We start from the raw sequence: 57,671 nt of genomic DNA on the forward strand, positions 1-57,671 counted from the left end.
GAAAATCCAGCATCTTTCCGGCGGCATCGTCAGCGAGATCAATGTCGCCGAAGGCGACAGGGTCGAGGCCGGTCAGGTCCTGTTACGGCTGAGCGCCACCGTCGTGCAGGCCAACCTCTCAATCGTCGAAAATACGCTTGCGCAGCTTTATTCGCGTCGAGCGCGTCTGCGTGCGGAAATTGCCGAGGCGCCGTCTTTCACCGTGCAGGAAGATCTGGCGGCACTGACGAGTTCGAAGGCAGCCAAGACCTTTATCGACAGCGAACAGAACCTTTTCAACAGCCGTCGCAACGCCTTGATCGGCATGAAAAAGCAGCTGGGAACACGCAAGGACCAACTCGCCGACGAGGCACGCGGCCTCGAGGTGCAGGTGGAGGCGACGGACAATGAGCTTGCCATTGTAAAGGAAGATGTTTCCAAGACGGACGAGCTCTTCAAAAAAGGGCTTGTCACACTTCAGCGCCTCAATCTCCTCAAGCGCCAGCTTTCCAATCTCGAAGGTCAGCAGGGCCAATACATCGCCGCCCGGGCACAGACAGTGGGCAAGCTGAGCGAACTGGACCTGCAATTGCTTCAGCTCGATGAAGACCGCAAATCGGAAGTCACGAAAGACCTGACATCGATCGAAGCGACCGTCGCGGAATATGAAGAGCGGCTGGCGGCAACGCGCGACCAGCTGGATCGCCTCGACATCCGCTCACCGATTGCCGGTCGCATCTACCAGCTCTCGGTGCACAATATAAATGGCGTCATTCAACCGGGTGAAGTGCTGATGCTGGTGGTGCCGGAGCGGGATGAGCTTGCCATCGAGGCCAACATAACCCCACGAGACATCGATCAGATTTACGTCGGGCAGCCGGTAACCATTCGCTTCACGGCATTCAATCAAAGCACGACGCCGGATTTGAGCGCGCAAGTTGCTGTCGTCGCCCCCGATCTGCAGACAGATTCCCGAACTGGATCATCTTATTACGCGCTGCGCATCAAACCCGACAAGGCCGGAATGGGTCATCTGCCCGGCGGGAAATTATATCCCGGCATGCCAGCCGAAGTGTTCATACAAACCAGCGAAAGGAGTGTTCTTTCTTATTTTGTGAAGCCGTTCCAGGACAGGCTCAAAAAGACCTTCGTCCAGGAATAAACAGTTTCCATTGCCCATAATTTTACGAAAGGAATTTCCGCAACACGTTAAAGACGCACTTTATTCAAAAAAACAATTTCTTATATTGTATTATCATTTTTTACGTATTAAATATCACCCGCAATATTTATTATAAATTTAATTTCAATTCATCGATTTCTCAAAATTTATGGAGTGTAAAATGGCGTTAAAAGTAACTTTCGGTAATGGTGGCGCCTACACTGTCGCTTCGCTTACCAATTTGGTCGATCAGGAAACATACAAACTCCTCGATGAAGCGACTACGCAGACCAAGACCGGCTCCTCGCTCAATTCCGGCATCGTTCAGGCCGCCCCGGGTGCCAAGATCGCTGTCGGATACAATGCCGACACGAACAGCTTCAATTTCGACGTAACGACGGCGTGGAATTCCGTTAAAAACGTCCTCGCCAAATCCGACACATCCGAAAACCTCTCGTTCAAGGATATCGTTCACGTCGATGTTCACCTCGGCGGCACGGGTTCATCCAATGTTGAAGTACTCAATGCCAAGCGTGGCAATATTTCAACGGGCTCAGGTAACGATACGGTAACCGTCTCTCTCGTTTCGAACGAGAAATTCTGGTCAAATGCCTTCAATGTCGACACAGGTGCTGGCAACGACACCATCACGTTCAAGGCAGGAAAGTCGTTCAACGACACCTCAGCCGAAGGTACGGGCGGTATTCTCGCCCAGGCTGTGAATGGCGGCGCTGGCGTAACCGACGGCAGTTTCACCAATGTCACCATCAATGCAGGCGCCGGTGACGACAAAATCGACCTGAGCGGAGTGAAGCTGGCTTCCTCGCTGGTAACCGGCGGCACGGGTATCGATCGCATCATTGCAAGCGGTGGCGCTGATACCTTCGTTTTCAATCTTGGCGATATGGCCAAGAGCATTGTTACCGACACCATCAACGGCTTCAATGCGTCTATGGACAAGCTGAAGCTGGTCGGGACGACAATTGGCGACTGGACGGTGTCGACTTACGAAGCAGACACGATCTTAAGCTATAATGTCGATGGAGCTCACAAAGGCGAGAAGATCGTTCTGTCCGGCGTCCACCTCACCGGTAGCGATTGGTTCACTGCATAATTGTCTCAAAGATAATTTCATTTCTCGTAGCCTGAAATGATTGTGGCCCGGAAGAATCCGGGCCACAATTTTTTGCTCATGAAACGGTAGGCAATCGCGTCAGCTATCGCAATCGTCCAGTCAAGCCGCCTTGGCCTGAGTGCCCATTCTACGCGTTGCAACGATGACCAGCACTCCGGCAAGCGCCAGGCAGAAGGCAAGGAAGAACATCGGCGCAATGGTGCTGCCGGTCTGATCCTTTATCCAGGGCACCACGTTCTGCGCCACGAAGCCACCCAGATTGCCGACGGAATTGATCGCGGCGATGCCGGCGGCCGCACCTGCTCCCTTGAGGAAGCGGCCGGGCAGGCTCCAGAACACCGGCTGGCCGGCGAAGATGCCTGCAGCGGCGATGCAGAGGAAGGCGAACTGCAAGACCGGATCGTTCAGCAATGCCGACATCAACAGACAAAAGGCGCCGACGAAGGCAGGACCGACGATATAGGGCGTCTTGTTCTTTGCCTTGTCGGCGGCCAGGGGCACAACGAACAGGGCGACGGCCACGATCACCCAGGGTATGATGTTGATGAAGCCATTGGCGGTATTGGAAACGCCGAAGCTCTTCACGATGGTTGGAAGCCAGTAGCTGAGACCATAGGCCGCCAGCGGAAAGCCGACATAGCAGAGCGCCATGAACAGAACGCGCGGATTGACCAGCGCCTTGAAGCCGTCCTCCGCATGCTCTTCCATGCCCTTGTTTTCTTCGGCCAGCCGGTTTTTCAACCAGTCCTTCTCATCCTGCGTCAGAAACTTCGCCTTTTCCGGGGTATCGTCGAGATAAAAGAAGGTGACGATACCGGCAATGACGGCCGGGATACCCGTGGCGAGGAATACCCATTCCCATCCGGCATAACCAAGGAAACCATCCAGATCGAGCAGCATGCCGCCGAGCGGCGCGCCGATGGCATTGGCAAGCGCGCTGAAAATCATGAACAGGCCGATCATGCGGCCGCGATAATCGCGCGGGAACCAGAGCGTCATGAGGAACAATACGCCGGGGAAGAAGCCCGCTTCGCAAAGCCCAAGCAGGAAGCGCAGGATGTAAAACATCGTGGCGTTCTGCGTATAGGCAAGCGCGATGGTGACGGCGCCCCAGGAAACCAGAATACGGGCAAACCATTTGCTGGCGCCGAAACGGTTGAGGAACAGGTTGCTCGGCACTTCGAAGATGAAGTAACCGATGAAGAACAGCGAAGCGCCAAGACCATAGGCATATTCGCTGAGGCTCAACGCGTCGACCATCTGCAGCTTGGCATAGCTGACATTCTGGCGGTCGATATAGGCGATGAGATAGAGAAGGCCAAGAAACGGCATCAGCCGCCATGTGATCTTCGAGATAAGGGCTTTTTCGGATACCATATGCTTTTCCCTCCCTTCGATTTCTCGTCGAAACGCAAATGATAAGGGAACCCATCTATATGTGCATCGCAAAATACGCAAGTTGCATTGCATCATGTCCATTGGAGAACCACAGCAGGGCAGGCCCGTTGCGGGCCTTCAGCCGTGATGCAGTGCACATAGAAAATGCCGGACCGTCGCGTTCCATGCTATGCGCATTGATATTGCCGTAAAACCGGTGATCTGCTATGAAGGCTGCCATGGGATCTAAATTCGGATGTCTCGCGCAGAATGTTTATGTGCTGCAGGACCACAAGCGTCTGCCGGCACGGTTCTTTGCGCGCGTTTCCGGGGCGCTCACCAGCCGACTTAGGCTCGCCTGACAGCACCGCTGTCCACACTTTTCTGAGCCCTGATTACCCTTTTCCATGACAAGGCATAGAGCCATGAGCGCACCCCGCACCCTGTATGACAAAATCTGGGACGACCACGTCGTCAATCGTGACCCGGACGGAACCTGTCTTCTCTACATCGACCGTCACCTCGTCCATGAGGTGACGAGCCCGCAGGCCTTCGAAGGCCTGCGCATGGCCGGTCGTCCCGTGCATTCGCCTGCCCGCACGCTGGCCGTTGTCGACCATAACGTTCCGACCACGGCCGACCGGCTGGAAGGCATCAAGAACGAGGAAAGCCGCATTCAGGTGGAAGCGCTTGCGCAGAACGCCAAGGATTTCGGCGTCGAATATTATTCCGAGCGCGACAAACGCCAGGGCATCGTTCACATCGTCGGCCCTGAACAGGGCTTCACCCTGCCGGGCATGACAATCGTGTGCGGCGACAGTCACACCTCGACCCACGGCGCCTTTGGCGCACTGGCGCATGGCATCGGCACCTCGGAAGTGGAGCACGTTCTGGCGACCCAGACGCTGATCCAGAAGAAAGCCAAGAACATGCTGGTGCGTGTCGACGGCAAAATTCCCGATGGCGTTACCGCCAAGGATATCATCCTCGCCATTATCGGCGAGATCGGCACGGCCGGTGGCACCGGCCACGTGATCGAATTTGCCGGCGAGGCGATCCGTTCGCTCTCCATGGAAGGCCGCATGACGGTCTGCAACATGACCATTGAGGGCGGCGCCCGTGCAGGTCTTATCGCACCTGACGAAACCACCTTCGATTACATCAAGGACAAGCCGCGCTCGCCGAAGGGCGAAACGCTGGAACAGGCCATCGCCTACTGGAAAACGCTGAAATCCGACGAAGGCGCCCATTACGACAAGGTCGTGGTGCTGGATGCGGCCAACCTGCCGCCCATCGTCTCCTGGGGCTCGTCTCCGGAAGACGTGACCTCCGTTGAAGGCATTGTTCCCAATCCCGATGATATCGAGGAAGAAAACAAGCGCGCCTCCAAGTGGCGTGCGCTTGACTACATGGGCCTGAAACCCGGCACGCGCATCACCGATATCGCCATCGACCGTGTCTTCATCGGCTCCTGCACCAACGGCCGCATCGAGGATTTGCGCGCGGCGGCGAAGATCGTTGACGGCCGTAAAGTCGCTCCCACCGTTTCGGCCATGATCGTGCCCGGCTCCGGTCTCGTGAAGGAACAGGCGGAAAAGGAAGGTCTGGACAAGATTTTCCTCGACGCCGGTTTCGAATGGCGCGAGCCAGGCTGCTCCATGTGCCTTGCCATGAATGACGACCGCCTGAAACCCGGCGAACGCTGCGCCTCCACCTCGAACCGCAATTTCGAAGGCCGTCAGGGCTATAAGAGCCGCACCCACCTCGTCTCCCCCGCCATGGCAGCGGCGGCGGCGATTGCCGGTCATTTCGTCGACGTACGTGAGTGGCAATGATTGCCGGATGATGGCTTGACCACAGAACCTCGGAGCGATCCGAGGTTTTTGTTTATTCCGAAATGATCTTCACCCGCTGGCCCGGCTGAATGGTGGCCGTGGCGCTCATGGCATTGATCATGCGGAACATGTCGAGCTTCCGGTCGGTTCCCATCATCCGCGCTGCCATCGTCGCCACGGTTTCACCGGGCTTCACCGTCACCACCCGCACCCTGAGCGGTTTCAGCGAGGCGATTTCCTGCGGCGTCATCTTGCGGAAGCTGGTGCGCAATGTATTGGCGATGGAATCAAGCTGCGTATTGCCCTTCGGCACGGCGGTCAGGAAACGGAATATCTGCTGGCCGACACGAATGACGGTCACGTCGAAGTCCCATTTATCCGCACTTGCCCGGGCCGTCGCGGCCTCCAGACCATTGATCTGGGTTTCCTTGACGGTTTCCGGCAACAGGCCGGCAACCCAGCCGCTGGTCAGGTAATTGGCAAGGCTCGTCTGTTTCGGATCGGCGACACCGTCAAAACGGATGGCCATATCGCCCGGTCCCGTCGCCAGAACGGCCTCAACCTTGTTGTCGATAAGGAAACCTTCCGGCACATCGAAACGAATGCCGAGCGTTCCGTGCAGGAATGTCTGGCCGCGGACATAACCTTCCTGCGGGCTATCGCCATAAAGCAGACCATCTATGCCATCCAGAAACCAGTCGCGACCACGATCGCCGACCTGGCCGTCCTGGCCGAAGGCGCGGGCATGACGGCGCGCAAGCTCGATGCGCTGCGGCGTGTTGGGGTGGCTGGAAAGGAAGTCAAGGCTCTGGTCGTTTTCGGGATCAGCCGAAGAGAACCGCGCATAGGCCGCCATGGAATCCAGAAAACGTGGCGAGGCAAAGGGGTCGTAACCGGCCTCGCCCAGCATCCGCACGCCGATCACATCCGCCTGCAATTCCTGCTGGCGCGAAAAGGCCGCAAGCCGCAGCTTGCCACGCGCAAGCGCCTGCTTGCCGGCGAGATCGCTCGACAGCACTTCGGCAACCACGCGGCTGGCAATCACCTCCGCCTCTTCGCGGCGCTGGCGTTCGATGCCATGATTGGCGGTGACATGGCCCATCTCATGCGAAAGCACGGCGGCCACTTCCGAAGCATCGTTGGCAAGCGCCAGAAGCCCGCGCGTCACGTAAAGATATCCGCCCGGCAGCGCAAAGGCGTTGATGGCCGGCGAGTTGAGAATAGTGATGCGGTAAGACTGTTGCGGATTTTCCGAAACGGCGGTCAGAGCGCCGGCGATACGCGCGACAAGCCGTTCCGTCTTGGCGTCGCGGTACTCACCGCCATAACTCGCCACGATGCGCGGATGCTCGCGAGCGCCCATCTGGGCGCGGGGATCATTCTTCTGTACCTCTTCCACGGTCTGCGGATTATCCGATGGGCGCAGGGTGGACTGGTAGGCCGGGCTGAAGAGAGACTGGCACGACGACAGGAACACCGCAGACGCGGTCAGCACGGAACAGGCTGCAGCCATCCTGCCCGAACGGCGAAGGCCTGAACGGGAGAAGAGCCTCCACTGTGCAGTCATGCTATTTCTCATTCTCTATGCCTGCCCCTAACGTTCCTGATCATCCGTTAATTGCAGACCAGAATAACAGATTCGCCCCAACGGGCGATGAATGCCGAAACGGTAAAAACGATCCATCAAGTCCGGATTATTCCTGAAGAACGCAATAATTCCCATCTTTTCTCGGGCAACAACTTGAAACTGGCAAGTGCAAATTAGCGCCATTGAAGTCATCTAAAGCGATTGCCAGCGGCACACGTCGAAAATAAGGCGATCACCCGTTCAGAAAACTGTCCACCGCCTTCACATTTTGTGTGGCGAAGAAATCTGCGGTCGAGCCGACATAGACAACCCGGCCGCGATCAAGAAAAACCACCTGCTGCGCCAGCTTCTTTATGTCTTCGGGATGGTGGGTGACAATAATCACCGTGTTTTTTGTTTCTCCATGCAAGTCGAGAAGCAGGGAGGTCATACCCGCCCGCAGTCCCGGATCGAGTGCCGCAAAAGGCTCGTCGAGCAGCATGACCGGTTTTTTCCTGACCAGCGCACGCGCCAGCGCCGCTCTCTGCCTTTCTCCCCCGGAAAGCGTGCCCGGCAAACGTTTGTCGAAACCCGCCAGACCAACACGTGCAAGCGCCATCTCAATCCGTTCCCGGTCTTCCACCCGCAATTTCAGCCCGGGGCTGACACCGAGAGCGACATTGGTGAAGATATCGAGATGCGCAAACAGATTATTATCCTGAAAGATCGATGAGACCGGTCTTTCCGAAGGATCGAGCGCCGTCATGTCATGCCCGCCGATCATCACGCGGCCGGAATCCGGCGCCTCGAAACCGGCGACGAGGTTGAGAAGCGTCGACTTGCCCGAACCGGACGCGCCGACGACGGCGGTTATTCGGCTCTGCGGGAATGTGCAATCGAGGTCGAAATCCTGTGTTCCAAGCCGCAGCCTGACCTTGTCCAGTTCAACGGCAAAATCATCGCCTGTCATATGCTCGCCCTTGCTGATTGGGATTGCCGTGCGACACCGCCTGCGGCAAGCAGCAGGCAGATGATACCGAGAAGGAAGGCATAACCGGCGGCGTCATTGGTACGATAGCTGCCCATATTGCTGTAAACCAGCCATGGCAGGGTGACGAAACTTTCCGACCCGAACAGGGCAACCGCGCCTAAATCGCCGAGAGACAGGGCCATGGCGAAGGAAAACGCCATGGCCAGCGGCCGCCACAGAACCGGAAGATCGGCGAACCGCAGCCGCGTCAGGCCCTGAAGCCCGAGACTGGCGGAAAGTCGGCCGGTGCGCAAAAAATGACTGGTACAGGCCGGCTCCAGCACGCGCATGGCAAGCGGCAAAGCCATCAGCATATTGATGAGCGCCACGAGGACCGGCGCATAGAAGCTGACATCGCCGAAAACCCGCAATAACAGGAACCACCCGCTTCCCAATACGACAGGCGGCACCAAAAGCACCAGCGAAGACCCTGCCCCCAGCATGGCGGAGAGGAAGCGCAGGGGTTGCCCTGCCTGCCGTCTGGAGCCTATCGCCTGGCGTGCGCCGATGATCGCCATGCAGCAAAGCACGACAAGGGCTGCGGAGAGTGCGGCGATTGCAAGACTGGTCACCGCCGCGCGCAGGAAAATCGGCGCGGACAGAAGACGCGGCAGATCGGCCCTCAAACCCGAGACTGCTATGGCGACAAGTGGCAGGCCGATCAGCAGAACAGCGAACACGATTGCCGCGCCATCCCAGAGGCGGACACCCATGCCCTTTCCGTCGAAACGGCGAAGGGAACGACCAAGCGAGGGAATTTCCGCTTCGGGCGACGGCAAAAAGGCAAGAAGGCCGAGCAGGATTGCGGTGAGGGCAATTTGCAAAACCGAAAGCGCAATCGCCCGCTGCGGATCGAAATCGAACCGCAGCGCCTGATAGATCGCCACCTCCAGCGTCGTTGCCGCCGGCCCGCCGCCCAACAGAAGAACGAGCGTGAAGCTGGTGGCGCACAGCATGAAGACAAGCCCGGCAATGCCGGGAACGAGACGCGCGACCGCCGGCCATTCGATAAACCGAAAAATCGAAACCGGCCCCATGCCGAGGCTCGCGGCCATGCGCCAATATTCGCCCGGAATGCGCTCCAGCCCTGCCAGCATCAGCCGCACCGAAAGCGGCAGATTGAAAAACACATGGGCAATAAGAATACCAGACAGGCCGTAAATGCTGAAAGGCTCATCCGCCCCGGCAAAAACGAGTGCCGAATTCAAAACGCCCTGCCTGCCCCAGATGGTAATGATACCGAAGGCGCCGACGATCACCGGCAAACCCATCGGCACCGCCATCAGTCTGATGATCCAGATCCTTCCTGGAAACTCGCGCCGACGGCAAAGCGCCAGCGCCACCGGCAGGCCGAGAACAATGGAAAGAAGGGTGGAAAGCGTTGCCTGATAAAGCGTGAAACGCAGGATGCGCAGCGTATAGGCATCCATGATGCCGGCAGCGGACGCGCCGGCATCAAAAGACAGGAGAGCCGCAACCGCGAGCGCCATGAACAGGAAAACGGCGGCAAAGGCCGCCGTTCCGAAAATGATCGACCGCCGGTAATCGCGACGCAGCATCATGCGCGGGTGTGCCTCTTCCTCAATTCATGCTCATGGCGGCAAGCCATTCATCGATCCATGCCTTGCGGTTCTTCGCCACCTCTTCCGGATCCATCAGGAAAGTCTTCTGCGGCACCACGAGTTTCGAAAACGCCTCCGGCAAGGGCTTCGAGGTCGCCGCAACCGGCATCATCCAGTTGTTTTCCGGAATGGCATCCTGAAAACCGGATGTCAGCGTGAAAGCGAGGAACTGCTTTGCCAGTTCCTTGTGCGGCGCGTTTTTGAGGAGACCGGAAACCTCGATCTGGATGTAATGTCCTTCGGAAAAGGCGGCGGCCTTATAACGATCCGTTTTTTCAGCGACCATGTGATAGGCGGGCGAGGTGGTGTAGGAGAGCACCATCGGCACCTCACCCTTGGTGAAGAGGCCATAGGATTCCGACCAGCCCGGCGTAACGGTGAGAATGCGCTTCCTGAGCTTTTCCCAGGCCTCCGGGGCCTTGTCGCCGTAGACCGATTTCACCCATAGCAGCAGGCCAAGCCCCGGCGTGGAGGTACGCGGATCCTGAATGACGATTTTCTGCGAGGGGTCACCTTCCACGAGGTCTTTCAGGCTCGTCGGCGGGCTTTTCACCGTCTGCGTATCATAAATGACAGCGAAATGACCGTAATCATAGGGAATGAAAACATCGTCCGTGTAGCCGCCCGGCACCTTGGCCGCCGATGCATCGATGCCGCTGACATCGAACAAACCGGTCTGTTTTGCTTCCGCGACAAGATTGGTGTCGAGGCCAAGCACGACATCCGCCTTGGACCCCGCCCCTTCAAGCTTCAGACGATTGAGCAGCGCCACGCCATCGGCCACGCCGACGAAATTGAGCGTGCAATTGCAAACCTTCTCGAAGGCCTCCTTCACCTTGGGACCGGGACCCCATTCGGAAACGAAGCTTTCATAGGTGTAGACGATCAGTTCCTGTCTATCCTGTGCAACGGCAAGGCCGGGCAGAAACAGCGAGGCGGCAACGAGGGTATTCAGGAAAAGACGACGGCGCACGGGTATCTCCTCAAAAAAACGATAGGGAAATAGCCGCCTGCGTTAAAGCCGTCTAATCCCTCCGCCGGTATGAACCGGATCAGGTTCTTCGGGTTGGCAAGCCTCTCAGCCTTTCGCACCCAAGCGCAAAAGACACCCCGTTAGATCAAGATGATGGTGTAGTCCCGCCGTCCCTGATTGGCAAGATGGCCGAGATCAGCCCTGTTCCGTCATATGCACCAGTTCCCAGACGTGCCCGTCGGGATCCTGAAAGCTGCCGGCATACATGAAGCCATGGTCCTGAACAGGCTTCCAGCCGCTGCCGCCGGAGGCAAGCGCCGTGGCGATCATCCGGTCGATTTCTTCCCTGCTTCCGGCGGAAAGACAGGTCAGAACCTCGGTGGTTCGCGTCGCGTCGGCAATGTCGCCGTTGATGAAATCGCGGAAACGTCCCTCTTGGAGAAGCATCACGAAGATATTCTCTTCCACGATCATGCAGAGCGTGCGGTCATCCGAATATTCCGGGTTGAAGCTGAAACCGAGAGCAGTGAAGAAGTTTCTTGATGTCTCGATATTCTTGACCGGCAGATTGACGAAAATCATGCGCATTTTCACAACTCCTCCAAACGAACGCCGGCATAGAACGGCAATTCTGCTTTTCTGTCAAAGGCCGAAGGAGGACCGGTCAAACGGGGAACTGATTGCCTTCAGCCCTCCAGTTCCTCGCGCAGCATTTCCAGTTCCAGCCATTCTTCTTCCATGGCCTCCAGCTTGTAGCGCAGCTTCGACATTTCCTGCGCCAGCGTGTTGAAGGCCGCCGGGTCCTTTGTGAAAAGTTCCGGATCGGCCATACGCTGCTCGCGTTTTGCGATTTCGCTTTGCGCCTTTTCCATCTCCTTCGGAAGGTTTTCGAGCGCGAATTTCTGCTTGAAGGAAAGCTTGCCCTTGGCCTTTGAAGGATCCTGCGATGCAGAGGCCGAAGGTGCGGCTTTCGCCTTTTCCTGTTTCTCAGCCTTGCGTTTTTCTTCCGCCGCACCCTTGCGCTGCGCCATCATGTCCGAATAGCCACCGGCATATTCGATCCATCGTCCGTCCGGTTCGTCCGGATTGACGGGCGCGATGGTGGAGGTGACGGTGCGGTCGAGAAAATCGCGGTCGTGGCTGACGAGGATAACGGTGCCGGAAAAGCCCGCAACGATTTCCTGCAACAGATCGAGCGTTTCGATATCGAGATCGTTGGTCGGCTCGTCGAGGATCAGAAGATTGGTCGGCCGGGCCAGAATGCGCGCCAGAATAAGGCGCGCGCGCTCGCCGCCGGAAAGGTTACGGATCGGCGTGCGGGCCTGTTCCGGCTGGAACAGAAAATCCTTCATATAACCGGTCACATGCTTCAATTCGCCGTTGACCAGCAGATTTTCACCGCGGCCATCGGTCAGATAATGCGCGAGCGTATCGTTGGGATTGAGATCCTCGCGCTTCTGGTCGAGCGTCGCAATCGCCAGATTGGTGCCGAGCTTCACCGTGCCGCTATCGGGCTGCAGCTGGCCGGTGAGCATCTTCAGAAGCGTGGTTTTACCGGCGCCATTCGGGCCAACGAAACCGATGCAATCGCCGCGATGGACGCGCAGCGAAAACGGCGCGACGATCACGCGCTCGCCATAAGCCTTGGTGATGGCCTCGGCTTCGATAACGAGCTTGCCGGATTCACGCCCTTCGGTAACGGTCGCCTGCACCGTGCCCTGCGGCCCCTTGTGGCCGCGATATTCCGCACGCATGGCCTGAAGCTCGCCGACGCGGCGCATGTTGCGCTTGCGCCTTGCGGTCACGCCATAACGCATCCAGTGTTCTTCACGCTCGATGGCCTTGCCGAGCTTGTGCTGTTCCAGTTCTTCCTCTTCCAGCACCTTGTCGCGCCATTCCTCGAAATGGGCAAAACCGCGATTGAGACGACGGGACTGGCCACGATCCAGCCAGACGGTCGAGGTCGAGACCTTTTCGAGAAAACGCCGGTCATGCGAAATCAGCACCAGCGCGCTGCGCGTCTGCTGCAGCTCGCTTTCAAGCCATTCGATGGTGGGCAGATCGAGATGGTTGGTCGGTTCGTCCAGCATCAGGATATCGGGCTCAGGCGCCATGACGCGGGCAAGGGCCGCACGTCGCGCTTCACCGCCGGAAAGGCTCGCCGGATGTTCCTGCCCGGTGAGGCCGAGATGCTCAAGAAGATAGGTGACGCGATAGGGATCGTCACCGGGGCCGAGCCCCGCTTCGGCATAGGCCTGAACCGTGTCGTAACCGGCAAAATCCGGAGCCTGCTCCAGATAACGGATGGTGGCGGCCGGATGCCGGAAAACCTCGCCCGACTGCGCCTCGACCAGACCCGCGGCGATCTTCATCAGGGTGGACTTGCCGGAACCGTTGCGTCCGACGAGGCAGATGCGGTCGCCCGGTTCCACCTGGAGATTGGCGCCGTCGAGCAGCGGGGTCACGCCGAAGGTCAGCTTGATGTCATCGAGTTTCAAAATTGGGGGTGCCAAGGGGTCAGGCTCCGGTCAGATCATAAGGGCGGGCGAGCACGATGGCTTTTCCGCTTTTCAGCGAGAAATGCACGGGGCCGCCATTCGCGACATTGGAAATAGTGCGGGACGAACCGAAAGCAAGCGCAAAATCCTTCAACGGATAACGCACATTGCCGATATCGAGCCCCTCAAGGGCGGTAAATCCGGCAACCGAAAACAGCGAGGCGGGCGGCAGATCGATATCGAGCGAACCGGCAAGCAGCGGCCGCGCCTCTTCTTCACCGGAGGTCAGCGTAACGTCGATACCACGTTCGGCAAGCGCCACCGCGTAAAGGAGGTGTTGTAGCGCATGGTCGCTTCTCGCGCCGCCAAGCGCACCGACAAGCACAAGCGAATGCGCGCCACGGGAGAGAGCTTCCGATACCGCGATCTCGCCATCCGTCACCGCCTTTGCGGCCGGGTATGGCTGCCGCGCCACATCGGGCCAGGCCTCCAGCAACTCTTTGCTGGCGGAATCGAAATCCCCGACCCACAATTCCGGCGCAAGGCCAAGCGGCCCCGCATGGCGCATGCCGCCATCGGCCGCAATCACACGGCTATCCGCGACCGCTGACTTCAGACGATCGGTCACCGTGACATCGCCGCCAAGCAGAATGGTGAAGCGCTCTTTATCCATGCCCTGCCTTATCGCACCTCGGCCAAAAATGGAAAGCGGAAACCCGATGAAATCGGCCTATATTGATTTTCGCCGGCTTCGGGATTATGAAACGCCTCAGTGGTGATTTGCCGACCGGCTTGCAGCCACTTTAAAGAAGTCGCTAAAGGGTCGAGGAAAAGGGCAATTTCCTGGGACCGGTCGCGATTTCGCTGCCGGTTTTTTTGTTTTCGCAACGTTCTTTACGTGATCCGGAAAAGAGAGTTCGACATGCCGATAAAGATTCCCGATACGCTTCCCGCTTTTGAGACCCTCGTTCATGAGGGCGTGCGGGTCATGACCGAAACGGCGGCCATCCGGCAGGATATCCGCCCGCTCCAGATCGGGCTTCTCAACCTCATGCCGAACAAGATCAAAACGGAAATCCAGATGGCGCGCCTCGTCGGCGCCTCGCCGCTGCAGGTAGAGCTGTCGCTGGTGCGGATCGGCGGCCATCGCGCCAAGAACACGCCGGAAGAACATCTCCTGTCCTTCTACGAGACGTGGGAGGAAGTGCGCCACCGCAAGTTTGACGGTTTCATCATTACCGGCGCGCCCGTGGAAACGCTGGCCTATGAAGACGTGACCTACTGGAACGAAATGCGACAAATTTTCGAATGGACGCAGACCAACGTTCATTCGACGCTGAATGTCTGCTGGGGCGCGATGGCCGCCATCTATCATTTCCACGGCGTGCCGAAGCACGAGTTGAAGGAAAAGGCTTTCGGGGTCTATCGTCACCGCAATCTCTGCCCCTCATCGATCTATCTGAACGGCTTTTCGGATGATTTCCAGGTCCCGGTCTCGCGCTGGACGGAAGTACGCCGCGCCGATATCGAAAAACATCCGAAACTCGAAATCCTGATGGAATCCGAGGAAATGGGCGTTTGTCTGGTGCATGAGAAAGAGGGCAACCGGCTCTATATGTTCAACCATGTCGAATATGATTCGACATCGCTTTCCGACGAATATTTCCGTGACGCGAATGCCGGCGTGCCCATCAAGCTGCCGCATGATTATTTTCCGCACAACGACCCGGCGCTTGCCCCGCTCAACCGCTGGCGCAGCCATGCCCACCTGTTTTTCGGCAACTGGATCAACGAGATATACCAGACGACACCTTATGATCTCGAATCCATTGGCAAACTCGCCGCGTAAAGCGCGTCGCGTTTTATCGAACGCATGCGACGCGCTTTCGTTTTTGTTTTAAGCATGTCTTTGTCCCAAAACCGCGGCGCACTTTTGGGAGACATGCTTTGAATTGCGGGATTGCGAATTGCCGGGAAATGACGCAACGTCCGCCCGGCAATTCGCAACATCAGGGAGAATAACGATGAGCGACGCGGCGGCTCGAGAGAATTTCGGTTTCACGGCGACCGGCGAAAAAGTCGAACGCGTCACCATCTCGAAAGGCGGTTTGACGGCCAAGGTCATCACCTGGGGCGCCGTCATTCAGGATCTGCGCCTTGAAGGCCACCAGCCGCCGCTCGTCCTCGGCTTCGACAAGTTCGAGGACTACAAATATTCCTCCTATTTCGGCGCCACGCCCGGCCGCAACGCCAACCGTATCGGCGACGGGCGGTTCTCGATCGACGGGCACGAATACCAGCTGGAGCTCAATGAAAAGGGCGTAACCCACCTGCATGGCGGCGGCGACGGCATGGGCAAGCGCAACTGGATGCTGATGGAACATGGCGAAAGCCACGCGGTTCTGCAGATCATCGATCCCGATGGCCGCGCCGGTTATCCCGGCAATTGCACGGTCACGGCCACCTATACGATCCTCGACGGCGGCGTACTTTCGGTGGTCTATGAAACGGTGACCGACAAGCCGACCATCGCCAATGTCTGCCAGCATTCCTATTTCAATCTCGATGGCGCAGACACCGCGCTTGGGCATGAGATCAGCATCGCGGCTGATTTTTACCTGCCCACCAATGAAAAGCAGATACCGACGGGCGAAATCCGCTCCGTCGAAGGCACCGTCTTCGACCTGCGCCACCCGACACCGATGCGGCGCAAGGAGAATGGCGAGCAGGTTCTCTACGACCACAATTTCTGCCTGTCGCCCGAGCGCCGCGCAAAACGCAAGGTCGCCCGCGCCTATTCGCCGGCCTCCGATATCGCCCTTGAGGTTCACACCACCGAGCCCGGTGTGCAGTTTTATTCGGCCTTCAAACTGGACGTTCCGGTTCCCGGCCTCGATGGCCGTCACTACGGCCCCTTTGCCGGTTTCTGCCTGGAAACGCAGATTTGGCCGGACGCCGTCAACCACCCGGATTTTCCGCACGCCATCCTGCGGCCGGGTGAAACCCTGCGTCAGGAAACCGACTATATTTTCAAGAAGGGCTGACGCGGCGCGCCGGGGTCAATCCAGCACGCAGCCGACATAGCCGCCGGAGGCACGCGCGCGCCGCTCGATAAGGCCGGCAAGCCGTTGCAGCCCGCGTCCCGGCTTGCTGGCGACGCGGTCTATGGGATTAGGCAGCGAAACCGCCAGCAGCGCCGCCTGACGGGAGCTCAGTTTTGCGGCCGGCACCTTGAAATGGTGCTGGGCGGCAGCCTCGATTCCATAGATGCCCGGCCCCCATTCGGCAACGTTGAGATAAATCTCCATCATCCGTTTTTTCGACCAGACGAAATCGGCGGCAATTGCCAGCGGCAACTCCAGCCCTTTGCGCAGGAAGGAGCGGCCGTTCCATAAAAACAGGTTCTTGGCCGTCTGCATCGGAATGGTGCTGGCGCCACGCGTCGCGGCCCCGTCGAGCGCATTGCTGACCACGGACTGCATCTGGTTCCAGTCCACGCCGCCATGGAAACAGAATTGCCCGTCCTCGGACATCATAACGGATTGCACAAGGCGCGGCGAAATATCCTCGAGCGGCACCCAGCGCCGGTCATATCCCTGCAGGGTCACCAGATCGGCGAGCATCAGCGTCGAGACCGGCCGGATAAACGGCAGCGCATAAACCGGAATCAGCAGATAGGGCAGGATCAGCAAAGCCAGCAAGGTCATGACGATACGCTTTGCCAACGTGCGAAAATCCACCTTCGGACTGCTCCGGTCTTCCGCCAGTACGGCGTAATCTGCGTCGCTTTCAGGCGTACTGCTCAATATTCGTCAAAGCCCCGCACCAATTGAAGCCTTTCATAGTCCATTGCCGCCTTCAAGGCGAGTCCGCTCAAATAGTTGCACCTCTGGAATCACGAAAAGGTTTGCCTGCATTCGCGCGGCATGCCAAAGAGCGCGGCATGGACGCTGCGATGACAAATTTCGAAACGAAGCTGCGCGAAAACGCGGCAAAAACCGAAGCCCTGCTTGGTCGCCTGCTTTCCGGCGAAGCCCGCGCGGATGAGATCACGCGCCCGCAAAACCTGCTCGACGCCATGCGCCATGGCGTGTTGAACGGCGGTAAACGCCTGCGACCCTTCCTCGTCATCGAAAGTGCCGCCCTTGCGGGCGGGAATGCCGAAGCCGCCCTTTATGTTGGCGCGGCATTGGAATGCCTCCATTGTTATTCGCTTGTTCATGACGATCTGCCGGCCATGGACGACGACGACCTGCGCCGCGGCCAGCCGACCGTGCATCGCAAATTCGATGAGGCGACAGCAATTCTCGCCGGCGACAGCCTGCTGACGCTTGCCTTCGATATCATCGCATCGGACGAAAATCCGCTTGCGGCCGAGCGCAAGGCCGCGCTCGTACTTTCGCTTGCCCGCGCGGCGGGCATCGGCGGTATGGCCGGCGGCCAGGCGCTCGATCTCGCTGCGGAGAAAAAAGCACCTGATGAAGCCGGTGTCATTACATTGCAGGCTATGAAAACCGGTGCACTGCTGCGTTTTGCCTGCGAGGCAGGCGCAATCATCGCCGGCAGCGATGTTTCCGAAAGGCAAAGGCTGCGTCTCTTCGGCGAAAAGATCGGCCTCGCCTTCCAGCTTGCCGACGACCTTCTGGATTTGACGGCCGATGCCGCCACCATGGGCAAAGCAACCGGCAAGGACGCCGCGCGCGGCAAGGGAACGCTCGTGGCGCTGCGCGGCGAGGACTGGGCGCGCAACCAGCTGCGGGAGCAAGTGGCGGAAGCCAGCGAACTGCTGGCCCCTTATGGCGAAAAGGCCGCGATTCTCATCGCGGCCGCCAGATTCATCGCTGAACGAAAAAGCTGAGCGGCTTCCACTCAGCTTTTCATCACCAAATCAGCCCTTGAGCGGCGAAATCAGCACTTCGACGCGACGGTTCTGGGCGCGGCCATCCGGCGTTGCATTCGAAGCGATCGGCTGCGACGGGCCGAAGCCGAGCGTCGAAATACGGCGCTGGTCAACGCCACGCGCGCCTAGATAATTGGCGACCGATGCGGCACGACGCTCCGAAAGGCCCTGATTGTAACCGGCGCTGCCGGTCGAATCGGTATGGCCGTTGATGTCGATCAGCGTGCGGTTGAACTTGTTCAGCACGATGGCGACGGAATCGAGCGTCTGATAGAATGGCGGGATGACCTGATCCTGGTCCGTCGCGAAGGTGATGTTCGACGGCATGTTGAGAACGATGCTGTCGCCACGGCGGGTAACCGAAACGCCGGTTCCCTGAAGCTGGGCGCGAAGCTCGGCTTCCTGGCCATCCATGTAATTACCGATGGCGCCGCCGGCGAGCGCGCCGATGCCCGCACCGATAAGCGCGGCATTACGGCGACCGGTCGGCGAACCGCCGACAGCCAGACCGCCCAGAGCACCGACCACGGCGCCGATGCCGGCGCCGCCCGCCGTGTTCGACATCTTCTGCTCACCCGTATACGGATCGGTGGTGGTGCAGGCGGAAAGATAGGTCCCGCAAAGGGCGACGATCGCGATTTTTTTGATCATGTGTTTTGATGCTCCGAGAGGTTCAGGAGGTATGACAGTGGAATTCCGGCCTTTTCACGGTACTCTTTACTCCGCCGCATCTTTCCGGCCAAAACGCTTTTCGATGTAATCGATCACAAGCGCTTCAAAATCGGCGGCGATATTGGGACCACGCAGGGTCAGCGCTTTTTCACCGTCGATAAAGACGGGCGCTGCCGGGCTTTCGCCGGTTCCGGGCAGGGAAATGCCGATATCGGCATGTTTGCTTTCACCGGGGCCGTTGACGATACAGCCCATGACGGCAACGTTGAGCGCCTCGACACCCGGATATTTCTCACGCCAGATCGGCATGTTCTTGCGAATATCGTTCTGGATGTTCTGGGCAAGTTCCTGAAAGACGGTGGACGTGGTGCGCCCGCAGCCGGGACATGCCGCAACGACCGGAATGAACTGACGGAAACCCATAACCTGCAGCAATTCCTGCGCCACCTGCACTTCGCGGGTGCGGTCACCATTCGGCTCGGGCGTCAGCGAAACGCGGATGGTATCGCCAATGCCGTGTTGCAAGACGTAACCCATGGCGGCGGACGAGGCGACGATGCCCTTGGAGCCCATGCCCGCCTCGGTGAGGCCGAGATGCAGGGCGTGGTCGGAGCGTTCCGACAGCATGGAATAGACGGCGATCAAGTCCTGCACCTGGCTGACCTTGGCAGACAGGATGATGCGGTTGCGCGGCAGGCCGATCTCTTCGGCAAGCTCGGCGGAAATCAGCGCCGACTGAACAATGGCCTCACGCGTGACCTGACGGGCGGAGAGAGGGAAACCCTGCTCCTTGTTCTTGTCCATCAGCGTCGTCAGAAGTTCCTGATCGAGCGACCCCCAGTTGACGCCGATTCGCACCGGCTTGTCGTAGCGGATCGCCATTTCGACGATCTCGCCGAATTGCTTGTCCTTCTTGTCCTTGAAGCCGACATTGCCCGGATTGATGCGGTATTTCGCCAGCGCTTCGGCGCAGGCCGGATGATCGGCCAGAAGCTTGTGGCCGATATAATGGAAATCGCCGACAAGCGGCACATCAAGCCCAAGCCGCAGCAACCGCTCGCGGATTTTCGGCACGGCGGCCGCACTCTCGTCGCGGTCGACGGTGATGCGCACGATTTCCGAACCGGCCCGGAACAACGCCGCCACCTGTTGCACGGTGGCGTCGATATCCGCCGTATCGGTGTTGGTCATCGACTGCACGACGACGGGCGCGCCGCCACCGACGATGACACCGCCCACGTCTACGGCGACGGATGCGCGGCGGGGCTTGGGATCGTAATCGGCATGTGACGTCATGGCGGTCTCTGGAGCTTGCGGCAAGGTCTGGCAATTGAGGTGAAACAGGCAAGCCTGCTTGTCAACACCCAACGCATGAGAGCTTCTACTTTACCGCAATCATGGCAAAATTCGAGACGCCTATTCCTTGCCCGCGCCATCCGCATGGCGGGCGAGCCGCGACAGTAACAGAACCACCACATGCAAGAGCGGCAGGGCGATGAAGACGCTGGCAAGACCGGTATGCTCGGCAATAAAGCCGATGGCCGATGGCGCCACCAGAATACCGGAATAGCCCATGGTGGTGACCACCGAGAGACCAATGCCGGGCGCCAGTCCCGGCATGTTGCCGGCGGCGGAAAAGGCAATGGGCACCATGTTGGAAATGCCGACGCCGGCAATCGCGAAGCCGATGATCGCGATAGTGGAATTTCCCGCAAGACCGGCAATGAGAAGACCGATAATCGACATGGCCGAACAGAAGCGCAGGGTCGTCACGGCGCCGAAGCGGTCACGCACCAGATCGCCGGCAAACCGCATGGCCGCCATGGTCAGGGAGAAGGCCGCGAAAGCGAAACCGGACTGCGATACCGAAGCACCGAGTTCATTGCGCAGATAAAGCGCGCCCCAGTCGAGGATAGCGCCTTCAGGAATCATCGAGAACAGCGCCATCAGGCCGATGATCCACGGCAGCGGCGTCAGCGGCAGGCCGCCTTTCGGGCGCTCTTCCTCCGGATGCGGACGATCCGCAAGGACGCGCGGCCACGCGATGACCAGCAGCACGAGTGCGATGACCGTCAGCGCAATGGCATGTCCCTGCACACCGATGGCCGTGATGAGATAACCGCCAAGACCGGCGCCAATCAGGCCGCCAAGGCTCCAGAAGGCGTGGCACGACGACATGATGGCGCGGCGCATATCCCGTTCTACCGCTACCGCATTGGCGTTCATGGCTACATCCATCGCCCCCGTCAGCCCGCCGAACAAGAACACCGCAATCACCCCGGCCCACACCGTGCCCGCCCAGGAAATGAAAAGCAGGGTCGGCAAAAAGATCGCCGCAGTGACGAGGCTGACCGTACGTGAGCCGAAACGGGCGATCTGCGAACCGGCAATCGGCATGAAAACCAGCGAACCGATACCGAAGACCAGAATGATCAGGCCGAGCGCGCTCTCACTGAGGGACAGGCGCGCCGCAAATTCCGGAATCTTGGGCGCCCATGACCCCATCATGAAACCGTTCATCAAGAACAGCAGGGAAACGCCCAGCCTGTGCCGCGTCAGATAGGACGAGCGTATGCCTGTCGGCGAAAATGTCGTGGGGCCATTCATCGGCAATATCCTTCAGACTTGACCATGAGAAAACTGAACGGCGTCATCTTCGCCGCAATAAACCTGTACGCCCTTTGCCGACAGCGCCTCGACGAATGCACGGTCGGCATCCTGTTCCAGCACGAGGGAAAGAGGTGGAGAAAAATCATGCACATGGAAAGCTGCCCTGTGGCCGAGCTTTTCCGTGGTGATGGCGGCGACAATCCGCTGGCTGGCGCTGCAGGCAAGCCGCTTGAACACCGCATCCTCGAAAACATCCGCCGACAGACCCGTTTCGGCCGCAACGCCGCAGACACCGAGAATGCAGAGATCGGGCCGCATCAGTTCGAGCTGCCGAAGCGCCATGGCGTCGATCGCAGCACCTACGGCCGGGTCGACCTTGCCGCCGATCAGCACCAGATCGATATCGGCCCGGCCCGTCAGTTCAGCGGCAATGGCGGGCGTATTCGTCACGACCGTCAGGTTGAGCCCGGCGGGAAGCGCCCTTGCAATGGCGAGATTGGTGGAACCGGCATCGATGAAGACTACCATGCCCGGCTCGAGAAGCGGAACAACGGCACGCGCCAGCAGGGCCTTGCGGTCGGCATCCTCGGCAATGCGCGTCTTCAGCGGCACCGTTTTGCTGTCGGAAAGCAACGCCCCGCCATAAACCCGCAGGCATTCTCCCCGGGCTGCCATCTCACGCAGGTCGCGGCGCACGGTGTCTTCGGAAACGCCGAAATTCTGCGCGAGATCCTGCGCCAGCACCCGGCCGCTTTGCCGCAACTGCGCAAGGATGAGCGCCTGCCGCTCGCTGACAAAATGATCGCTCATCGAAACTCATGCATAAACAGGAATAAACGTGCACGAACATGCATATTCGAGTTTTTACGGCTGCGCAACAAAAAACGCCCGCCGGAGAGGCGGGCGTCTGACACTGCATCAATGATTGGATACGGCTTTATTCTCCGTAAGCGATCAGCAGATCCTTCGCATCAATCTGGTCGCCGGGGCGCACCAGAACTTCTGCGATCTTGCCGTCGCGTTCGGCGTGAAGCGCGGTTTCCATCTTCATGGCTTCGATGGAAAGCAGCACATCGCCGGCCTTGACCTCCTGGCCCTGGTTGACGAAGACGCGGCTGATCACACCCGGCATCGGCGCGCCGATATGGACGGCATTGCCGGGTTCGGCCTTGCGGCGCACGGCGGAGCCGGAAGCGCCATGGGCACGATCCGGCACCTTGATGCGGCGGGGCTGGCCGTTGATCTCGAAGAACACCGTCACCATGCCCTTGTCATCCGTGCCGGACGAGGCCTGATTGACGATGACCAGCGTCTTGCCGCGTTCGATATCGGCAAACAGTTCTTCGCCATCCTCCATGCCGTAGAAATAGGCATGGGTGGGCAGCACTGACACAGGGCCATAGGTCTCGGCTGTCAGCGCGAAATCCGTGAACACCTTCGGATACATCAGATAGGACGCGAACTCGAAATCGTCGACCTTGCGCTCCAGCTTGGTCTCGATAACTTTCCGTTCGGCATCGAGATCAGCATCTTCCAGCAGCGAACCCGGACGAACCGTATAGGGCGCTTCGCCCTTCAGCGCCTTTTTCTGCAGGGCTGCCGGCCAGCCGCCGGGCGACTGTCCAAGATCGCCCTTCAGCATCGACACCACCGATTCCGGGAAAGACACTTCACGATCAGGGTTTTCAACGTCGGCGACCGTCAGATCCTGACTGACCATCATCAGCGCCATATCACCGACGACCTTGGAGGACGGCGTCACCTTGACGATATCGCCGAACATGCGGTTGGCGTCTGCATAGGCCTGCGCCACCTCGTGCCAGCGGCTTTCGAGACCCAGCGAACGCGCCTGTTCCTTGAGGTTGGTGAACTGGCCGCCCGGCATTTCATGCAGATAGACTTCCGAGGCCGGTCCCTTGAGATCGCTCTCGAAGGCGGCATACTGGTTGCGCACAGCCTCCCAATAGAAGGAAATGCGGCGGATCCATTCGGTATCGAGACCCGTATCGCGTTCCGAACCCGCCAGCGCCTCGACGATCGAGCCGAGGCATGGCTGCGACGTATTGCCGGAGAAGGCATCCATTGCGGCATCGACGGCATCGACACCGGCATCCACGGCCGCAAGAACGGTCGCGGCGGAAATGCCCGAGGTATCGTGGGTGTGGAAATGGATCGGCAAACCGGTCGCCTCACGCAGCGCCTTGAACAGAACCTTGGCGGCAGCCGGCTTTAACAGGCCCGCCATGTCCTTGACGGCGATGATATGCGCGCCTGCCTTTTCAAGCTCGGCGGCAAGGCCGGTATAATATTTGAGATCGTATTTCGGACGAGCCGAATTCAACAGATCGCCGGTATAGCAGATGGTCGCCTCGCAGAGCTTGTTCTCCTCGGCAATCGCATCCATCGAGACGCGCATATTCTCCACCCAGTTCAGGCAGTCGAAGACGCGGAAAAGATCGACCCCGCCCCTTGCGGCCTGACGGACGAAGTATTTCACGACGTTGTCAGGATAGTTCTTGTATCCGACGCCGTTCGCGCCGCGCAGAAGCATCTGCAGCAGCAGGTTCGGCGCGCCTTCGCGGATCAGCGCAAGACGCTCCCATGGGTCTTCCGTCAGGAAGCGCATGGAAACGTCGAACGTCGCCCCGCCCCAGCATTCCAGCGAGAGAAGCTGCGGCAGCGCCTTGGCGTAAACGCTGGCGACACGGGCGATATCATGGGTGCGAACGCGGGTGGCCAGCAGCGACTGGTGCCCGTCGCGCATGGTCGTATCGGTAACCAGAACGCGTTTTTCATTGCGCATCCAGTCCGCAAAGCCCTTCGGGCCAAGCCTGTCCAGCAACTGCTTGGTGCCATCGGGCGTCGGCGCATCGATATAAGGAACGACGGGTTTTGCCGCCTTTTCCGACGGCCTGGCGCGACCCTTGGTTTCCGGGTGGCCGTTGACGGTCACGTCGGCAAGATAGGTTAGGAGCTTGGTGGCACGGTCCTGACGCTTGACCTGCGCAAACAGTTCCGGCGTCGAATCGATGAAGCGGGTCGTATAGGTGTTGTTGCGGAAACTGTCGTGACCGATGATGGCTTCGAGGAAGGTGAGGTTCGTTGCCACGCCGCGAATACGGAATTCGCGCAGCGCGCGGTCCATGCGGTTGATCGCCTCATCCGGTTGCGGCGCCCAGGCCGTTACCTTGACGAGCAGCGGATCGTAATAGCGGGTGATGACAGCGCCGGTATAGGAAGTACCGCCATCCAGACGGATGCCGAAGCCAGAGGCGGAACGGTAGGCGGTGATACGGCCGTAATCCGGAATGAAGTTATGTTCCGGGTCTTCAGTGGTGATACGGCACTGCAGCGCATGGCCGTTGAGACGGATATCCTCCTGGCGCGGCACGCCGGATTCCGCGCTGCCGATGGCGGCGCCTTCGAGAATATGGATCTGCGCCTTGACGATATCGATACCGGTCACGACTTCGGTGACGGTATGCTCCACCTGGATGCGCGGATTGACCTCGATGAAGTAGAATTTGCCGGTATCGGCATCCATCAGATATTCGACCGTGCCGGCGCCGATATAGCTGGTCGCGGCGGCGATCTTCAGGGAGTAGGCAGCAAGTTCCTGACGCTGCGCTTCGGTGAGATAAGGCGCGGGCGCACGCTCGACCACCTTTTGATTGCGGCGCTGGATCGAACAATCACGCTCGAACAGATGCACGACATTGCCATGCGTATCGCCGAGAATCTGGCTTTCGACGTGGCGAGCACGCTCGACCAGCTTTTCCAGATAGACCTCGTCCTTGCCGAAGGCGGCCTTCGCCTCGCGCTTGGCTTCCGTCACCTCACGGGCAAGGTCCTCTCGTCTGCGGATGGCGCGCATGCCGCGTCCGCCGCCGCCCCAGGAAGCTTTCAGCATGACCGGATAGCCGATTTCCTCGGCCATGCGCTCCACTTCCGCCATATCGTCGGGCAGCGGATCGGTAGCGGGAACAACGGGGACGTTGACCGAGATCGCCAGATTGCGCGCAGCCACCTTGTTGCCGAGCTGGCGCATGGTTTCCGCCGTCGGTCCGATGAAGGTGATGCCGGCCTTGTTGCAGGCCTCCACGAATTCGGGGCTTTCAGACAGAAGACCGTAACCGGGATGGATCGCGTCCGCTCCGGAAAGCTTGGCTACGCGAATGACCTCCTCGATCGAAAGATAGCTCTCGATCGGTCCCATATCCTTGGCGAGATGCGGCCCCCTGCCGACCTGATAGGATTCGTCCGCCTTGAAGCGGTGCAAAGACAGCTTGTCCTCTTCCGCCCAAATCGCAACGGTTTTAATCCCAAGCTCGTTCGCTGCCCGGAAAACACGGATCGCAATTTCGGATCGGTTGGCAACAAGTATTTTCGATATTTTCAAGACGGTCTCCCCACACGCCAAAACAAAATTTCTGCTGCACTGCGGAATTAAGCAGCAAAACCCGGTCTTGGAAAGGGCAATTCCGGCGAGAACTGTCCTGTTTGCGCTAGCTCAGCAAACCATGACGAAAAGCAAGTGCCACTGTATGCTGCCGGTTCTTTGCGCTGAAACGGCGCTGAATTCCGTTGATATACCAATCGACCGTGTGGTTGGAGATCGATAGTTGGCGTCCAATTTCGGTGGAGGTCATGCCGTCCGCCATCAGCGTCAGCACCTCCATTTCGCGCCTCGTAAGCTCGAGAGCGGAAACGTCAGGAGCATTGCTGAAGCCGTGGGACTGACCGGAAAGATCGAGCAGGCGCCAGAACACGGCACGCGTAGCCGCATCCAGAAGTTCCACCTGCAAAGAGGGCAATTGCCGATCCTGACCGCCAATGAAGACCGCACCGATGAAGCCCGCGCGGCCATGCACGGGAAAGGCGTAACCACCCTGCAGACCGTACCGGCCGGCATCGTGGAAAAAGACGCTCGCCCTTTTGCGATGCATCGCACGTGGCAGGCCGTCCAGCGCTTCCTTCCACTGAAACGGCTTGTGCACCATGCCGATCACCTTTCGGACGGGATCGACGAGATTGTATTTCTTGGCCCTGTAGACCTCCAGCCAGCCTTCGGGCAGATGTTGCGCAAGGATGTGTCCGGTGGAGGCGAGCTCCCCGGTCATCCGCCTGCTGACAAGAAAATAGTCGAAACCGTATTCGCGAATGAGCGTGGCAAATTCGGAACGAACGCGGTCGGCGCTTCCCGTCTGGTAACACGCAGAGATGAAGTGAAGAATATCATGCATAAAGACACGGGGTCCGGAGCTTGGCTTGAAGGGAATGACACGAAGGACGTGGTCCCGCGATGACGTCATGTTACTCGGGCGCCGGTCGGTTGAGATTGAACATATCGTCGTTAGCAATCCCTGAAACGAAGATGCGAAATCTTGTGACGGCAGTCCCCGGGAAACATCGGGTTCGGTTTTTTTCGGTTCGCAGGCGCGGTCAATCTGTTAAGCCGCCATTCAGACAGAAAGAGCGATAATTACACAAATTTCGCCGTCTCATGCAACCTTGCTAAAATAACTTGCCTTGAGACCGAACAAACAACCGCTCGAAAAAGACGCTCGGACTGGATTGAAAATTTGACCTTGTTTCAGGTTTACACACGCGCTCTGCGCTATCTGACCGTACATAAATGGCGGGTGACGGTGGTCGTCATCGCCAACGTCATTCTTGCAGCGATCACCATCGCCGAGCCTGTGCTATTCGGCCGGATCATCGACGCCATCTCTTCCGGCACCAATGTCACGCCCATTCTCATTCTTTGGGCGGGTTTCGGTGTCTTCAACACTGTCGCTTATGTGGCTGTCGCCCGCGAGGCGGACCGGCTGGCCCATGGCCGGCGCGCTTCGCTGCTGACAGAAGCCTTCGGGCGCATCATCTCGATGCCTCTTTCCTGGCATCATCAGCGCGGCACGTCCAATGCCCTGCACACGCTGCTGCGCGCCAGCGAAACGCTGTTCGGCCTCTGGCTCGAATTCATGCGCACGCATCTGGCCACCTTCGTCGCACTGGTGCTGCTTGTGCCGACCGCCATTTCCATGGACCTGCGCCTCAGCTTCGTGCTGATCGGCCTCGGTATCGTCTACTGGTTCATCGGCAAGTGGGTGATGGGCCGAACCAAGGACGGCCAGGCTTCGGTCGAAGAACACTATCATAGCGTTTTTGCCCATGTCAGCGATTCCATCAGCAACGTCTCGGTGCTGCACAGCTACAACCGCATCGAGGCCGAAACGAAGGCGCTGAAATCTTTCACGGAAAAGCTGCTGAGCGCGCAATATCCGGTGCTCGACTGGTGGGCCTTCGCCAGTGCTTTGAACCGCACGGCTTCCACCGTTTCGATGATGATCATCCTCGTCATCGGCACCGTGCTGGTGAAGAACGGCGAGTTGCGCGTTGGCGATGTCATCGCCTTCATCGGTTTCGCCAATCTCCTGATCGGCCGTCTGGACCAGATGCGCCAATTCGTGACGCAGATTTTCGAAGCCCGCGCCAAGCTTGAGGATTTCTTCGTGCTGGAAGATTCCGTCAAGGAACGGGAAGAGCCGGGCGATGCGCGCGAATTGTCGAATGTCTCCGGCACCGTGGAGTTCCGCAACATCAATTTCGGTTTCGCCAACACCAAGCAGGGCGTTCACGACGTTTCGTTCACGGCCAAGGCCGGCGAGACAGTTGCGATCGTCGGACCGACAGGTGCCGGCAAGACCACGCTCATCAATCTCCTGCAGCGGGTCTACGATCCCGATTCCGGCCAGATTCTGATCGATGGGACCGATATTTCGACGGTGACGAAAAATTCGCTCCGCAACTCCATCGCCACGGTGTTTCAGGATGCCGGCCTGCTGAACCGCTCCATTCGCGAAAACATCCGCCTCGGCCGTGAATCGGCCACCGATGCGGAAGTGGTGGAAGCCGCGGCAGCCGCAGCGGCGACGGATTTCATCGACAGCCGCATCAACGGCTATCTGACCCAGGTGGGTGAACGCGGCAACCGCCTGTCCGGCGGCGAACGCCAGCGCATCGCCATTGCCCGCGCCATACTGAAGAACGCTCCCATTCTGGTTCTGGATGAAGCGACCAGTGCGCTGGATGTGGAAACGGAAGCTCGGGTGAAGGCCGCTGTCGACGCGCTGAGAAAGAACCGCACGACCTTTATCATCGCCCACCGCCTTTCCACGGTCCGCGATGCCGATCTCGTCCTCTTCCTCGATCAGGGCCGGATCATCGAAAAGGGCACCTTCGATGAGCTGAGCCAGCGCGGCGGACGCTTTACCTCGCTGCTGCGCACCAGCGGCCTGCTGACGGAAGACGAAAACCAGCAGCCCCGGCCAAAGGCCATTGCCTCCTGAGGGTCTGGCTGACGGAATGAACGCAGGGCGGACAGCATGTTGTCCGCCCTTTTTCTTTGCCCGTTTCCCGACGGCCCTGCCAGATCACAGGTCGTCTATCGAAGAATTCCGGTCAGGGAACTTGCCAGCCAGAAATCGATCTGCCCGAAGGGGAGGACATTTCCCAGAAAGGCGACAATACCTGCTCCGAGATTGGTCAGGAAAACTCCGAGCACCACGCCAAGCATTATTCCGACGCTCGTTTTCCGTGGGTAGCGCGCCAACCAGCAGGACAACGCCAGGGAAAGAATGGCGAGCAACGCCAACAGTGCAAGTTCTGTGAAAGATGCGCTGAATCGCAAGATAACTCCCTTCCGATCGACCGATTATTCGCGACTGTTGCTTTTCTCGAAAAGATTGACGAGACAGTCCGCACCGGACGATCCGGCACCGCGCCATCAAAACCCTCGCCAATATGACCCTATCTCGGTGCTGCGGAAGCTTCCAGCCGACGCTGCGAAGGAGCCCCGGTCGTGCCATGATCCGACCCATAGACTGAGTCGGAGGCCAGGGTAGCCCCCATAAAAATTCAGGCCCCCGCGTTATCACGGGAGCCTGAGTTTAAAGGCGAACGAAGACCTGATCGTCTCAGTCGAAGGGGATCACCCGATCACCTGCCGACAGGGCCTTGCCATCGACGGAAACGGAGACTTCCGCTGTATCGGCCTTGCGGCTTACGACGATATCCCTGGCCTTGCCGTCGAGCGTGATCTTCACCGAGAAACCGCTCCAGTCCTCCGGCAGCGACGGCGAAATATGCAGCTTGCCGTCGGTGCGGGTGATGCCGAGAATACCCTCGACAGCGGCGCGATAGAGCCACCCGGCGGAACCCGTGTACCAGCTCCAGCCGCCACGGCCCGCATAAGCGCCTTCACCGTAGACATCCGCAGTCACCACATAGGGTTCGACCCGATAGGTTTCCGATGCTGCCGCATCGAGCGCGTGATTGACGGGGTTGAGCAGCTTGAAGCAGTTCCATGCTTCCTGCGCCCTACCCTGCTTCGCAAGGGCAAGAACCACCCAAGTCGCCGCATGGGTATATTGTCCGCCGTTTTCGCGCACACCCGGCGGATATCCCTTGATGTAACCCGGATCATGCGGCGCACGCGAGAAGGGCGGCGTGAACAGCCGGATAATGCCAGTCTGCTCATCGACCAGATGCTCCATGACGGCATCCATTGCCTGCCGCGACCGAGCCCCTTCGCCTTCGCCGGAGAGAACGCTCCAGCTCTGGCCGAGCGAATCGATCCGGCATTCCTCGCTTTCGGCGGAACCGAGCGGCGTGCCGTCATCGAAATAACCACGCCGGTAATAGCTGCCATCCCAACCCGCTGTTTCCAGCGCATTGCGCAGCTTTTCCCGGTGCGCCGCCCATTTGCCGACGCGGTCGGTATCGCCACGCTTTTCCGCAATCTCGATGAAATCGCGCAACGCTCCGGACAGGAACCAGCCGAGCCAGACGCTGGTGCCCTTGCCGCCCACGCCGACACGGTTCATGCCGTCGTTCCAGTCGCCGCCGAGGATCAGCGGCAGGCCATTTTCGCCGGTGCGATGAATGGCAAGATCGAGCGCCAGCGCCGCATGCTCGTAAAGCGTGGCGGATCTGTCGCTAGTTTCCGGCTGGAAGAAAGCGTCATGCTGGCCGGGCATCAATGCCGCCCCCTTCAGGAAGGGGATGCTTTCATCGAGGATGGCGGCATCACCCGTGGCCGAGACATATTGGTTGATCGCATAAGCGAGCCAGACCACATCGTCCGAAATGGTGGTACGAACACCGGCGCCCGTCAGCGGCAGCCACCAGTGCTGCACATCGCCTTCCGGGAACTGGCGGCCTGCCGCACGCAGGATCTGCTTGCGGGCGAGATCCGGCTGGTAGAGCAGGAAGGCCAGCGTATCCTGAAGCTGGTCGCGGAAGCCGAAAGCACCGCTCGACTGGTAGAAGGCAGTACGCGCCAGAATGCGGCATGCCAGCGCCTGATAGGGCAGCCAGTTGTTGACCATGTGGTTGAAGCCGGAATCGGGCGTGGAAACCTGCAACTGGCCGGTAAAGCCCGTCCAGAACGCCTTGCTCTCATCCAGCACCGTCTGGAAGTCCGCCTTACGAACATCCTTCACCAGCGCCTCGGCCTCTTCCGCATTGTCGGCATCGCCGAGAATGAAGGTCATGTGCCGTTCTTCGCCGGGCTTCAGGTGGATTTCCTGCATCAGCGCGGCACAGGGATCGCCGTCGACCTCGGTGCTGCCACTGAGTGCAGCCCCGGACACGATGCCCTGCGGCGCCTGCGCCGACCCGAAGCGGCCGATGAATTCCCGGCGACTGGTCGTGAAGCCGCTCGCTTCGCTGTCGAGCGTCAGGAAGGCCGTGCGGGCGCTATAGTCGATGCTGTAGGGGTTCGACGCGAAGATCGCATTGTTGCCGGCATCGTGCCTGCTCAGAATGAACGGCGCGGATTTCTGGCCGTTATTGCCGAGCACCCATTCCACATAGGCATAGACCTTCAGGCGGCGGCTTTTCGAACCCTTGTTGCGAACGATGACCTGCGAGAGTTTGACCGGCTTTTCCCGGTCCACGGTCTGCGTCAGCTCCACCTCCAGCGTATCGGCCACGCCCGTCAACACGGAGTAACCGAGACCGTGGCGGGTTTCGAACATGGCTTCGGGATCGCGCGACAGCGCGGCACAGGGCGTATAGAGCTTTCCTGTCTCCACATCGGCGACATAGAAGGCCTCACCCGGCCGGTTGATGACCGGATCGTTGCTCCAGGGTGTCAGCTGATAGTCGCGCGAATTGCGGCTCCAGCTGAAACCGGCGCCTTCGGCCGAAATATGGAAGCCGAAATTCTCGTTCGAGATGACGTTGATCCATGGATGCGGCGTGGACTGCCCGCCATTGAGGCGCACGACATATTCCTGACCGCTTCTGGCAAAACCGCCGAAACCGTTCCAGAAATCGAGGTCGCCCGCATCTTCCACCGGCTCCGCCACAGGGAAGACCGGAACAGGCAGACGGGCCTGTGCTGCGTCGCTCGTGCCGTCGGGGCCGCGATGGGCCGCAAACAGCGATACCGCACGGTTGATCTGGTCGACGATCTTGCCGTTGCGCACGTGGAGAACGACGCGGGAAGCGGCGAGAAGCGCGCTCCAGGTTTCTTCATCCATCAGGTCGCGGCGCACCGAGAAGACGTGCGGACGTCCGCCATCGGCGGGATTGATGCGGCGCTGCGCCTCGGAAATATGATCGAGTGCATGCTGCATGTCCTGCGCATAGGACGCAGCCCGTTCGTTGACGATGACGAGATCGAAGATCACACCGCGTGAACGCAGATATTCATGGGCGCTCAGCGCTTCACGGGCGATATCCATGTCCATATCGTCGTTGATGCGCAGGCTGAAGATCGGGAAATCGCCCGAAATCGCAAGCGGCCACAAAGCGCGCTGCGACGCGAGACCCGTTTTCAGCGTTTCCGAATCCGCACGCAGATGCATGTCCGGATAGGTCAGATAACGGCCGAGATGCTGGAAAGCGGCCGCCTGCTGTGAGGTCACACCCACATGGCGCATCTGTACCTGCGTGCGCGTCCAGGCGTGCACGAGTTCATGCGCGAAGGCGTCCGGATGACGGTAACGGTCGATTGCCTTGTCGACTTCCTCGCGGCTCGGCGCGGCAATCGTCCAGAAGATCACGCTCACCTTCTTGCCCGCCGGCACCCGCACGGTGCGGCGCAGCGACAGGATCGGATCAAGCGTGAAACCGTCGGTGCTGGAAAGGGTCGCGCCGGCATCGAAAGCCGCCGCTTCGCGCAGCGAGCGTCCGCGGCCGATGAACTTGGCGCGATCCGTCTCGAATTCCGTCGGGCGCGACGGGCCGGCATTGTCAGCGGCCAGATGCGCGATGACGGTGCCAGGCTCGTTCGGGCTGCGGCGGTTGCGCCAGGCGCGGATAACGTCACCACGGCGGCCGATCTCCGTCTGCACGAACATGCGCGAGAACAGCGGATGGGCATTGTCGTCATCATCCGACGCAATGACCGGCTCCAAATAGGAGGTCACTTCGATATAGCGATCCTCGGAACCGACATTGAGCAGGGTGACGCGGCGGCCTTCGGCATCGTGCTCGGTGGCGACGATGCATTCGACAACGCTTTGCAGATCGCCGGTGGTCTTGTGGAACTCGGCCTTGTCATCGGTGAAGATCGTCTTGGTCTTTTCACCTTCGATGACACGCGGCTCGGCCGTCGCACTCCACCATTGTCCATTGGTGGTGTCGCGCAGGAAGATGAAGGTGCCCCAGCGGTCGTCGGTCGGATCGGCCTTCCAGCGGGAAATGGCCTGCCCGTTCCACTTCGAATAACCGGCACCCGTGGAGGTGAGCATGGTTGAATAATGGCCGTTCGAGAGGAACACCACTTCGCGGTCGCGCGCGGCCGGGTCGGTGATGGAACGAACTTCCGCACGCAACAGATCCGCCTGTTCCTTGCCGGGGGTTTCCGGCTCGTATTTGGCGCTCATGACCGGCACTTCGCGCGGCGCCTTTTCCTGCAGCAGCAGTTCGGCCGCCTCGATAACCGGATCGGAGTGGAAGAGTTCGCGCAGCACGCCGTCAAAGGCGACGTTGGCGACGGCCGCAATCGACATGCCGTGGTGGTGTGCATAATAGTTGTAGACCACCGCGCAGACCTTGCCATCCGGCACACGTGTCGGCGTGAAATCCACCGCGTCATGGAAACCGTACTGGCCGAGAGCGCCAAGCTTGCGCAGCTTGTCGAGGTTCTCAAGCGCACCATCAGGATCATACTGGCTGGCGAGGATCGATGCATAAGGCGCGATCACCGCATTCTGGCCAAGGCCACGCTTGAGGCCAAGGGTCGGCACACCGAAGTTGGTGTACTGATAGTTCATGTTGTGATCGCGGGCGTTGAACGCCGCTTCGGAAATGCCCCATGGCGTGCCGAGACGACGGCCATGGTTCATCTGTTCCTTGACGATCAGATTATTGGTCTGGTTGAGGATGCCACCCTGACGCTCCTGCATGACAAGCGGCGGCATCAGATATTCGAACATCGAGCCAGACCAGGAGACCAGCGCGCCCTGCGCACCGATCGGCACGACCTGACGGCCGAGACGGTACCAGTGCTCGGTCGGCAGATCGCCCTTGGCGATGGCGAAGAGGCTGGTCAAGCGGCATTCGGAAGCCAGAAGGTCGTAGCAGGCCTCGTCCAGCTCCTTGCTTTCGACGCGGTAGCCAATCGACAGAAGACGGCGATCCTTGCGGTAAAGGAAGGTGAAGTCCATCGAGAAAGCAAGGTCACGGCTACGGTCGCGCAGCGATGCGAGACGCTGGCGCAGCGGCTCCATATTGGTGAGGTCGATGGCGCTGTCGGAAATATGCGCTTCGCAGCAATCGACGAGCAATTGCGCCCAGCGCGTCACTTCCGCGCTCTGCGCGGATTTCACCTCATGATCGACGTTGGTTGCGAGTTTCTGGATATCGCGCGCAAGAACCGCGAGATTGATGACGCGGATCGAGGCGAATTCATGCTCGCGCTTGACGGAGGCCAGAGCGTTCGAGAAACCGATGATGCGCTCCTCGAGGCGGCGATGCAGCGGGCGCAGGTTCTTGCGGTCGTCGGGCAGCGCCTTCAGCGTTTCGCGCAGAATGCCGGCAAGATCGCCGATACCGTCCAGATTACCCTGAAGATGCGCGGACGGCGCTTCTGCCCAATCACGGCAGGCAGACGAAACCGCAATAAGGTGACCGGCGAGGTTGCCGCTATCGACCGCCGAAACATAGCGCGGTCCAAGCGTCTGCAAGGTGTCGGTGTGATACCAGTTGTAGAGATGGCCACGATATTTTTCCATCTTCTCGACAGTCTGGATCGTGTTCTCGATCCGCTCCAGCGTATCGGCAAAGCTGATCCAGCCGAACTGACGCGCCGAGATGACGGAGAGCAGATAGACGCCGATATTGGTCGGCGATGTACGCGAAGCAACGATCGGTTCCGGCGTTTCCTGGAAGTTGTCCGGCGGCAGGTGGTTTTCCTGCGGCGTCACGAAAGCCTCGTAATAACGCCAGGTGCGGCGCGCGATCTTGCGCAACTCGAAGGAAACGTGCTCGGAAACGAACAGCCGGTCTTCGGTTTCAGCCGACTGGCTGACATACCAGGCAACGGCGGGGGACAGAACCCAGAGCAGCGTGAATGGAATGCCGATCAGGAAAGCGTTGTCGCCCGGCAGCGCCGCAAACAACAGGCCAAGCATCGCCACCACGGGCGCATGCCACATCTGGCGATAATAATCGACGATGCTGCCCTGCGCGCTGGACTGCATGCTGGCGGCCGTGCGCCATTCCAGCATCAGCTTGTGGCTGACCAGCAGGCGATAAAGCGAACGGACAATCGCGTCCGTCATCATGCAGGCGGCATCGGCAATGAAGACGATACGCAGTGCAACCTGCGCATTGGTGGCGCGGATTTCCGACCAGATGGTGTGGAAATGCGCCTGCGGCACAATGTCGGTGGAGCGCGGCACGAGGCCGGAAAGCAACGAAAGCGTTGGCGCGACGAACAGCGAGAAGATCAGCAGGATCTGCCAGATCAGCGCGCCGAGCGGGTCCATGAAATACCAGCCGAGGATAGAGGCGAAGAACCACGCGATCGGCGTCAGCGAACGACGCAGATTGTCGACCATCTTCCAGCGGCCAATGGCGGTAACGCCACGGGCACGGTCAAGGATGAAGGGAAGCAGCTGCCAGTCGCCACGGGCCCAGCGATGCTGGCGCGAGACTTCAACCTCGTAGCGGGTCGGGAAATCCTCGACCAGCTCCACATCGGTCACCAGCGCGCAGCGCGCGAAGGAGCCTTCGAGCAGATCGTGACTGAGGATGGAGTTTTCCTCGATGCGGCCCTTCAGCGCCGCCTCGAAGGCATCCACATCGTAAAGACCCTTGCCGGTAAAGGTACCTTCGGAGGTCAGGTCCTGATAAACGTCGGAAACGGTAAAGACGTAAGGATCGATACCGCGGTTGATCGAGAAGACGCGCTGGAAGACGGAAGCGTCCTTGCCGGTCGTCAGTGAGGGCGTTACGCGCGGCTGCAGCAGGCCGTAGCCTTCGACAACCCGTCCGGATACCGGATCGATCACCGGGCGATTGATCGGGTGGTGCATCTTGCCGACGAGCTTGGTCACCGCATCGCGCATCAGGCGCGTATCGGCATCCAGTGTCATGACGTATTTCACGCCCTCCGGCACGACGTTCGCGCCGCCGAGGAAAGTGGTATCCTTGTCGCCGCGCAGCAGCATGTTCAGTTCATGCAGCTTGCCGCGCTTGCGCTCCCAGCCCATCCAGCAGCCTTCGGCCGGATTGTAGAGGCGGCGGCGGTGCAGCAGGTAAAAGCGCGTCTTGCCATCAAAGGCATAACGGCTGTTCAGCGCCGCAAGCTCGCGCTTGGCATAATCGAGAATCTCGAGGTCATCGTCGGACTGCTCGTATTGCGCGTCGCGCCAGTCGCTCACCAGCGAGAAGTAGATCTCGCCATGCGGATTGGCGAGATAATGCACTTCGATATTGCGCATCATCTCGTCGACACTGTCGCGGCTGGTCAGCATGCAGGGCACGGCGACCAATGTACGGGCATCCTGCGGGATGCCGTTCTTGAACTCGTATCCGACCAGCCGGAACGGTTTCACGAAGAAGGTGACGAGTGTGTTGAAAAGGCCGGTCGCGCCTTCGGATGCCGGCAATGCGAACATCAGCAGGAAGGCGGTCACGACATACCAGGGCATGCCGGCCTGCGCCAGGAACCAGCCGACAGCGAGCATGGCGAGCGCGGTGATCAGCAGCACCGGCGCGGCGATTGCCAGCCAGTTGAACTTGCGCATCGAGCGCACGATACGCTGCGACACCAGCGGCCGGTAACCCAAAGCCTTTTCAAGCTCAAAGCGACGCTGGCCGACAAGCACGGAGCCGACATTGACGCGATGGGTTTCATCCGCCCCGGCCGGCGTCTCCGAACGCGCCATTTCAACGGCGGCGCGTGCAACCTCGACTTCGGTCTTGGGAGAACGGCGCGCCAGAAGTTCGATCGTATTGCGATAGGTGTTGCGCGAACCGAAATCGAGAACCTCGTAGTCGGTCTCTTCGCGCAGAACCTTGTCGATATGGCTGACTTCCTCGAACCACACCGACCATTCGGTATCGTCGATTTCGCGCAGGCTCTTGACGATATTGCCCATCGTCACATTGCCGGATGCCAGGCGGTTATGTTCCGACATCATGACGTTTTCAGCGTCGGTGCCGGCAGCGTGAAGACGCTCTTCAAGCCACGCAACCGCCAAACCGGAGGTCTGTGAGCCATTGCGGAGACGATAAAGGAACTGCGTCGCGAAAGTCGGATCGTCAACCAGCGAATCGACCTGCTTGAGAAGCGCGGCCGACGCCTCGGCATCGTTCAGACGGATGATTTCATCAACGACCTCATTCGCCTTCTGGCGCATGCGGCGCGAACGCTCCACACGAATGGAGATGCGGCGGAGATTTTCGATGAGGACGAAACGGATGATCGACGGCAAAGCCCACAATTCGCCGATCTGCAGCGTCTTCGAGGTCTGGTAGCCATCCACCAGCGCCGTCATGTTTTCGCGCGAAACCGTGCTGTGGGTATGGGCGACATAAAGCCAGCCGAGCGCCATGACCCGCGGGATCGTCACGCCGCCTACCGTCATCGTCGGTAGCTGGCGGTAGAACTTGCGCGGAAAATCCCGGCGGACTTCCTGGATCGCCTCTTCGATGACGTAGTGATTGTCGAGCAGCCATTCCGCCGCCGGCGTTATCGTCGCGCCATTTTCCGCATCGACGGCCGTGGTACGATAGACCCTGAGGATTTCCTTCTCGTTCTCGCGATGACGCTCGAAGAAATCGAACTCCATGAAGCCGGGAAGACTGTCGGCGCCATCGCGCGAAAGCGCGGCGCCCGCATCATGCAGTTCCTCCACCGTCATATAGGACGCGCGGATCGAATCGTTGTGATCGATCTGCTTCGTCTCGGAATCACGGGCGGCGGCGGTCGGGGTAATATGAAATGACATCGGGCTCGTATTCTGAACTTTATGGAAACTTGTTCGACTTGACCGGCATTTCGTCCGTGGCGGGAACACACACGAAAATCGGGCCACGCTATATTTATGACTTATCCTGAACCTTCGGTGAACCGGACCGGACGCTGTGCGGAACGGATCGTCAAGTGCGGAACATCAGCAGGCGCGTCATGCTGCAGCGTCATTATTCCGGAATATCTGCGAAGCTGGAGATCGGCGCGGACAGGGCTTTTTCGATGAGGGGAAGAAAATGGTATCGTTCGGCCCGGCAATGCCGTTCCGACCGGATTTCGCACCCTCCCCGATGGCGAAAACTGTTCGCGCAACGTCCGATAATCCCCCGTTGACAACCTGAAGGGCAACACGAACCGAAAGGCCCGCGCTACATCCGAAAGAAGCTAATGCCCCAGGACGTCAATAGTTCCATGCCACCTGTCGCGGCACGATGCAAGCGCTGAATTTCGGGGCATTTCCGGGCAGGCTACGCCCCTTACGCATGGCTGCATATGCTGCTATGTCATTTGCAAAAGACGCCGGAAAAAACGGCCGAATCCGGGACTCTAAAAATGACCAGACAGACCGCAAATCTCGCATCCTTTGCCAACCATATGCCGGATGTGGTGGCCATTCGCCGCCACCTCCACCGAAACCCCGAAATCGGCCTTTCGGAGTTCAAGACGTCGGATTTTATTGCCGAACAGTTGGCGGCAATGGGTTATGAGGTGACCCGGGGACTGGCCGGAACCGGTGTCGTCGCCACACTCCGCAATGGCGACAGCACCCGCACGCTCGGCATCCGCGCCGATATCGACGCCCTGCCGATCCATGAAGAAACCGGTGCGGATTATGCGAGCGCCAATCAGGGCGTGATGCATGCCTGCGGACATGACGGCCACACCGCCATGCTGCTCGGCGCGGCGAAGATCATTGCGGAGCGCAAAAATTTCGACGGAACCATGCATCTGATCTTCCAGCCGGCGGAAGAGAATTTCGGCGGCGCCCGCATCATGATCGAGGACGGGCTGTTCGAACGTTTTCCCTGCGATGCGGTTTTTGCCCTTCACAACGATCCCGGCGTGCCCTTCGGGCAATTCGTGCTGCGCGACGGACCTATCCTCGCCGCCGTCGACGAGTGCAAGATTACCGTCAACGGTTACGGCGGCCACGGCGCCGAACCGCAGGATGCGGCCGATCCCATCGTTGCCGGCGCAAGCATCATAATGGCGCTGCAGACGGTGGTGTCCCGCAACATCCATCCGCAACTATCGGCGGTCGTCACCGTTGGCGCGTTCCATGCCGGTGGTGCCAGCAATGTCATTCCCGAAACGGCGGAAATGCTGCTGACCATCCGCTCCTTCGATCCGGGCGTGCGCGACGAGCTGGAAAAGCGCATCCGGGCGATAGCCGAAGGCCAGGCGGCCAGCTATGGCATGAGCGTCACCATCGATTACGAGCGCGGTTACAATGCAACCGTCAACCACAAGGCGGAAACGGACTATGTCGCCGATCTCGCCCGGCGTTTTGCCGGACCTGAAAAGGTGGCCGAGATGCAGCGCCCATCGATGGGTGCGGAAGACTTCGCCTATATGCTGGAGAAACGACCCGGCTGTTATTTCTTCCTCGGCACCGCGCGCACGGATAACGATCCGCCGCTGCACCATCCGAAATTCGATTTCAACGACGATATCCTGCCGATCGGAACCGCTTTCTGGGTCGACCTGGCGGAAGATTACCTGAAGGCGTGAGCGGTCATGAAAAAGGCCGGTCGGAGGAGCGACCGGCCTTTCATTCTCAAATTACCTGATGAGAAAATCGGGAGGATCAGGGAACGAGACCGAAGATGACGGCGGCGACAAAAGCCACGCAGACGCCGACAAGAGCCGCATGAACCGAATCTTTCCAGTTTCGCGGCGACTGGGGCTGCGAGACAAAGTCTTTTACTTTTCCTGCCTTGGAATAAGACATTGTACACTCCCTTCCTGCTCGGCCCTTCAAAGCGGGCATTGCTTATTTCACTCATAGAATAGCTTTATTCCCCACTGTTTCAGTAGAGATAAAATTCCATAAGATTGGCGCATCGGGAAAAATACCGATTGCGACTTGCCCACCGGCAAGCATCAATCTACCCATTGCGCAGGATCAACGCGGTGGAGGGCATTTCCGTTCAAAACCGGTGGCGGGCACGGAAAAGACCATGACGGATATCGACGCCATCATCATCGGAGCCGGGGTGATAGGGCTCGCGACAGCGCGTGAACTGGCGATGCGCGGCCTCACCGTCATCATCCTCGAAAGCGGGAAGGAATTCGGCTCTGCCACCTCCTCCCGCAACAGCGAAGTCATCCACGCCGGGCTCTATTATCCGGCCGGAAGCCTCAAGGCCCGACTTTGCGTGGAGGGCAAGGAGCGGCTCTATGCCTTCTGTCAAAGCCACGGCGTTTCACATCGTCGTTGCGGCAAGCTCATCGTCGCTACGAGCGATGAAGAGACGGCCATGCTCACCACCCTGCGCGAAAAAGGCAAAGCTAACGGCTGCAACGACCTTGAGCTGATCGATGCGCAACAGGCGCTATTGCTCGAACCCGCGCTCGCCTGCGTCGCAGCCCTGATATCGCCCTCGACCGGTATCATCGACAGCCACGGCTATATGCTGGCGCTGCTTGGAGACGCGCAGGATCATGGCGCTGCCCTTGCCCTGAACGCACCCTTCGAAAAGGCAGAGGCGATGGGCAATGGTTTCCGAGTTCATGTCGGCGGAACGGAACCCACCAGCCTGACATGCCGGCTGCTCGTCAATTCCGCCGGGCTTGTTGCACCCATGGTGGCAAGAAAGATCGAAGGATTGCCGGAGGACGGAATCCCGCAGGCGCGTTTCGCCAAGGGCAGCTATTTTTCGCTGGCCGGCAAGTCCCCGTTTTCACGGCTGATCTACCCCGCACCGCACACTCATGGCCTCGGCGTGCATCTCACGCTCGATCTCGCCGGCCAGGCACGTTTCGGGCCGGATGTGGAGTGGGTGGATACCATCGACTATGCGGTCGATCCCCGCCGTATGGAGGGTTTTGGCGATGCGATACGGCGCTATTGGCCGGGCCTTCCCGATGACGCGCTGATCCCGGCCTATTCCGGTATCCGGCCGAAGATTTCCGGCCCGGACGCACCGGCCATGGACTTCCGCATCGACGGACCGGAAACCCACGGCCTTGCCGGCCTCGTCAACCTTTTCGGCATAGAAAGCCCCGGCCTCACCGCCTCGCTGGCGATTGCCGGCGAGGTCGCGGCACGGCTCGAGGCCTGACCTCAACCGAAACGAGACAGCGCGCCGGCCATGATCTCCGGATCGACATTGCCGCCGGAAGCGACCGCGATCACCGTTTCGCTTTCCAGTTCATCGCCGTGGAAGAGGGCCGCCGCCAGCGCCACCGCGCCACCGGGTTCGACAACGATCTTCAGCCGGTTAAACGCGAGAACCATAGCACGCAGCGCTTCCTCCTCGGTCACGGCAATGCCTTTTCCGCAGAGCCCGGCCATGATGGGGAAAGTAATGTTGCCGGGCTGCGGCGTGACGATCGCGTCGCAAATCGAGCCCGAGGTCGTGGCGTTACGCTCGATCTTACCCGCAGCGAGGGAGCGCGCCACATCGTCGAACCGCTCCGGTTCCGACGTCCTGACCTTGTAGTTCGGCGCTTTTGCTGCGAGTGCCAGGGAGATGCCGGAGGTGAGGCCGCCGCCACCGCAGGGCACCAGAACCTCGGCCGCACCGATGCCCAACTCCGCGCCCTGTTCGGCAATCTCCAGCCCCACTGTCCCCTGCCCGGCAATGACCAGCGGTTCGTCATAGGGCCTGATCAGCGTCAGCCCACGCTCACGCGAAATGCGATCACCGATGGCGTCGCGATCTTCGTTCGCACGGTCATAGAGCACTACCTCCGCGCCATAGGCCCGGGTATTGTCGATTTTGATCTTCGGCGCATCCGACGGCATGATGATGACGGCAGGCACATTGTGCAGCCGGGCGGCAAGCGCCACGCCCTGCGCATGGTTGCCGGAGGAAAAGGCGATCACGCCCTTGGCGCGCACTTCCGCCGGAAGGCCGGAGACGGCCGACCATCCGCCGCGAAACTTGAAGGAACCCGTTCTTTGCAGGCATTCAGCCTTGACGAACAGCTTTCGCCCGGCAATTTCGTCCAGAAAAGGCGATGAAAGAAGCGGTGTGCGAACCGCATGGTTGCCGATGCGCCCACGCGCGGCTTCTATCATCGAAATATCTGTCATGTCCTGCCCCTGTGATGCGGATTTGCAGGTACATTAAGAGGTCGCAATCAATTGCGAAACCGCCCGGAAAAGAAAAATCCCCGGACGTGGCCGGGGATTTTGTCCTACGTGATCAATGATTGTGCCGGGGCATCTTCTCGGCAATCCGGCGGAAATCCGCAGCCCCTTCCAGAACCGCGCCATCCGAAAGCTGGGTCACCGACTGGCGGTAGATTCGCTGCCAGGGCGTCGCATCCGCAGGAACAGCAGGAATGCCGTCAGCCTTGCGCGCTTCCAGCTCCTCCTCCGGTACCAGCGCATTGCACTCGCCCTTATTGAAATCGATGCGGATCACATCGCTCGTGCGAAGCCATGCCAGCCCGCCACCGGCAGCACTTTCCGGTGAGGCGTTGAGAATGGACGGGCTGTCGGCCGTTCCGGACTGCCGGCCGTCGCCGATCGTCGGGAGGCTGGTGATACCCTTTTTCAACAGCACATCCGGCGGCTGCATGTTGACGACCTCTGCCGAACCCGGCCAGCCGAGTGGCCCCGCACCGCGAATGACGAGAATGGTGCGCTCATCGATATCGAGAGACGGATCGTTGATGCGGGCGTGATAGTCTTCCGAACCATCGAACACCACACATTTGCCCTCGAAAATGCCCTCGCGGCCCGGCTCACTCAGATAGCGCTGGCGGAATTCCGCCGAGATCACGCTCGTCTTCATGATGGCGAAATCGAACAGGTTGCCCTTGAGGACGAGGAAACCGGCCCGCTCCTTCAGCGGCTTGTCATAAGGCAGGATCACATCGCGGTCGGTGGATTCCCGGCCTTCCAGATTTTCCGCCATGGTCTTGCCTGTGACGGTCGGACAGCTGCCGTCGAGCTTGCCGGCCTTCAGAAGCTCCCACATGATGGCGGGCGTGCCGCCGGCGCGGTGATATTTCTCACCCAGCCATTTGCCGGCCGGCTGGACATTGGCGATGAGCGGAATGTCGTAACCGTGGACCTGCCAGTCCTCCTCGCGAAGCTCCACACCCGCATGTTTTGCCATGGCCGCCAGATGCGGTTGGGCGTTGGTGGAACCGCCGATTGCCGAGTTGACGCGGATCGCGTTCAAAAATGCCTCTCGGGTCATGATGTCGGAGGGCTTGATGTTCTCGACAACCAGCTCGACGGCACGGCGGCCGGTGCGATAGGCCATCTGGCCGCGTTCACGGTAAGCGGCGGGAATGGCACCGCAGCCGGTGAGCGACATGCCGAGCGCCTCCGCCATGGCATTCATGGTCGACGCCGTACCCATGGTGTTGCAATGGCCGACCGAAGGAGCGGATTCGAGCGCTGCCTGCAAGAATTCCTCGCGGGTGATTTCGCCAGCGCCATATTTGCGGCGCATGCGCCAGATGACAGTACCGGAACCGACCAGATCCCCATCATGGTAGCCGTCGAGCATCGGCCCGCCGGAAAGCACGATGGCCGGAATATCGACCGTGCTTGCCGCCATCAGCGCTGAAGGCGTGGTCTTGTCGCAGCCCGTGGTCAAAACGACGCCGTCGAGCGGATAACCGTAAAGCACTTCCACAAGGCTGAGATAAGCTAGATTGCGGTCAAGCGCCGCCGTCGGGCGCTTGCAGTTTTCGAACATCGGATGGGTCGGAAACTCGATGGGAATGCCGCCCGCATCGCGGATACCGTCCCGCACCCGCTTGACGAGTTCCACATGGACACGGTTACAGGGCGTCAGGTCGCTGCCGCTCTGGGCGATGCCGATGACCGGCTTGCCGGAACGCAGTTCTTCCGGCGTCACGCCGTAATTCATGAAGCGCTCCAGATAGAGCGCCGTCATGTCGAGATGGTCGGGATTGTCGAACCAGTCCTGCGACCGCAGGCGGCGCATCGGTGTCTTCTCGTCACTCATGAACCTGCCTCAGCCCTGTTCCCGGTTATTCAGTTTTTCGAGGTAAAGCAGGATGCCGCTATGGTCGATATCGGCACCACCGTCACCGACGAAGTCGTCAAATTCCCGCGTCACCTGCTGCGTAAGCGGCAGATTGAGAGACAGATCCTTCGCCGTCGCCAGCACGCCGTTCAGATCCTTGAGCTGGAACTTGGAGGGACCGCCAGGTACGAAATTGCGCTTCACCATGCGGTCGCCATGCAGTTCCAGGATCCGGCTTTCGGCAAAACCGCCGCGTATGGCGTTGCGGAACCCTTCACGCGATGCACCACCCGCCTCCACCAGCATCATCGCCTCGGCAACCGCGCCGATGGTGATGGCAACGATCTGCTGGTTGGCGAGCTTGCAGAGCTGGCCAGCACCCGAGGGACCGACATAGGTGAGCCGGCCCATCGGTGCGAAAACATCGGCAAGACCCGCGATCAGCGCCTCATCGCCACCCGCCATGATCGCAAGCGTACCGGCCGTCGCGCCCGGCACACCGCCGGAAACCGGCGCGTCGACATGATGAATGCCGAGCGCTTGAAGCCGGGAGGAATGTTCCCGCGCAATCGGCGGGGCAATCGAGCTGCTATCGATCACGACCGCACCCTTTTTCAGTGCTTCGGCCACTCCGGCCGCAAACAGCACCTCGCCCACAGCCTTGCCGTCGCTCAGCATGGTGATGACGATATCGGCGCCTTTGGCGGCCTCCGCCGGCGATGCCGCGACGACCGCGCCATCGGTCACAAGAGCCTCGGCCTTATCGACGCTGCGGTTCCAGACGGTCACCGAAAAGCCAGCCCCCAGCAGACGCCGGGCCATCGGCCCGCCCATCAGGCCCGTGCCGATAAAGGCGACAGACCGCTTCTCCTCCTCCCCGCCAACACTCATTTCAGTGAACCTCCCAGTTCGTCCTCGATATGAACCTGAATGATCTCTTCGAAGGAGCTTTCAGCCGTAAAGCCCAGTTCGCGGGCGCGCTTGGCTTCGAAACCGGGGGCCCAGCCTTCGCACATGCGCATGATCATCTCGTTCGGCTCGCGGCGGATAAGGGCAACGGCCTTTTCACCAGCGACCTTGCGCAGCGCTTCGATCTGCTCGCCGACGGTGGCGCTGAGGCCGGGCATCGACAGATTGCGGCGCGGGCCGACCTTTTCAACGTCGATCGTTGCCCCATGGATCAGGAAACCGACGGCGGAACGCGGCGAAGCGTGCCAGTGGCGAATGCTTTCCGGCACCGGCAGAACCGCTTCCTGGCCGACCAGCGGCTCGCGCAGGATATTGGAGAAGAAGCCGGAAGCGGCCGCATTCGGCTTGCCGGGACGAATGCAAATGGTCGGCAGGCGAATACCGATACCGTCGAAGAAACCGCGGCGGCTGTAATCGGACAGCAGCAATTCGCAGATCGCCTTCTGCGTACCATAGCTGGTCAGCGGCGTGGTGTGGAATTCATCCGGGATCGGATAGGGAAGCGGCGCACCGAAAACGGCGATGGACGAGGTGAAGACCACGCGCGGCTTGTAACCATCCTTGCCATTGGCGATGCGGATGGCATCGAAGAGATAACGTGTGCCGTCGAGATTGATGCGGTAGCCCTTGTCAAAATCGAGCTCGGCTTCACCGGAGACGATGGCGGCGAGGTGAAAAATGGCATCTGGGCGGGCTTCGACCAGCTTTTCGGCCTCACCCGGCGCGGAGAGATCGGCGGCACGCGCATCGACCGCACCGGAAAAACCGGCAGGCGCTTCGGGCTGGAACACGTCGATAAGCGTGAACTTTTCGATTGGCTTGCCGCCAAGCGATCCGTCCTTGACGAGACGCTGAGTCAGCTTGCGGCCCACCATGCCTGCGGCGCCGATGATTGCGATATGCATGTTTTCCTCCTCTTTGTCCCGGCCATTCTCCCGGGACCGAAAAAACATCATCGGCCAGTCGACCGATAAATTAGCTTGTAAGGTTGTCTGATAACCTTATATGATCGGATTGAAAATAGTATTTTTTCACAAACCGGCAAAAGCAAGGGCGAGAGAGCCCTGTCCGGAAATTTAGGGCGGATTGGACGGAGAGGGTGGAATGACGATCGTGAGCGAAACCGATATCGAGGAATTGCGGTTCTCGTTGAAGAACAGGCTCGGCGAGGCTTTGCTGCTGACATCGCAGGAAGACATGGTGCGCTATTGCCGCGACTGGCATGGCGATGTCACCAGTTCGGCCGTGGCCGTTATCCGCCCCCGCTCGACCAAGGAAGTCTCCGACACTGTCCGCGCCTGCGCGGAACTGGGCCTTGCCATCATCCCCCAGGGCGGTAATACCGGACTGGTGCTCGGCGGCATTCCAGATGCCCCCAAGCATCAGGTCGTATTGAGCCTCGAGCGCATGAACGCCATCCGCACCATCGATAGCGACGATTTTTCCGCCGTCGTGGAAGCCGGTTGCATTCTCTCGGAATTCAAGGATGCGGTTCAGGACAAGGGCATGTTTTTCCCGCTGTCGCTCGGCGCACAGGGCAGCTGCCGCATCGGCGGCAACGTCTCGACCAATGCCGGCGGCATCAATGTCCTGCGCTACGGCATGACCCGCGAACTGGTGCTGGGTCTCGAAGTTGTATTGCCTGACGGCACCATCTGGAACGGGCTGTCGACGCTGCGCAAGGACAATCGCGGCATCGATCTGAAGCAGCTCTTCATCGGCGCGGAAGGAACGCTCGGCATCATCACGGCCGTTGCCGTCAAGCTTTATCCCAATCCGGAACATGTAGAGACGGCGCTGCTCGGCCTCAATTCGCTTGACGATGCCATCAAGCTTTACCGACGCGCCCGCCGCGAATGCTGCGACCTGATGTCCGCCTTCGAATTCATGCCGCCTGTCGCCTTCACACTCGCAATTGAAGCAATTCCCGATCTCAAGATGCCCATCGCCGGCGATTATCCTGCCTATGTGCTGATGGAAATTTCCGGCTCGGGGTTGGTCGATACCGCTGACCTGATGGGACGCTTCCTTGAGGGCGTGATGGAAGACGGGCTGGTGCTGGACGGCGTGATCGCTTCTTCACGGGCACAGGCCCAATCGCTCTGGCTGTTCCGCGAAGGCATGAACGAGGGCCAGGCGCTGCGCGGCGCGCATATGCGCACCGACATTTCCGTACCTTTGTCGAAACTCGCAGCCTTCGTGGCTGAAGCCGAGGCGGAACTTGCGGAAAAACTGCCGGAATGCCTGGCGGTTTCCTATGGCCATGTCGGAGACGGCAACGTCCACCTCAACGTGCTGCCGCCGAACGGTTCGACGCCACAAGAGCGCGACGCCTTCATCTACAAGTCCAAGACACTCGTTAACGAGGTTCTCGACCGTTACGTCGGCAGCATCAGCGCCGAGCACGGCATCGGTCGCCTGAAACGCTCCGATTTCGAAAGCCGGCTATCCGACGTGCAGCGCCGGATGATCACCGGCCTGAAAAATACCTTCGACCCTGATTTGCGGATGAATCCTGGTTGCCAGATAACCCTGCAACCGGATAGCTAATCGAGGAATGGCAAAGGCGGCTGAAAACGCCGCCTTTGAAAACCCCGCTGACGGCGAAGGAGGAAGTCGCCTGCCGCGGGAAAACGAACCAATCGTTTCTGTGGAACGGGAGCAACCATGACGCTGGAGTTCAATCAGATACATCGCAACGATCATCTGCCCGGCCGTATCGCCGCGGAGATTGCGCGCGAAATCAATGATTCGAAGCTCGGACCGGGTGACAGGCTGCCGACCGAACATGTTCTGGCAAAAACCTTCGGGGTCAGCCGTTCGGTCATCCGCGAAGCGATTGCACAATTGCGCAACGAAGGCTTTGTCGAAACTCGGCAGGGCGTGGGCGCATTCGTCACCGATCCCCGGCAAAGACTGTCCATCCGCATCGAGCGGTCGCGGCTAAACGACCCGGAAAATTTCCGCGATCTTTTCCAGCTCCGCATGCCGCTGGAAATAGAGGCGGCGGGGCTTGCCGCATTGCACCGCAGCCCGCAGCAGCTGACGCGGCTGGCGGCAGCCTTGGAAAAGATGAAAACCGCCGATGATTGGTCGACGGAAGGCGTTGCCGCCGATCTCGACTTCCACCGCATTCTGGCGGAAGCGACTGAGAACGAATATTTCCTGATGTTCCTCGGCTTCATCGCGGAACGCATCAGCTCCGCCATCAACATCGCTTTCTCCCGCGCGGTTTTTGGTGAAATTCTCGAGGTGACGATTGCCGAACATGTGGCAATCTACGAAGCCGTCGAGAAGGCCGACGCCACTGCCGCCAAGAACGCCATGCGCAAGCACCTGATCGGCGCAGCCAGCCGGGTCAATCTCGAACTAGATATCTTCTGAGCAGCAATGTGGATGCCGGCAAAGCTATAGGACAGGTTTACGGCTTTGCGGGAATTGAGACGCGAAACACGATAATTTTGTCGGCAAGGCCGCTAGACTCGTAGCAAAAGTCATACTAAGAAGAATGGGATTAAGTTGTCAGACATCCAGACAATAAGACCGCAGGAGGCGGCCTGTCGGATGCTGAAGGGGAGGACTACATGACCGGTACAAGGTCCATCGACGCTACCGCAATTTTGCCTGAAGATTTCGAAAACGCGCTGCTCGTCGGCCGTGTCTGGTCGAAAAGCGAAGACGGCCCCTGCCCCGTCCTGCTGAAGGGCGGCGTGCTTTATGACCTCACTTCGATTTCCCCTACCATGTCCGAACTTCTGGAGAAGACGGATCTGCTGGAGCGGCTCGCCGACACCGGCACTTTCGTCGCACTCGGCGCACTGGAAGCTTTTCTGGACGGTTCCGCCGGCGAACTCCTTGCCCCTAACGACATTCAGGCCGTCAAGGCCGCCGGTGTGACCTTCGCCGACAGCATGCTGGAACGCGTGATCGAGGAGCAGGCCAAGGGCGATCCGCTGCGTGCGCAGGAAATTCGCGGACGGCTGGCGCCGGTTCTCGGCGACAATCTCAAGGGACTTGAGGCCGGCTCCGAAAAAGCTGCCGAAGTGAAGAAACTGCTCCAGGAAATGGGCCTCTGGTCGCAATATCTGGAAGTGGGCATCGGCCCGGATGCGGAGATATTCTCCAAGGCGCAGGCCATGGCTTCCGTCGGCTGCGGCGCGCTGATCGGCGTTCACCCGAAATCGCAGTGGAACAACCCGGAGCCGGAAGTGGTGCTTGCCATCGCTTCCGACGGCCGCATCGTTGGCGCAACGCTCGGCAACGACGTCAACCTGCGCGACTTTGAAGGCCGCTCTGCCCTGCTGCTCAGCAAGGCGAAGGACAACAACGCTTCCTGCGCGATCGGTCCCTTTATCCGCCTGTTCGACGGCAACTTCACCATTGAAGATGTGAAGAAATCACAGATATCGCTTCTGGTCGAGGGCGAAGACGGTTTCACCATGACGGGCGTCAGCCCCATGGAGGCGATCAGCCGCACGCCGGAAAACCTCGCTTCGCAGCTCTTGAACCGCAACCATCAATATCCTGACGGCGCCGTCTTTTTCCTTGGCACGATGTTCGCGCCGGTGAAGGATCGTCATGGCCCAGGCCTCGGTTTCACCCATTCAAAGGGCGACCGTGTTGAAATCTCCACGCCCAAGCTCGGTAAGCTGATCAACTGGGTCACCACGACCGACGAATGCCCGGAATGGACATTCGGCACCGCGGCCCTGATGCGCAACCTGGCGAAACGAGGGCTGCTCTAGATATTTCTTCGGGAGGGGAAAATGCAAAAGACCATCAATCTCTTTTACCGGATTCTCGAAATCATTCTCGTCCTGCTGCTTGCCGGCATGTCGATCATGGTCTTCGTCAACGTCGTCATGCGTTATACGATGAACTCCGGCATCAACGTCTCGGAAGAACTGTCGCGTTACTTCTTCGTGTGGCTGACCTTCATCGGCGCCGTGTTGACCTTCCGTGAGAACAGCCACATGGGCATCGAAACGCTCGTGATGTTCCTGTCCCGTCGCGCCCGCATCGTCTGCATGATCGTGTCGAACATCATCATTCTGGCCTGTTCCGCCATCTTCTTCTGGGGCACCTGGAAGCAATCCGGCATCAATGCCAGCATGCATGCGCCCGTCACCAAGCTTTCGATGATCTGGGTCTATGGCGTCGGCATGTTCACCGGCGGCCTGATGTTCATCATCGCACTGGAACGCCTGTACCGTTACTTGACGGGCGGCGTGACAGAAGACGAAATCGCCCAGTTTGCCGGCGAGAATCTGACGATCGAACAGCTTTCGGAGCGCTGATACCATGACACTTCTCGTTTTTGTCGGCTCTCTGCTGGGAGCCATGGCGATTGGCGTTCCCGTCGCGTTCTCGCTGATGTTCTGCGGCGTCGTGCTCATGTGGTATATGGGCATGTTCAACACCGCCATCATCGCCCAGAACATGATTTCGGGCGCGGACACCTTCACGCTGCTCGCCATCCCCTTCTTCATTCTGGCCGGCGAACTGATGAATTCCGGCGGTCTGTCCCGCCGCATCATCGACTTTGCAATCGCACTCGTCGGTCATATCCGTGGCGGTCTCGGCATCGTGGCCATCGTTGCAGCCATCATCATGGCCAGCATTTCCGGCTCGGCCGCAGCCGATACCGCAGCCCTTGCCGCAATCCTCATCCCGATGATGGCAAAGGCCGGTTACAATATTCCGCGCTCCGGCGGTCTCATCGCCGCAGGTGGCATCATCGCCCCGGTCATCCCGCCATCCATGGCCTTCATCGTTTTCGGTGTTGCCGCCAACGTCTCGATCACCCAGCTTTTCCTTGCGGGTATCGTTCCCGGCATTCTGATGGGTGCATCGCTCATCATCGCCTGGCTGATCGTGGTCCGTAAGGATAACGTCAAGCCGCTGCCGAAGACCTCCGCCAAGGAACGCCTGACCGCCACTGCTCGCGCCGGCTGGGCGCTCGGCATGCCCGTCATCATTCTCGGCGGCATCAAGGCAGGCATCATGACGCCGACGGAAGCTGCCGTCGTTGCCGCTGTCTACGCGCTTTTCGTCGGTATGGTGATCTACCGCGAACTGAAACCGGCGGATCTGTTCCACGTGCTTCTGCGCGCCGCCAAGAGCACGTCCATCATCATGTTCCTGGTTTGCGCGGCACTTGTGTCCGCATGGCTCATCACGGCAGCGAACATTCCGAACGAAGTCGCAGGCTATATCGAGCCGCTGATCGACCGCCCGATGCTTCTGATGGCCGCAATGATGGTGCTTGTCTTCATTGTCGGAACCGCACTCGACCTCACGCCGACCATCCTGATCCTGACGCCTGTTCTGATGCCCATCGTCAAACAGGCGGGCATCGACCCGGTCTATTTCGGTGTTCTCTTCATCATCAACAACGCCATCGGCTTGATTACCCCTCCGGTTGGCGTGGTGCTGAACGTCGTCAGCGGCGTCGGCCGCATCCCGCTCGGCAAGGTGACGGTCGGCGTCTGGCCGTTCCTCGTTGCCGAAACCATCGTCCTGGCGCTGCTGGTGATTTTCCCGGACATCGTCCTCGTACCACTGCAGTATCTCCGTTAATTCAACCTGCTTCTCGCAAACAATCCAAGGGAGGATATTATGAGAAAGCTTCTTCTGACCACCACGGCCATCGCTTTCGCAGTTGGCGCCGCCGCTCCGGCAATGGCCGAATTCAACAGCCGTAACATCCGCGTTTCGAACGGCATCAACCAGGATCATCCGGTCGGCAACGGCATTAAGGCCATGCAGGCCTGCCTTGACGACAAGTCCGGCGGCAAGCTGAAGCTGACGGCATTCTGGGGCGGCGCTCTCGGCGGTGACCTTCAGGCAACGCAGGCCCTGCGCTCCGGTGTTCAGGAAGCGGTCGTGACGTCCTCGTCGCCGCTCGTCGGTCTCATCCCGTCGCTCGGCGTCTTCGACCTGCCGTTCCTCTTCGCCAACGCCAAGGAAGCCGATGCCGTCATGGACGGCGCCTTCGGCGACATGATGAACAAGAAGCTGGAAGAACAGGGCCTCGTAAACCTGGCCTACTGGGAAAACGGCTTCCGCAACCTGTCAAACTCCAAGCATGCCGTGAACAAGTGGGAAGACTTCTCGGGCCTTAAGGTCCGCGTGATGCAGAACAACATCTTCCTCGACACCTTCCAGAACCTCGGCGCCAATGCAACGCCGATGGCCTTCGGCGAAGTCTTCTCGGCGCTGGAAACCAACGCGATCGACGCGCAGGAAAACCCCTATGTGACGATCGACACCTCGAAGTTCTACGAAGTGCAGAAATACATCACCGAGACGAACCACGCCTACACGCCGTTCCTCTTCCTCTTCTCCAAGCCGATCTTCGACAGCTACACGCCCGAAGAACAGGCCGCCCTGCGTGAATGCGCAATCGTCGGCCGCGACGAAGAGCGCAAGGTCATCCGCGAACTGAACCAGAAGTCGCTGGAGAAGATCAAGGCTGCCGGCCTCGAAGTGAATACGCTGTCTGCAGAAGAGCAGACCCGTATCCGCGAAAAGTCGATGGTCGTCTACGAAAAGCACAAGGCTGAAATCGGCGCAGACGTCGTCGACGCCGTTCTGGCGGACCTGAAGAAGATCCGCGGCCAGTAATCCTTACCGGATACAATTAAAAACACCCGGAGGTTCCGCCTCCGGGTGTTTTTGTTTGTGAAAATCGCAGATGGAAAAAGGCTGCCGAAGCAGCCCTTCCAGAAGATCAGGACGCGGTGCGGTTCTGCCGGTTGGCGATAAGGTCTTCGACCACCGCTGGATCGGCGAGCGTCGACGTATCCCCCAGCGCACCAAAGTCGTCCTCGGCGATCTTGCGCAGGATGCGCCGCATGATCTTGCCAGACCTTGTCTTGGGCAGGCCCGGCGCGAACTGGATCTTGTCAGGTGTTGCAACCGGCCCGATCTCGTTGCGCACGTGCTTCACCAGCTCCTCGCGCAGCGCATAGTCGCCATTCTGGCCCGCCATCAACGTGACATAACAATAAATGCCCTGGCCCTTGATGGCATGCGGGTAACCCACCACAGCCGCTTCCGAAACGAGGTGATGCGACACCAGCGCCGATTCCACTTCGGCCGTGCCAAGGCGGTGACCGGAAACGTTCAGCACGTCATCGACGCGGCCGGTGATCCAGTAATAGCCGTCCTCGTCACGCCGGCAGCCGTCGCCGGTGAAGTACTTGCCCTTGTAGGTCGAGAAATACGTATCGACAAAGCGCTGATGATCGCCATAGACGGAGCGCGACTGGCCCGGCCAGCTATCGATGATGCAGAGATTGCCGTCAGCGGGTCCTTCCAGCACATTGCCCTCGGCATCGACAAGCTGCGGCTGCACGCCGAAGAACGGCCTTGTGGCCGAACCGGGCTTCAGATCGGTCGCGCCCGGCAGCGGCGAAATGAGAATGCCGCCGGTTTCCGTCTGCCACCAGGTGTCGACGATCGGGCTCTTGTCCTCGCCGACCACATGGTAATACCACTCCCAGGCTTCCGGATTGATCGGCTCGCCGACCGTGCCGAGAAGCCGCAGGCTCTCGCGCGACGAGCGCTGGACGAACTGGTCGCCCGCCCCCATCAGCGATCTGAGCGCCGTCGGCGCGGTGTAGAAGATATTGACCTTGTGCTTGTCGATGACTTCCCAGAAGCGGCCCTGATCCGGGAAATTGGGAACGCCTTCGAACATCAGCGTCGTCGCGCAGTTCGCAAGCGGACCGTAGACGATATAGGAATGGCCGGTGACCCAGCCGACGTCGGCGGTACACCAGTAAACCTCGCCGTCCTTGTAGTCGAAGACATACTCGTGCGTCATCGACGTATAGACGAGGTAGCCGCCCGTGGTGTGCAACACGCCCTTCGGCTTGCCGGTGGAGCCTGAAGTGTAAAGAATGAACAGCGGGTCTTCCGCACGCATCTTCACCGGCGGGCAATCCGGCTTCACGGTGGCGATTTCCTGATGGTACCAGATATCGCGGCCGGGCGCCCAGCCGGTCTTTCCGCCGGTGCGGCGCACCACCAGAACCTTGTTGACGATGACATATTGTTTGGCGGCGATATCGATCGCCTTGTCGGTATTTTCCTTGAGCGGGATCGGCTTGCCGCCGCGCACGCCCTCATCGCAGGTGATGACGAAGGTGGACTGGCAATCGACGATGCGGCCCGCCAGCGCTTCCGGCGAGAACCCGCCGAACACGACGGAATGGATGGCGCCGATGCGGGCGCAGGCGAGCATCGCGTAAGCCGCCTCGGGTATCATCGGCATATAGATGGTGACGCGGTCGCCCTTCTTGACACCGTGCTTCTTTAGCACATTCGCCAGACGGCAGACATAGTCGTAGAGCTGGTTATAGGTGATCTTCTTGTCGATATACGGGTTGTCGCCTTCCCAGATGATCGCCGTGCGCTCGCCATGCGTTTTCAGGTGCCGGTCGATACAGTTATAGGAAACGTTCGTCAGGCCGTCCTCGAACCACTTGATCGGCACCCTGCCCTTGAAGGACGTGTTCTTGACCTTGGTATAAGGCTTGAACCAGTCGATCCGCCGGCCGTGCTTGTCCCAGAACTTTTCCGGATCCTCGACGCTCTCCTGATACCATTTCTGGTAACGCTCATTGTCGATGAGCGTGCGGGCCTTCGCCGATTTGAGAACCGGGTAGATTTTGGCAGACATAAACTCCTCCTGGAACCGATATGGCTTCTGACGTGGCCCGAGACTCCCACCTCAGGCATGTGTTGAATTCATAGCAGTTCAAATCCGCACGGCAATTAGACAAAGGTCATTTGTTTCGCAAAGAATTGCAATTATGATGCAATCCGGTTATAGAGCGGCAATATCCCGGAAATCAGTGGTTGATACCACGCCCGCGACACCGGCGCGGACGGACAGAAGGACTGTATCTATGGCTCAACAATTGCTCATGCCAAAGGCAACGGCTGTATGGCTGGTTGACAACACCGCGCTGTCGTTCGATCAGATCGCCACGTTCTGCAAACTGCATCCGCTCGAAGTCAAGGCGATTGCCGACGGTGAAGCCGCACAGGGCATCAAGGGTCTTGACCCGATTGCAACCGGACAGCTCTCCCGCGACGAGATTGCCCGCGCTGAAGCCAATCCGAACCATAAGCTGAAGCTTTCCGAGCCGAAGGTGCGCGTGCCCGAATCCAAGCGTCGCGGTCCGCGTTACACGCCGGTTTCCAAGCGTCAGGACCGTCCGAACGCCATTCTCTGGCTCGTTCGCAACCACCCGGAGCTGAAGGATGCGCAGATTTCGCGTCTCGTCGGCACCACGAAGTCGACCATTGAGCAGATTCGTGACCGCACCCACTGGAACTCGGCCAACCTGACGCCGATGGACCCGGTCACCCTCGGCCTCTGCAGCCAGATCGATCTTGACCTCGAAGTTGAACGCGCCTCGCGTGGCCGTCCGCTGCCGACCGCCGAAGAGCTGGACAACACACTGCAGCCGGCGACGGCAACGGAAGGTCTGGATTACAACTTCCAGCGCGAAGAAGACGAACAGATCGACGCCGATGCGGTCTTCAAGAAGCTCTCCTCGCTGAAATCCACGCAGAAGGACGAAGACGAGGACGATCAGTACTGATCGGACGTCTTTTAGAGTTTGAAAACCCGGCCTCAGCGCCGGGTTTTTTATTTGTAGCCTTATCGCGTGCCGAAGATCGCCGAGCCCACACGAACACTCGTCGCGCCGAATTCCACGGCGGTTTCGAAATCGCCCGACATGCCCATGGAAAGCTTCTCAAGCCCACATTGTTTGGCAAGCTTCGCCAGAAGCGCAAAATGCGGACCCGGATTTTCATCCGCCGGCGGAATGCACATCAGTCCTTCAACCCGCAATTTCAGCTCATCCCGACAAAAGGCGACGAAAGCCACGGTCTCACGTGGATCGATACCCGCCTTTTGCGGCTCAAGCCCTGTATTAACCTGCACATAAAAACGAAGGCTTCGCCCCTGTTTGCCGCATTCCTCGGCAAGCGCGCGGGCGATCTTTTCGCGGTCGACGCTCTGCACCACATCAAACAGCGCCACGGCATCCGCCGCCTTGTTGGACTGTAGCGGGCCAATCAGATGCAACTCGATATCAGCCGTCTTCTCTTTAAGCGCAGGCCACTTGCCCTGCGCCTCCTGCACGCGGTTCTCGCCGAATACGCGCTGGCCCGCATCGATGACCGGCTGGATCGCCTCCGCCTCGAAGGTCTTCGAGACCGCGACGAGGGCAACATCCGCCGCCTTGCGTCCGGATTTTTCCGCAACATCGGCAATGCGCTGCCTGACATCCTCAAGACGTGCTTCGATTTCCATCACAAGACCTTTATTTGAACCATTCGCAACGCTAACTAGACGCCGATTGCCTTGATGCCAAGCGGGTTTAGCACCATTTGAGGCACGCTGGCCAAGATTGAACGCCCGAATGCCCCGCCAAACTTGACGCCCCGGTCGTTTCATGGTGAAGGTCAGCGCAAATTTTTCCCCTCGATACCCGGAATTCTAAACAATGGCCATCGAACGTTACAATCCTCGCGACGCCGAGCCGCGCTGGCAGCAGAAATGGAACGAAGACAAGGTTTTCGTGACCGACAACAGCGATCCGCGCGAGAAATATTACGTTCTGGAGATGTTTCCCTATCCGTCGGGACGCATCCACATGGGCCATGTCCGCAACTATGCCATGGGCGACGTGGTCGCCCGCTACAAGCGCGCCCGCGGTTTCAACGTCCTGCACCCGATGGGCTGGGACGCCTTCGGCATGCCTGCCGAAAACGCCGCCATGCAGAACAAGGTTCACCCGAAGGACTGGACCTACCAGAACATCGCCACCATGCGCGGCCAGCTGAAATCCATGGGTCTGTCGCTGGACTGGACCCGCGAATTCGCGACCTGCGACGTGGAATATTACCACCGCCAGCAGGCGCTTTTCGTCGATTTCATGGAAAAGGGTCTGGTCTACCGCAAGCAATCCAAAGTGAACTGGGACCCGGTCGACCATACAGTTCTCGCCAACGAGCAGGTGATCGACGGCCGTGGCTGGCGCTCCGGCGCGCTGGTCGAACAGCGCGAGCTGACGCAATGGTTCTTCCGCATCACCGATTTCAGCCAGGACCTGCTGGACGAGCTGGATACGCTGGACCAATGGCCGGAAAAAGTGCGCCTGATGCAGAAGAACTGGATCGGCCGCTCCGAAGGCCTGTCGCTGCGCTGGCAGACGGTTGCCGGGACAGTGCCGGAAGGTTTCTCCGACATCACCGTCTATACGACACGCCCGGACACCCTGTTCGGCGCCTCCTTCCTGGCAATTGCCGCCGACCACCCGCTGGCGAGAGAACTGTCCGCGAACAACCCGGCGATTGCCGAGTTCTGCGACGAATGCCGCCGCCATGGCACCTCGCTCGCAGCACTCGAAACGGCTGAAAAGAAAGGCATCGACACCGGCGTCAAGGTCGTGCACCCGCTGGACCCCAATTGGGAACTGCCGGTCTACGTCGCCAACTTCGTGCTGATGGACTATGGCACCGGCGCGATCTTCGGCTGCCCGTCGGGTGACCAGCGCGATCTGGATTTCGCCCGCAAATACGGCCTGCCGGTCGTGGCCGTCGTCGCCCCTGAAGGCCCTGATGCTGCAAACTTCACCATC

General features: G+C 59.5%; 41 protein-coding genes and 2 riboswitches (2 of these 43 cut by a window edge). Of the genes, 17 read left to right on the forward strand and 24 right to left on the reverse strand.

The features are described 5' to 3' along the window. Nucleotides 1–1,141: the 3' portion of an HlyD family type I secretion periplasmic adaptor subunit gene (locus RAC79_RS05415; protein WP_142844400.1), read on the forward strand. It extends 173 nt beyond the left edge of the window; the window shows 1,141 of its 1,314 coding nt (coding positions 174–1,314); the start codon falls outside the window, past its left edge; its stop codon occupies nt 1,139–1,141. A gap of 181 nt (nt 1,142–1,322) precedes the next feature. Further along, the gene (locus tag RAC79_RS05420; protein ID WP_142844401.1) at nt 1,323–2,255 is read left to right on the forward strand and encodes a rhizobiocin; all 933 of its coding nucleotides are present in this window, start codon (nt 1,323–1,325) and stop codon (nt 2,253–2,255) included. 120 nt (nt 2,256–2,375) lie between these two features. Here the strand turns inward: RAC79_RS05420 and RAC79_RS05425 are convergent, their stop codons facing one another. Continuing rightward, nucleotides 2,376–3,653, reverse strand: a complete 1,278-nt coding sequence (locus tag RAC79_RS05425; RefSeq protein ID WP_142844402.1) for an MFS transporter — start codon at nt 3,651–3,653, stop codon at nt 2,376–2,378. Between the two features lie 425 nt (nt 3,654–4,078). On the opposite strand from RAC79_RS05425, the gene leuC reads away from it, so the two are divergent. Continuing rightward, nucleotides 4,079–5,488, forward strand: a complete 1,410-nt coding sequence (gene leuC, locus RAC79_RS05430) for a 3-isopropylmalate dehydratase large subunit (protein ID WP_080856860.1) — start codon at nt 4,079–4,081, stop codon at nt 5,486–5,488. 52 nt (nt 5,489–5,540) lie between these two features. On the opposite strand, the gene RAC79_RS05435 is transcribed toward leuC, so the two are convergent. The 7 genes from RAC79_RS05435 to RAC79_RS05465 form a co-directional block, all read right to left on the reverse strand. After that, nucleotides 5,541–7,001 carry a M48 family metalloprotease gene (locus RAC79_RS05435; RefSeq protein WP_161987793.1) on the reverse strand — a complete coding sequence of 487 codons (1,461 nt, stop codon included), beginning with the start codon at nt 6,999–7,001 and terminating at the stop codon, nt 5,541–5,543. 307 nt (nt 7,002–7,308) lie between these two features. Then, nucleotides 7,309–8,025: an ATP-binding cassette domain-containing protein gene (locus RAC79_RS05440; protein ID WP_080856862.1), complete on the reverse strand. Its 717-nt coding sequence runs from the start codon at nt 8,023–8,025 to the stop codon at nt 7,309–7,311. After that, nucleotides 8,022–9,647, reverse strand: a complete 1,626-nt coding sequence (thiP, locus tag RAC79_RS05445) for a thiamine/thiamine pyrophosphate ABC transporter permease ThiP (protein WP_174039730.1) — start codon at nt 9,645–9,647, stop codon at nt 8,022–8,024. Before thiP ends, RAC79_RS05440 begins: the two co-directional genes overlap by 4 nt. Before the next feature lie 19 nt (nt 9,648–9,666). After that, nucleotides 9,667–10,680: a thiamine ABC transporter substrate binding subunit gene (thiB, locus tag RAC79_RS05450; RefSeq protein WP_174039731.1), complete on the reverse strand. Its 1,014-nt coding sequence runs from the start codon at nt 10,678–10,680 to the stop codon at nt 9,667–9,669. Between the two features lie 39 nt (nt 10,681–10,719). Continuing rightward, nucleotides 10,720–10,830, reverse strand: a riboswitch (TPP riboswitch). Nucleotides 10,831–10,875: 45 nt separating this feature from the next. After that, complete coding sequence (locus RAC79_RS05455) at nt 10,876–11,268, reverse strand: VOC family protein (RefSeq protein WP_003520331.1); 393 nt, start codon at nt 11,266–11,268, stop codon at nt 10,876–10,878. Between the two features lie 98 nt (nt 11,269–11,366). Continuing rightward, nucleotides 11,367–13,193 (reverse strand): ABC-F family ATP-binding cassette domain-containing protein, encoded by a 1,827-nt coding sequence (locus RAC79_RS05460; protein WP_174039732.1) that lies wholly within the window; start codon nt 13,191–13,193, stop codon nt 11,367–11,369. Nucleotides 13,194–13,197: 4 nt separating this feature from the next. Beyond that, the gene (locus tag RAC79_RS05465; RefSeq protein WP_174039733.1) at nt 13,198–13,851 is read right to left on the reverse strand and encodes a thiamine diphosphokinase; all 654 of its coding nucleotides are present in this window, start codon (nt 13,849–13,851) and stop codon (nt 13,198–13,200) included. Nucleotides 13,852–13,940: 89 nt separating this feature from the next. Then, nucleotides 13,941–14,017, forward strand: a riboswitch (SAM riboswitch). Nucleotides 14,018–14,100: 83 nt separating this feature from the next. Between RAC79_RS05465 and metA the strand changes: the two genes are divergently transcribed. Continuing rightward, on the forward strand, nt 14,101–15,027 hold the full coding sequence (metA, locus tag RAC79_RS05470) for a homoserine O-succinyltransferase (RefSeq protein WP_078052334.1): 927 nt from the start codon (nt 14,101–14,103) through the stop codon (nt 15,025–15,027). A 175-nt stretch (nt 15,028–15,202) separates the two neighbouring features. Further along, nucleotides 15,203–16,222: an aldose epimerase family protein gene (locus RAC79_RS05475; RefSeq protein ID WP_174039734.1), complete on the forward strand. Its 1,020-nt coding sequence runs from the start codon at nt 15,203–15,205 to the stop codon at nt 16,220–16,222. 15 nt (nt 16,223–16,237) lie between these two features. Here the strand turns inward: RAC79_RS05475 and mtgA are convergent, their stop codons facing one another. Then, nucleotides 16,238–16,885 carry a monofunctional biosynthetic peptidoglycan transglycosylase gene (gene mtgA, locus RAC79_RS05480; RefSeq protein WP_211393980.1) on the reverse strand — a complete coding sequence of 216 codons (648 nt, stop codon included), beginning with the start codon at nt 16,883–16,885 and terminating at the stop codon, nt 16,238–16,240. Nucleotides 16,886–17,121: 236 nt separating this feature from the next. Between mtgA and RAC79_RS05485 the strand changes: the two genes are divergently transcribed. After that, the gene (locus tag RAC79_RS05485) at nt 17,122–18,036 is read left to right on the forward strand and encodes a polyprenyl synthetase family protein (RefSeq protein WP_174036586.1); all 915 of its coding nucleotides are present in this window, start codon (nt 17,122–17,124) and stop codon (nt 18,034–18,036) included. A 30-nt stretch (nt 18,037–18,066) separates the two neighbouring features. Here RAC79_RS05485 and RAC79_RS05490 read toward each other — a convergent pair whose 3' ends face one another. The 6 genes from RAC79_RS05490 to RAC79_RS05515 all read right to left on the reverse strand — a co-directional run bounded on the left by RAC79_RS05490 (nt 18,067) and on the right by RAC79_RS05515 (nt 26,603). Beyond that, a complete protein-coding gene (locus RAC79_RS05490) occupies nt 18,067–18,729 on the reverse strand; it encodes an OmpA family protein (protein WP_003520323.1) in 663 nt (220 codons plus the stop codon). A gap of 66 nt (nt 18,730–18,795) precedes the next feature. Next, on the reverse strand, nt 18,796–20,046 hold the full coding sequence (ispG, locus tag RAC79_RS05495; RefSeq protein ID WP_020010805.1) for a flavodoxin-dependent (E)-4-hydroxy-3-methylbut-2-enyl-diphosphate synthase: 1,251 nt from the start codon (nt 20,044–20,046) through the stop codon (nt 18,796–18,798). 120 nt (nt 20,047–20,166) lie between these two features. Further along, nucleotides 20,167–21,357, reverse strand: coding sequence for an MFS transporter (locus RAC79_RS05500; RefSeq protein ID WP_078052330.1), 1,191 nt, complete (start codon nt 21,355–21,357; stop codon nt 20,167–20,169). Nucleotides 21,358–21,369: 12 nt separating this feature from the next. Beyond that, the gene (locus tag RAC79_RS05505; protein ID WP_142844408.1) at nt 21,370–22,170 is read right to left on the reverse strand and encodes a DeoR/GlpR family DNA-binding transcription regulator; all 801 of its coding nucleotides are present in this window, start codon (nt 22,168–22,170) and stop codon (nt 21,370–21,372) included. 127 nt (nt 22,171–22,297) lie between these two features. Then, nucleotides 22,298–25,759: a pyruvate carboxylase gene (gene pyc / locus RAC79_RS05510; RefSeq protein ID WP_174039735.1), complete on the reverse strand. Its 3,462-nt coding sequence runs from the start codon at nt 25,757–25,759 to the stop codon at nt 22,298–22,300. A 106-nt stretch (nt 25,760–25,865) separates the two neighbouring features. Continuing rightward, the gene (locus RAC79_RS05515) at nt 25,866–26,603 is read right to left on the reverse strand and encodes a LuxR family transcriptional regulator (RefSeq protein WP_065656899.1); all 738 of its coding nucleotides are present in this window, start codon (nt 26,601–26,603) and stop codon (nt 25,866–25,868) included. Nucleotides 26,604–26,942: 339 nt separating this feature from the next. Here RAC79_RS05515 and RAC79_RS05520 point away from each other — a divergent pair, with 339 nt between their 5' ends. Then, a complete protein-coding gene (locus RAC79_RS05520) occupies nt 26,943–28,709 on the forward strand; it encodes a glucan ABC transporter ATP-binding protein/ permease (protein WP_338810960.1) in 1,767 nt (588 codons plus the stop codon). Nucleotides 28,710–28,804: 95 nt separating this feature from the next. On the opposite strand, the gene RAC79_RS05525 is transcribed toward RAC79_RS05520, so the two are convergent. Both RAC79_RS05525 and RAC79_RS05530 read right to left on the reverse strand, forming a co-directional pair. After that, complete coding sequence (locus tag RAC79_RS05525) at nt 28,805–29,050, reverse strand: hypothetical protein (RefSeq protein WP_174039737.1); 246 nt, start codon at nt 29,048–29,050, stop codon at nt 28,805–28,807. A gap of 286 nt (nt 29,051–29,336) precedes the next feature. After that, the gene (locus RAC79_RS05530) at nt 29,337–37,832 is read right to left on the reverse strand and encodes a GH36-type glycosyl hydrolase domain-containing protein (protein ID WP_174039738.1); all 8,496 of its coding nucleotides are present in this window, start codon (nt 37,830–37,832) and stop codon (nt 29,337–29,339) included. Between the two features lie 575 nt (nt 37,833–38,407). Between RAC79_RS05530 and RAC79_RS05535 the strand changes: the two genes are divergently transcribed. Further along, nucleotides 38,408–39,586: a M20 aminoacylase family protein gene (locus RAC79_RS05535; protein ID WP_161987769.1), complete on the forward strand. Its 1,179-nt coding sequence runs from the start codon at nt 38,408–38,410 to the stop codon at nt 39,584–39,586. A 76-nt stretch (nt 39,587–39,662) separates the two neighbouring features. Here RAC79_RS05535 and RAC79_RS05540 read toward each other — a convergent pair whose 3' ends face one another. Next, the gene (locus tag RAC79_RS05540) at nt 39,663–39,806 is read right to left on the reverse strand and encodes a hypothetical protein (protein ID WP_003505150.1); all 144 of its coding nucleotides are present in this window, start codon (nt 39,804–39,806) and stop codon (nt 39,663–39,665) included. A 229-nt stretch (nt 39,807–40,035) separates the two neighbouring features. Between RAC79_RS05540 and RAC79_RS05545 the strand changes: the two genes are divergently transcribed. Continuing rightward, on the forward strand, nt 40,036–41,139 hold the full coding sequence (locus tag RAC79_RS05545) for an NAD(P)/FAD-dependent oxidoreductase (protein WP_142844412.1): 1,104 nt from the start codon (nt 40,036–40,038) through the stop codon (nt 41,137–41,139). A 2-nt stretch (nt 41,140–41,141) separates the two neighbouring features. On the opposite strand, the gene RAC79_RS05550 is transcribed toward RAC79_RS05545, so the two are convergent. The 4 genes from RAC79_RS05550 to denD all read right to left on the reverse strand — a co-directional run bounded on the left by RAC79_RS05550 (nt 41,142) and on the right by denD (nt 45,908). Next, nucleotides 41,142–42,116 (reverse strand): threonine/serine dehydratase, encoded by a 975-nt coding sequence (locus RAC79_RS05550; protein WP_174039739.1) that lies wholly within the window; start codon nt 42,114–42,116, stop codon nt 41,142–41,144. 112 nt (nt 42,117–42,228) lie between these two features. Then, entirely contained in the window at nt 42,229–44,013 is a 1,785-nt protein-coding gene (locus RAC79_RS05555; protein WP_078052322.1) for an IlvD/Edd family dehydratase, read from the reverse strand. Between the two features lie 9 nt (nt 44,014–44,022). Further along, nucleotides 44,023–44,925 (reverse strand): NAD(P)-dependent oxidoreductase, encoded by a 903-nt coding sequence (locus tag RAC79_RS05560; protein ID WP_174039740.1) that lies wholly within the window; start codon nt 44,923–44,925, stop codon nt 44,023–44,025. Continuing rightward, a complete protein-coding gene (gene denD / locus RAC79_RS05565; RefSeq protein ID WP_080857107.1) occupies nt 44,922–45,908 on the reverse strand; it encodes a D-erythronate dehydrogenase in 987 nt (328 codons plus the stop codon). Before denD ends, RAC79_RS05560 begins: the two co-directional genes overlap by 4 nt. A 199-nt stretch (nt 45,909–46,107) precedes the next feature. On the opposite strand from denD, the gene RAC79_RS05570 reads away from it, so the two are divergent. The 6 genes from RAC79_RS05570 (at nt 46,108) to RAC79_RS05595 (ending at nt 52,629) form a co-directional block, all read left to right on the forward strand. Next, complete coding sequence (locus RAC79_RS05570) at nt 46,108–47,553, forward strand: FAD-binding oxidoreductase (RefSeq protein WP_174039741.1); 1,446 nt, start codon at nt 46,108–46,110, stop codon at nt 47,551–47,553. A 117-nt stretch (nt 47,554–47,670) separates the two neighbouring features. Then, on the forward strand, nt 47,671–48,387 hold the full coding sequence (locus RAC79_RS05575) for a FadR/GntR family transcriptional regulator (protein WP_003520305.1): 717 nt from the start codon (nt 47,671–47,673) through the stop codon (nt 48,385–48,387). Between the two features lie 200 nt (nt 48,388–48,587). Then, nucleotides 48,588–49,748, forward strand: a complete 1,161-nt coding sequence (locus tag RAC79_RS05580; protein WP_174039742.1) for a fumarylacetoacetate hydrolase family protein — start codon at nt 48,588–48,590, stop codon at nt 49,746–49,748. Between the two features lie 21 nt (nt 49,749–49,769). After that, complete coding sequence (locus RAC79_RS05585) at nt 49,770–50,300, forward strand: TRAP transporter small permease (RefSeq protein ID WP_003520303.1); 531 nt, start codon at nt 49,770–49,772, stop codon at nt 50,298–50,300. A gap of 4 nt (nt 50,301–50,304) precedes the next feature. Next, a complete protein-coding gene (locus RAC79_RS05590; RefSeq protein ID WP_035265222.1) occupies nt 50,305–51,582 on the forward strand; it encodes a TRAP transporter large permease in 1,278 nt (425 codons plus the stop codon). A 39-nt stretch (nt 51,583–51,621) separates the two neighbouring features. Further along, nucleotides 51,622–52,629: a TRAP transporter substrate-binding protein gene (locus tag RAC79_RS05595; RefSeq protein ID WP_065656889.1), complete on the forward strand. Its 1,008-nt coding sequence runs from the start codon at nt 51,622–51,624 to the stop codon at nt 52,627–52,629. Nucleotides 52,630–52,735: 106 nt separating this feature from the next. On the opposite strand, the gene acs is transcribed toward RAC79_RS05595, so the two are convergent. Beyond that, the gene (gene acs, locus RAC79_RS05600) at nt 52,736–54,691 is read right to left on the reverse strand and encodes an acetate--CoA ligase (RefSeq protein WP_065656888.1); all 1,956 of its coding nucleotides are present in this window, start codon (nt 54,689–54,691) and stop codon (nt 52,736–52,738) included. Between the two features lie 229 nt (nt 54,692–54,920). Between acs and RAC79_RS05605 the strand changes: the two genes are divergently transcribed. Next, on the forward strand, nt 54,921–55,622 hold the full coding sequence (locus RAC79_RS05605; protein WP_006698297.1) for a DUF1013 domain-containing protein: 702 nt from the start codon (nt 54,921–54,923) through the stop codon (nt 55,620–55,622). A gap of 59 nt (nt 55,623–55,681) precedes the next feature. Here RAC79_RS05605 and RAC79_RS05610 read toward each other — a convergent pair whose 3' ends face one another. After that, on the reverse strand, nt 55,682–56,341 hold the full coding sequence (locus tag RAC79_RS05610; RefSeq protein ID WP_065656886.1) for a YggS family pyridoxal phosphate-dependent enzyme: 660 nt from the start codon (nt 56,339–56,341) through the stop codon (nt 55,682–55,684). Nucleotides 56,342–56,534: 193 nt separating this feature from the next. On the opposite strand from RAC79_RS05610, the gene leuS reads away from it, so the two are divergent. Beyond that, a protein-coding gene (gene leuS, locus RAC79_RS05615) for a leucine--tRNA ligase (RefSeq protein ID WP_125145356.1) crosses the window boundary here: on the forward strand, nt 56,535–57,671 show its start. 1,494 nt of this gene lie beyond the right edge of the window; 1,137 of the gene's 2,631 nt are visible here — the first part of the coding sequence; the start codon lies at nt 56,535–56,537; its stop codon lies beyond the right edge, outside the window.

The organism is Agrobacterium sp. LR_9 (genome assembly GCF_041954855.1).
In the GTDB taxonomy this organism is placed as follows: domain Bacteria; phylum Pseudomonadota; class Alphaproteobacteria; order Rhizobiales; family Rhizobiaceae; genus Agrobacterium; species Agrobacterium leguminum.

Coding starts and splice junctions, on each gene's coding strand:
- RAC79_RS05425 (WP_142844402.1), bottom strand. CDS start 3,653: ATGGTATCCGAAAAAGCCCTTATCTCGAAGATCACATGGCGGCTGATG.
- RAC79_RS05585 (WP_003520303.1), top strand. CDS start 49,770: ATGCAAAAGACCATCAATCTCTTTTACCGGATTCTCGAAATCATTCTC.
- RAC79_RS05455 (WP_003520331.1), bottom strand. CDS start 11,268: ATGCGCATGATTTTCGTCAATCTGCCGGTCAAGAATATCGAGACATCA.
- RAC79_RS05515 (WP_065656899.1), bottom strand. CDS start 26,603: ATGCATGATATTCTTCACTTCATCTCTGCGTGTTACCAGACGGGAAGC.
- RAC79_RS05580 (WP_174039742.1), top strand. CDS start 48,588: ATGACCGGTACAAGGTCCATCGACGCTACCGCAATTTTGCCTGAAGAT.
- denD (WP_080857107.1), bottom strand. CDS start 45,908: ATGCATATCGCAATCATCGGCGCCGCAGGCATGGTGGGCCGCAAGCTG.
- RAC79_RS05560 (WP_174039740.1), bottom strand. CDS start 44,925: ATGAGTGTTGGCGGGGAGGAGGAGAAGCGGTCTGTCGCCTTTATCGGC.
- metA (WP_078052334.1), top strand. CDS start 14,101: ATGCCGATAAAGATTCCCGATACGCTTCCCGCTTTTGAGACCCTCGTT.
- leuC (WP_080856860.1), top strand. CDS start 4,079: ATGAGCGCACCCCGCACCCTGTATGACAAAATCTGGGACGACCACGTC.
- RAC79_RS05535 (WP_161987769.1), top strand. CDS start 38,408: ATGACCAGACAGACCGCAAATCTCGCATCCTTTGCCAACCATATGCCG.
- RAC79_RS05595 (WP_065656889.1), top strand. CDS start 51,622: ATGAGAAAGCTTCTTCTGACCACCACGGCCATCGCTTTCGCAGTTGGC.
- RAC79_RS05590 (WP_035265222.1), top strand. CDS start 50,305: ATGACACTTCTCGTTTTTGTCGGCTCTCTGCTGGGAGCCATGGCGATT.
- RAC79_RS05575 (WP_003520305.1), top strand. CDS start 47,671: ATGACGCTGGAGTTCAATCAGATACATCGCAACGATCATCTGCCCGGC.
- RAC79_RS05570 (WP_174039741.1), top strand. CDS start 46,108: ATGACGATCGTGAGCGAAACCGATATCGAGGAATTGCGGTTCTCGTTG.
- RAC79_RS05440 (WP_080856862.1), bottom strand. CDS start 8,025: ATGACAGGCGATGATTTTGCCGTTGAACTGGACAAGGTCAGGCTGCGG.
- RAC79_RS05555 (WP_078052322.1), bottom strand. CDS start 44,013: ATGAGTGACGAGAAGACACCGATGCGCCGCCTGCGGTCGCAGGACTGG.
- RAC79_RS05420 (WP_142844401.1), top strand. CDS start 1,323: ATGGCGTTAAAAGTAACTTTCGGTAATGGTGGCGCCTACACTGTCGCT.
- RAC79_RS05545 (WP_142844412.1), top strand. CDS start 40,036: ATGACGGATATCGACGCCATCATCATCGGAGCCGGGGTGATAGGGCTC.
- RAC79_RS05605 (WP_006698297.1), top strand. CDS start 54,921: ATGGCTCAACAATTGCTCATGCCAAAGGCAACGGCTGTATGGCTGGTT.
- RAC79_RS05485 (WP_174036586.1), top strand. CDS start 17,122: ATGGACGCTGCGATGACAAATTTCGAAACGAAGCTGCGCGAAAACGCG.
- RAC79_RS05465 (WP_174039733.1), bottom strand. CDS start 13,851: ATGGATAAAGAGCGCTTCACCATTCTGCTTGGCGGCGATGTCACGGTG.
- RAC79_RS05540 (WP_003505150.1), bottom strand. CDS start 39,806: ATGTCTTATTCCAAGGCAGGAAAAGTAAAAGACTTTGTCTCGCAGCCC.
- mtgA (WP_211393980.1), bottom strand. CDS start 16,885: ATGACCTTGCTGGCTTTGCTGATCCTGCCCTATCTGCTGATTCCGGTT.
- ispG (WP_020010805.1), bottom strand. CDS start 20,046: ATGACGTCACATGCCGATTACGATCCCAAGCCCCGCCGCGCATCCGTC.
- thiP (WP_174039730.1), bottom strand. CDS start 9,647: ATGATGCTGCGTCGCGATTACCGGCGGTCGATCATTTTCGGAACGGCG.
- RAC79_RS05550 (WP_174039739.1), bottom strand. CDS start 42,116: ATGACAGATATTTCGATGATAGAAGCCGCGCGTGGGCGCATCGGCAAC.
- RAC79_RS05500 (WP_078052330.1), bottom strand. CDS start 21,357: ATGAATGGCCCCACGACATTTTCGCCGACAGGCATACGCTCGTCCTAT.
- RAC79_RS05530 (WP_174039738.1), bottom strand. CDS start 37,832: ATGTCATTTCATATTACCCCGACCGCCGCCGCCCGTGATTCCGAGACG.
- acs (WP_065656888.1), bottom strand. CDS start 54,691: ATGTCTGCCAAAATCTACCCGGTTCTCAAATCGGCGAAGGCCCGCACG.
- RAC79_RS05435 (WP_161987793.1), bottom strand. CDS start 7,001: ATGGCTGCAGCCTGTTCCGTGCTGACCGCGTCTGCGGTGTTCCTGTCG.
- RAC79_RS05475 (WP_174039734.1), top strand. CDS start 15,203: ATGAGCGACGCGGCGGCTCGAGAGAATTTCGGTTTCACGGCGACCGGC.
- RAC79_RS05490 (WP_003520323.1), bottom strand. CDS start 18,729: ATGATCAAAAAAATCGCGATCGTCGCCCTTTGCGGGACCTATCTTTCC.
- RAC79_RS05610 (WP_065656886.1), bottom strand. CDS start 56,341: ATGGAAATCGAAGCACGTCTTGAGGATGTCAGGCAGCGCATTGCCGAT.
- RAC79_RS05505 (WP_142844408.1), bottom strand. CDS start 22,170: ATGAGCGATCATTTTGTCAGCGAGCGGCAGGCGCTCATCCTTGCGCAG.